The sequence below is a fragment of the Mesorhizobium sp. B3-1-6 genome, assembly GCF_006439555.1.
In the GTDB taxonomy this organism is placed as follows: Bacteria; Pseudomonadota; Alphaproteobacteria; order Rhizobiales; family Rhizobiaceae; genus Mesorhizobium.
The window spans coordinates 1-54,816 of record NZ_VFTM01000020.1; the positions used below are offsets into that span (position 1 = coordinate 1).

General features: G+C 64.5%; 56 protein-coding genes and 1 pseudogene (1 of these 57 only partly in view). 29 read left to right on the forward strand and 28 right to left on the reverse strand.

What is annotated here, in order from left to right; translation table 11 throughout:
* A partial coding sequence (locus FJ414_RS18385) for a WYL domain-containing protein (RefSeq protein WP_140645779.1) occupies positions 1-360 on the forward strand: 360 nt, incomplete at its 5' end.
* 108 nt (positions 361-468) lie between these two features.
* Here FJ414_RS18385 and FJ414_RS18390 read toward each other — a convergent pair.
* From FJ414_RS18390 to FJ414_RS18400, 3 genes are all read right to left on the reverse strand, one after another.
* Entirely contained in the window at positions 469-1,161 is a 693-nt protein-coding gene (locus FJ414_RS18390) for a DUF1013 domain-containing protein (protein WP_140645780.1), read from the reverse strand.
* A 255-nt stretch (positions 1,162-1,416) separates the two neighbouring features.
* Positions 1,417-1,557, reverse strand: coding sequence for a DUF1127 domain-containing protein (locus FJ414_RS18395; protein ID WP_095767350.1), 141 nt, complete (start codon positions 1,555-1,557; stop codon positions 1,417-1,419).
* Between the two features lie 299 nt (positions 1,558-1,856).
* A complete protein-coding gene (locus FJ414_RS18400; RefSeq protein ID WP_140645781.1) occupies positions 1,857-2,867 on the reverse strand; it encodes an NAD(P)H-quinone oxidoreductase in 1,011 nt (336 codons plus the stop codon).
* Positions 2,868-3,077: 210 nt separating this feature from the next.
* Here FJ414_RS18400 and FJ414_RS18405 point away from each other — a divergent pair, with 210 nt between their 5' ends.
* The 3 genes from FJ414_RS18405 to FJ414_RS18415 all read left to right on the forward strand — a co-directional run bounded on the left by FJ414_RS18405 (position 3,078) and on the right by FJ414_RS18415 (position 4,909).
* Positions 3,078-3,272, forward strand: a complete 195-nt coding sequence (locus FJ414_RS18405) for a DUF1192 domain-containing protein (RefSeq protein WP_140645782.1) — start codon at positions 3,078-3,080, stop codon at positions 3,270-3,272.
* Between the two features lie 81 nt (positions 3,273-3,353).
* Entirely contained in the window at positions 3,354-4,601 is a 1,248-nt protein-coding gene (locus FJ414_RS18410) for an MFS transporter (protein ID WP_140645783.1), read from the forward strand.
* Positions 4,602-4,633: 32 nt separating this feature from the next.
* Positions 4,634-4,909 (forward strand): metalloregulator ArsR/SmtB family transcription factor, encoded by a 276-nt coding sequence (locus FJ414_RS18415; protein WP_040985209.1) that lies wholly within the window; start codon positions 4,634-4,636, stop codon positions 4,907-4,909.
* Positions 4,910-4,968: 59 nt separating this feature from the next.
* Here the strand turns inward: FJ414_RS18415 and FJ414_RS18420 are convergent, their stop codons facing one another.
* The 4 genes from FJ414_RS18420 to FJ414_RS18435 all read right to left on the reverse strand — a co-directional run bounded on the left by FJ414_RS18420 (position 4,969) and on the right by FJ414_RS18435 (position 7,476).
* Positions 4,969-5,430: an SRPBCC family protein gene (locus tag FJ414_RS18420; RefSeq protein ID WP_140645784.1), complete on the reverse strand. Its 462-nt coding sequence runs from the start codon at positions 5,428-5,430 to the stop codon at positions 4,969-4,971.
* Positions 5,431-5,441: 11 nt separating this feature from the next.
* Complete coding sequence (locus FJ414_RS18425) at positions 5,442-5,777, reverse strand: metalloregulator ArsR/SmtB family transcription factor (RefSeq protein WP_140645785.1); 336 nt, start codon at positions 5,775-5,777, stop codon at positions 5,442-5,444.
* A 120-nt stretch (positions 5,778-5,897) separates the two neighbouring features.
* Positions 5,898-6,554 (reverse strand): glutathione S-transferase family protein, encoded by a 657-nt coding sequence (locus FJ414_RS18430; protein WP_140645786.1) that lies wholly within the window; start codon positions 6,552-6,554, stop codon positions 5,898-5,900.
* Positions 6,555-6,642: 88 nt separating this feature from the next.
* Positions 6,643-7,476 carry an alpha/beta hydrolase gene (locus FJ414_RS18435; protein WP_140645787.1) on the reverse strand — a complete coding sequence of 278 codons (834 nt, stop codon included), beginning with the start codon at positions 7,474-7,476 and terminating at the stop codon, positions 6,643-6,645.
* A gap of 88 nt (positions 7,477-7,564) precedes the next feature.
* Between FJ414_RS18435 and FJ414_RS18440 the strand changes: the two genes are divergently transcribed.
* Entirely contained in the window at positions 7,565-8,083 is a 519-nt protein-coding gene (locus FJ414_RS18440; RefSeq protein WP_140645788.1) for a helix-turn-helix domain-containing protein, read from the forward strand.
* A 125-nt stretch (positions 8,084-8,208) separates the two neighbouring features.
* Here FJ414_RS18440 and FJ414_RS18445 read toward each other — a convergent pair whose 3' ends face one another.
* The 3 genes from FJ414_RS18445 to FJ414_RS18455 all read right to left on the reverse strand — a co-directional run bounded on the left by FJ414_RS18445 (position 8,209) and on the right by FJ414_RS18455 (position 10,068).
* Entirely contained in the window at positions 8,209-8,610 is a 402-nt protein-coding gene (locus tag FJ414_RS18445; RefSeq protein ID WP_042641631.1) for a hypothetical protein, read from the reverse strand.
* Between the two features lie 314 nt (positions 8,611-8,924).
* Positions 8,925-9,107 carry a 50S ribosomal protein L32 gene (gene rpmF, locus FJ414_RS18450; RefSeq protein ID WP_006203806.1) on the reverse strand — a complete coding sequence of 61 codons (183 nt, stop codon included), beginning with the start codon at positions 9,105-9,107 and terminating at the stop codon, positions 8,925-8,927.
* A 253-nt stretch (positions 9,108-9,360) separates the two neighbouring features.
* Positions 9,361-10,068, reverse strand: coding sequence for a transglycosylase domain-containing protein (locus FJ414_RS18455; protein ID WP_181175322.1), 708 nt, complete (start codon positions 10,066-10,068; stop codon positions 9,361-9,363).
* Between the two features lie 169 nt (positions 10,069-10,237).
* On the opposite strand from FJ414_RS18455, the gene FJ414_RS18460 reads away from it, so the two are divergent.
* The 4 genes from FJ414_RS18460 (at position 10,238) to FJ414_RS18475 (ending at position 15,472) form a co-directional block, all read left to right on the forward strand.
* Entirely contained in the window at positions 10,238-11,113 is an 876-nt protein-coding gene (locus FJ414_RS18460) for a polyprenyl synthetase family protein (protein WP_246672444.1), read from the forward strand.
* Positions 11,114-11,358: 245 nt separating this feature from the next.
* On the forward strand, positions 11,359-11,817 hold the full coding sequence (locus FJ414_RS18465; protein ID WP_140645790.1) for a (2Fe-2S)-binding protein: 459 nt from the start codon (positions 11,359-11,361) through the stop codon (positions 11,815-11,817).
* A 3-nt stretch (positions 11,818-11,820) separates the two neighbouring features.
* On the forward strand, positions 11,821-13,185 hold the full coding sequence (locus FJ414_RS18470) for a cytochrome c (RefSeq protein ID WP_140645791.1): 1,365 nt from the start codon (positions 11,821-11,823) through the stop codon (positions 13,183-13,185).
* Positions 13,178-15,472, forward strand: coding sequence for a molybdopterin cofactor-binding domain-containing protein (locus FJ414_RS18475; protein WP_140645792.1), 2,295 nt, complete (start codon positions 13,178-13,180; stop codon positions 15,470-15,472). Before FJ414_RS18470 ends, FJ414_RS18475 begins: the two co-directional genes overlap by 8 nt.
* An 84-nt stretch (positions 15,473-15,556) precedes the next feature.
* Here FJ414_RS18475 and FJ414_RS18480 read toward each other — a convergent pair whose 3' ends face one another.
* On the reverse strand, positions 15,557-16,450 hold the full coding sequence (locus FJ414_RS18480; RefSeq protein ID WP_140645793.1) for a LysR family transcriptional regulator: 894 nt from the start codon (positions 16,448-16,450) through the stop codon (positions 15,557-15,559).
* 105 nt (positions 16,451-16,555) lie between these two features.
* Here FJ414_RS18480 and FJ414_RS18485 point away from each other — a divergent pair, with 105 nt between their 5' ends.
* The 4 genes from FJ414_RS18485 to FJ414_RS18500 all read left to right on the forward strand — a co-directional run bounded on the left by FJ414_RS18485 (position 16,556) and on the right by FJ414_RS18500 (position 20,969).
* Positions 16,556-17,290, forward strand: a complete 735-nt coding sequence (locus FJ414_RS18485) for an SDR family oxidoreductase (RefSeq protein WP_181181653.1) — start codon at positions 16,556-16,558, stop codon at positions 17,288-17,290.
* Between the two features lie 61 nt (positions 17,291-17,351).
* The gene (locus tag FJ414_RS18490) at positions 17,352-18,248 is read left to right on the forward strand and encodes an SDR family oxidoreductase (protein WP_140645877.1); all 897 of its coding nucleotides are present in this window, start codon (positions 17,352-17,354) and stop codon (positions 18,246-18,248) included.
* Positions 18,249-18,274: 26 nt separating this feature from the next.
* Positions 18,275-18,493: a 4-oxalocrotonate tautomerase family protein gene (locus tag FJ414_RS18495; RefSeq protein ID WP_140645795.1), complete on the forward strand. Its 219-nt coding sequence runs from the start codon at positions 18,275-18,277 to the stop codon at positions 18,491-18,493.
* 142 nt (positions 18,494-18,635) lie between these two features.
* Positions 18,636-20,969 (forward strand): response regulator, encoded by a 2,334-nt coding sequence (locus tag FJ414_RS18500; RefSeq protein WP_140645796.1) that lies wholly within the window; start codon positions 18,636-18,638, stop codon positions 20,967-20,969.
* A gap of 76 nt (positions 20,970-21,045) precedes the next feature.
* Here the strand turns inward: FJ414_RS18500 and FJ414_RS18505 are convergent, their stop codons facing one another.
* The 3 genes from FJ414_RS18505 to FJ414_RS18515 form a co-directional block, all read right to left on the reverse strand.
* Positions 21,046-21,906, reverse strand: coding sequence for a lytic transglycosylase domain-containing protein (locus tag FJ414_RS18505; RefSeq protein WP_140645797.1), 861 nt, complete (start codon positions 21,904-21,906; stop codon positions 21,046-21,048).
* Between the two features lie 4 nt (positions 21,907-21,910).
* A complete protein-coding gene (ispG, locus tag FJ414_RS18510; RefSeq protein WP_140645798.1) occupies positions 21,911-23,161 on the reverse strand; it encodes a flavodoxin-dependent (E)-4-hydroxy-3-methylbut-2-enyl-diphosphate synthase in 1,251 nt (416 codons plus the stop codon).
* A 254-nt stretch (positions 23,162-23,415) separates the two neighbouring features.
* Positions 23,416-23,595 carry a YdcH family protein gene (locus FJ414_RS18515; protein ID WP_140645799.1) on the reverse strand — a complete coding sequence of 60 codons (180 nt, stop codon included), beginning with the start codon at positions 23,593-23,595 and terminating at the stop codon, positions 23,416-23,418.
* 239 nt (positions 23,596-23,834) lie between these two features.
* Between FJ414_RS18515 and FJ414_RS18520 the strand changes: the two genes are divergently transcribed.
* From FJ414_RS18520 to FJ414_RS18530, 3 genes are all read left to right on the forward strand, one after another.
* The gene (locus tag FJ414_RS18520) at positions 23,835-24,038 is read left to right on the forward strand and encodes a DUF465 domain-containing protein (RefSeq protein ID WP_040985243.1); all 204 of its coding nucleotides are present in this window, start codon (positions 23,835-23,837) and stop codon (positions 24,036-24,038) included.
* 128 nt (positions 24,039-24,166) lie between these two features.
* Complete coding sequence (gene purE, locus FJ414_RS18525; protein WP_140645800.1) at positions 24,167-24,664, forward strand: 5-(carboxyamino)imidazole ribonucleotide mutase; 498 nt, start codon at positions 24,167-24,169, stop codon at positions 24,662-24,664.
* Positions 24,661-25,737 (forward strand): 5-(carboxyamino)imidazole ribonucleotide synthase, encoded by a 1,077-nt coding sequence (locus FJ414_RS18530; RefSeq protein WP_140645801.1) that lies wholly within the window; start codon positions 24,661-24,663, stop codon positions 25,735-25,737. The genes purE and FJ414_RS18530 overlap by 4 nt, the downstream gene beginning before the upstream one ends.
* A gap of 9 nt (positions 25,738-25,746) precedes the next feature.
* Here the strand turns inward: FJ414_RS18530 and FJ414_RS18535 are convergent, their stop codons facing one another.
* Positions 25,747-26,172 carry a lysozyme inhibitor LprI family protein gene (locus FJ414_RS18535; RefSeq protein ID WP_140645802.1) on the reverse strand — a complete coding sequence of 142 codons (426 nt, stop codon included), beginning with the start codon at positions 26,170-26,172 and terminating at the stop codon, positions 25,747-25,749.
* Positions 26,173-26,431: 259 nt separating this feature from the next.
* Between FJ414_RS18535 and ykgO the strand changes: the two genes are divergently transcribed.
* The 3 genes from ykgO to FJ414_RS18550 all read left to right on the forward strand — a co-directional run bounded on the left by ykgO (position 26,432) and on the right by FJ414_RS18550 (position 28,498).
* On the forward strand, positions 26,432-26,557 hold the full coding sequence (gene ykgO / locus FJ414_RS18540; RefSeq protein WP_006203764.1) for a type B 50S ribosomal protein L36: 126 nt from the start codon (positions 26,432-26,434) through the stop codon (positions 26,555-26,557).
* Positions 26,558-26,671: 114 nt separating this feature from the next.
* Entirely contained in the window at positions 26,672-27,295 is a 624-nt protein-coding gene (locus FJ414_RS18545) for a hypothetical protein (protein ID WP_140645803.1), read from the forward strand.
* A 141-nt stretch (positions 27,296-27,436) separates the two neighbouring features.
* A complete protein-coding gene (locus FJ414_RS18550) occupies positions 27,437-28,498 on the forward strand; it encodes an alpha/beta hydrolase (protein ID WP_140645804.1) in 1,062 nt (353 codons plus the stop codon).
* Between the two features lie 182 nt (positions 28,499-28,680).
* Here the strand turns inward: FJ414_RS18550 and pyk are convergent, their stop codons facing one another.
* Both pyk and FJ414_RS18560 read right to left on the reverse strand, forming a co-directional pair.
* Complete coding sequence (gene pyk, locus FJ414_RS18555; RefSeq protein WP_140645805.1) at positions 28,681-30,108, reverse strand: pyruvate kinase; 1,428 nt, start codon at positions 30,106-30,108, stop codon at positions 28,681-28,683.
* Positions 30,105-30,662, reverse strand: a complete 558-nt coding sequence (locus FJ414_RS18560) for a DUF1036 domain-containing protein (protein ID WP_181181654.1) — start codon at positions 30,660-30,662, stop codon at positions 30,105-30,107. The genes pyk and FJ414_RS18560 overlap by 4 nt, the downstream gene beginning before the upstream one ends.
* A 170-nt stretch (positions 30,663-30,832) precedes the next feature.
* Between FJ414_RS18560 and FJ414_RS18565 the strand changes: the two genes are divergently transcribed.
* From FJ414_RS18565 to FJ414_RS18575, 3 genes are all read left to right on the forward strand, one after another.
* Entirely contained in the window at positions 30,833-31,630 is a 798-nt protein-coding gene (locus FJ414_RS18565; protein ID WP_140645807.1) for an N-formylglutamate amidohydrolase, read from the forward strand.
* 55 nt (positions 31,631-31,685) lie between these two features.
* Entirely contained in the window at positions 31,686-31,994 is a 309-nt protein-coding gene (locus tag FJ414_RS18570) for a DUF1244 domain-containing protein (RefSeq protein WP_140645808.1), read from the forward strand.
* A 243-nt stretch (positions 31,995-32,237) separates the two neighbouring features.
* On the forward strand, positions 32,238-33,419 hold the full coding sequence (locus FJ414_RS18575; protein ID WP_140645809.1) for an MFS transporter: 1,182 nt from the start codon (positions 32,238-32,240) through the stop codon (positions 33,417-33,419).
* Here FJ414_RS18575 and FJ414_RS18580 read toward each other — a convergent pair.
* The gene (locus FJ414_RS18580; RefSeq protein WP_140645810.1) at positions 33,377-34,291 is read right to left on the reverse strand and encodes a LysR family transcriptional regulator; all 915 of its coding nucleotides are present in this window, start codon (positions 34,289-34,291) and stop codon (positions 33,377-33,379) included. The genes FJ414_RS18575 and FJ414_RS18580 overlap by 43 nt on opposite strands.
* Positions 34,292-34,386: 95 nt before the next feature.
* Between FJ414_RS18580 and FJ414_RS18585 the strand changes: the two genes are divergently transcribed.
* Positions 34,387-35,343 (forward strand): SDR family oxidoreductase, encoded by a 957-nt coding sequence (locus tag FJ414_RS18585; protein WP_140645811.1) that lies wholly within the window; start codon positions 34,387-34,389, stop codon positions 35,341-35,343.
* Here FJ414_RS18585 and FJ414_RS18590 read toward each other — a convergent pair whose 3' ends face one another.
* The 5 genes from FJ414_RS18590 to FJ414_RS18610 form a co-directional block, all read right to left on the reverse strand.
* Positions 35,344-35,502, reverse strand: a complete 159-nt coding sequence (locus FJ414_RS18590) for a DUF3309 family protein (RefSeq protein ID WP_140645812.1) — start codon at positions 35,500-35,502, stop codon at positions 35,344-35,346.
* A 200-nt stretch (positions 35,503-35,702) separates the two neighbouring features.
* Complete coding sequence (locus FJ414_RS18595; RefSeq protein WP_140645813.1) at positions 35,703-38,879, reverse strand: efflux RND transporter permease subunit; 3,177 nt, start codon at positions 38,877-38,879, stop codon at positions 35,703-35,705.
* A gap of 74 nt (positions 38,880-38,953) precedes the next feature.
* Positions 38,954-40,138, reverse strand: coding sequence for an efflux RND transporter periplasmic adaptor subunit (locus FJ414_RS18600; RefSeq protein ID WP_140645814.1), 1,185 nt, complete (start codon positions 40,136-40,138; stop codon positions 38,954-38,956).
* A gap of 85 nt (positions 40,139-40,223) precedes the next feature.
* On the reverse strand, positions 40,224-40,436 hold the full coding sequence (locus tag FJ414_RS18605; RefSeq protein ID WP_140645815.1) for a hypothetical protein: 213 nt from the start codon (positions 40,434-40,436) through the stop codon (positions 40,224-40,226).
* Positions 40,437-40,495: 59 nt separating this feature from the next.
* Entirely contained in the window at positions 40,496-41,917 is a 1,422-nt protein-coding gene (locus FJ414_RS18610; RefSeq protein WP_140645816.1) for a coniferyl aldehyde dehydrogenase, read from the reverse strand.
* 273 nt (positions 41,918-42,190) lie between these two features.
* Between FJ414_RS18610 and FJ414_RS18615 the strand changes: the two genes are divergently transcribed.
* Positions 42,191-43,075 (forward strand): AraC family transcriptional regulator, encoded by an 885-nt coding sequence (locus FJ414_RS18615; protein WP_140645817.1) that lies wholly within the window; start codon positions 42,191-42,193, stop codon positions 43,073-43,075.
* Positions 43,076-43,164: 89 nt separating this feature from the next.
* On the opposite strand, the gene FJ414_RS18620 is transcribed toward FJ414_RS18615, so the two are convergent.
* Together FJ414_RS18620 and FJ414_RS18625 are read right to left on the reverse strand one after the other, a co-directional pair.
* Positions 43,165-44,295, reverse strand: a complete 1,131-nt coding sequence (locus tag FJ414_RS18620; RefSeq protein WP_140645818.1) for a patatin-like phospholipase family protein — start codon at positions 44,293-44,295, stop codon at positions 43,165-43,167.
* A 492-nt stretch (positions 44,296-44,787) separates the two neighbouring features.
* Positions 44,788-45,873: a citrate synthase/methylcitrate synthase gene (locus tag FJ414_RS18625; protein ID WP_140645819.1), complete on the reverse strand. Its 1,086-nt coding sequence runs from the start codon at positions 45,871-45,873 to the stop codon at positions 44,788-44,790.
* A gap of 90 nt (positions 45,874-45,963) precedes the next feature.
* Between FJ414_RS18625 and FJ414_RS18630 the strand changes: the two genes are divergently transcribed.
* Positions 45,964-47,109 carry a citrate synthase gene (locus FJ414_RS18630; protein WP_140645820.1) on the forward strand — a complete coding sequence of 382 codons (1,146 nt, stop codon included), beginning with the start codon at positions 45,964-45,966 and terminating at the stop codon, positions 47,107-47,109.
* Between the two features lie 79 nt (positions 47,110-47,188).
* On the opposite strand, the pseudogene thyA reads toward FJ414_RS18630, so the two are convergent.
* Together thyA and FJ414_RS18640 are read right to left on the reverse strand one after the other, a co-directional pair.
* Positions 47,189-47,552: pseudogene (gene thyA, locus FJ414_RS18635) on the reverse strand (thymidylate synthase); the annotation flags it as partial.
* 71 nt (positions 47,553-47,623) lie between these two features.
* A complete protein-coding gene (locus tag FJ414_RS18640; protein ID WP_140654991.1) occupies positions 47,624-48,343 on the reverse strand; it encodes a helix-turn-helix domain-containing protein in 720 nt (239 codons plus the stop codon).
* Positions 48,344-48,553: 210 nt separating this feature from the next.
* Here FJ414_RS18640 and FJ414_RS18645 point away from each other — a divergent pair, with 210 nt between their 5' ends.
* Positions 48,554-49,786, forward strand: a complete 1,233-nt coding sequence (locus tag FJ414_RS18645) for an NAD(P)/FAD-dependent oxidoreductase (RefSeq protein ID WP_140645822.1) — start codon at positions 48,554-48,556, stop codon at positions 49,784-49,786.
* Between the two features lie 437 nt (positions 49,787-50,223).
* Here FJ414_RS18645 and phaR read toward each other — a convergent pair whose 3' ends face one another.
* Complete coding sequence (gene phaR / locus FJ414_RS18650; protein ID WP_140645823.1) at positions 50,224-50,817, reverse strand: polyhydroxyalkanoate synthesis repressor PhaR; 594 nt, start codon at positions 50,815-50,817, stop codon at positions 50,224-50,226.
* A 305-nt stretch (positions 50,818-51,122) separates the two neighbouring features.
* On the opposite strand from phaR, the gene FJ414_RS18655 reads away from it, so the two are divergent.
* The 3 genes from FJ414_RS18655 to FJ414_RS18665 all read left to right on the forward strand — a co-directional run.
* Positions 51,123-52,307, forward strand: coding sequence for an acetyl-CoA C-acetyltransferase (locus tag FJ414_RS18655; protein WP_140645824.1), 1,185 nt, complete (start codon positions 51,123-51,125; stop codon positions 52,305-52,307).
* A 123-nt stretch (positions 52,308-52,430) separates the two neighbouring features.
* Positions 52,431-53,156: an acetoacetyl-CoA reductase gene (phbB, locus tag FJ414_RS18660; protein ID WP_140645825.1), complete on the forward strand. Its 726-nt coding sequence runs from the start codon at positions 52,431-52,433 to the stop codon at positions 53,154-53,156.
* Positions 53,157-53,869: 713 nt separating this feature from the next.
* Positions 53,870-54,816 carry the start of a helicase-related protein gene (locus tag FJ414_RS18665; protein WP_140645878.1) on the forward strand. The gene runs 2,617 nt beyond the window's last position, so the window shows 947 of its 3,564 coding nt (coding positions 1-947); the start codon lies at positions 53,870-53,872; its stop codon lies beyond the right edge, outside the window.

Below are 54,816 nucleotides of genomic sequence, written 5' to 3' on the forward strand. Positions count from 1 at the left end.
GAGATCCACACGCCGATGTGGGTGGTGAGCGACGCCGCGCGCGAGGCCATCGACTTGATCGAGCGCGCCGTCGAGAAACGCCAGGTGCTGACCATCGACTATTCCGACGAGGCCGGCCGCGGCACCGCGCGCGACATCAGGCCGCTCGGCCTGTGGTTCTGGGGCAAGGTCTGGACCCTGGTCGCATGGTGCGAGATGCGCGACGATTTCCGCGCTTTCCGCATCGACCGCATCGCCTCGGTCGTCATCGCCGGCCGTATCTTCAAGCCGGAGCGCGGCAAGCAGCTCGCCGATTTCTACCGCGCCGTCGAGCGCTCAGAGGATTACGGCATGGCGCCCGACCGCGCCGCGCGGACGTGACTTCCTCCCAAGCCATTGTCCAACAGAAAAGCCCGCTCGAAGCGGGCTTTTTTGTTGGGTTCGTGCATGCCGCCGCTCAAAAAGCGTGCAGCAACCGCACCGCGACGACTACTCGTCGTCCGCATCCTCGTTCTTCGACTTGAGCGCCGAAAGCTTGGCGAAGACGGCGTTGGCGTCCAGCTCCTGGTCTTCGTCCTTCGGCTTCTCGGGCGCGGGCACCAGCCGTTCGGTGAGCGCCGCGGGCAGCAGGGTGTCGCCGACGGGCTGCGCCGGCTCGCGGCCGCGCGAGGCGCGGTTGACTTCGAGGTCGAGGTCGATCTGCGAGGTAAGGCCGAGCGTCACTGGATCCATCGGCTGCAGGTTGGCCGAATTCCAGTGCTTGCGCTCGCGGATCTGCTCGATCGTCGACTTGGTGGTGCCGACAAGACGCGAGATCTGCGCGTCCTTGAGCTCGGGATGGTTGCGCACCAGCCACAGGATGGCGTTCGGCCGGTCCTGGCGCTTCGACAGCGGCGTGTAGCGCGGGCCCTTGCGTTTCGATTCAGGCACTCGCACCTTCGGCTCCGACAGCTTCAGCCGGTAGTTGACGTCCTTCTCGCCGCGCGCGATCTCGTCGCGCGTCAGCTGGCCGGTGATGATCGGGTCCATGCCCTTGATGCCTTGCGCCGACTCGCCGTCGGCGATCGCCTTGACCTCGAGCGGATGCAATCCGCAGAACTGCGCGATCTGCTCGAAGGAGAGCGCGGTGTTGTCGACCAGCCAGACGGCGGTCGCCTTGGGCATCAGCAGCGAATTGGCCATATCAAAAATCCTTCTCGTTCGCCCGCGTTCCCGCGCGGGCGGTGGTTTTAGAGCCACCAAAATGGGAAATTCGCGGCCTGTATAAACGCTCCCTCCAATTTTCGCAATGTTTTTGGGAAGGGGCCGATTCACAGCCCTAGAAAGACAAAACCCGCTGGACGAGGTCCAGCGGGCTTGGAACCGGAAACAAAGCAAGCGTCTCGACGGCTCTGGCTTGCATGCCGCAGCCCGGCCTTGCGGTCGGGCTGCGTCTGATTACACCGCCTGACGGGCGATACGCTCGATGTCGGCACGGTTGATGCCGAGGTCGCTCAGCTGGCGGGCATTGAGCTTGTTCAATTCACGCACGGTTTCGTTGTACATGCGCCACTTACGGAAAGCACTGATCGGGTTCATGATGGTTTCTCCAGTCGTTTGGTCAAATCGTTTGATGACGCGTAAATAGGCACTCCTGCCCACAAATTGAACGGACGCTTTTGCATGGCCGCAATGCGTTTTGTGCATTGCAGCATTAAGGCTTCGTTCAGCTTGTCGCTAAGGGAGGGCGCGGAGCCAGGATGGGCCGAGGTTCAGGTCAGGCCGAGCCGAGAACAATGGCTTCCGAGAACCGGAGCGGAGCGTACTTTAGTACGTGAGCACGGGAAGCACAGAAAGCCATTATTCGCAGGCCGGCCTCACCTGAATATCGGCCCATCCTAGCCGACGTCGAGCACGATCTTGCCAATATGCTCGCCCTCTTCCATCCGTTCATGCGCCCGCCAGGCTTCGGTCAGCGGAAAGATCATGTCCATCACGGGCGCAACCTTGCGCGTGCCGAGCAGCGGCCACACCTGGGCCTCCAGCGCGGCGGCCAGCGCCGCCTTGAATTCGACGGTGCGCGGGCGAAGTGTCGAGCCGGTGTGGGTCAGGCGCTTGACCATAAGCGATGCGAAATTGGTGCTTGCGACGGCGCCGGCCTGCACCGCGATCTGGACGATGCGCCCCTCGACGGCCGCCGCCTCGTAGTTACGCGCGACATAGTCGCCGCCGACCATGTCGAGGATGACGTCGGCGCCCTTCCTGTCGGTCGCGTCCTTCACCGCGGCGACGAAATCCTCCTCGCGGTAGTTGATGGCCCGGGCGGCGCCGAGCTTGAGGCAGGCGTCGCATTTCTCCTTGCTGCCGGCGGTGGTGATCACAGTGGCGCCGAATGCCGAGGCGAGCTGGATGGCGGTGGTGCCGATGCCGGACGAGCCGCCATGGACGAGCAGCGTCTCGCCCTTCTTCAGGCCGCCGCGCTCGAACACATTGTGCCAGACGGTGAAATAGTTCTCCGGCACGGCGGCGGCTTCCGAATAGGTGAAGCCGGCCGGGATCGGCAGCACGCTGCCGGCATGGACCTTGACATATTCGGCATAGCCGCCGCCCGGCGTCAGCGCGCAGACCCGGTCGCCGATGCGCCAGCGCGATATCTCGTCGCCGAGTGCCGCGATTTCGCCGGCCACCTCGAGACCGGGCAGGTCCGAGGCGCCGGGCGGCGGTGGATAGGCGCCCTTGCGCTGTTGCACGTCCGGCCGGTTGACTCCGGCGGCGTGCACACGGATCAGCACCTCGCCGGGGCCGGGCACCGGCACGTCGCGCGTTTCCGCCTTGAGCACCTTTGGCCCGCCCGGTTGCGAGATCGCGATGGCCGTCATATTTGCCGGAATCTTCTGCCCGTTTGCCATGGCTTGCCGTCTCCTTATGTCGATCTGTCGTCGGCCGTTTGCATCGGCGCCCCTGCTTGGAACGTTTTGATGTCGGATAACGCCGAACCGCTCCAACTCTTTGTTCTTACGCAATTCCGGACGGAAAACCGCTACGCACTTTTCCTGGAATTGCTCTATGTATGCTGATTGTCAAATCAGGCAAATGGCCAAGTAAGGGAGGAGCGACGGATGGCGATCTTCGACGACGAACCCAGGAAGAAGCCGCGCCCGCACGAGATCGGCCAGGACCTGTCGCTGCTGTCCGTGGACGAATTGTCCGAGCGCATCGCATTGCTGCGCGACGAGATCGCCAGGCTGGAAGCCGAGCGCACCGCCAAGGGCGCCACCAAATCCGCCGCCGAGTCGCTGTTCCGCCGCGGATAAATTGTTCGGCGTGCTCGCTCGCCGCCGAAAAGCCCGAATACATCTGTCTTCAGACCCTGCGTCTCGAACCCGGATCAAGCGATGTTTGCAACCTACAGACCGATCCTCTCGCTGCTGCGCGGCACGGCGTTCCTGCTCGCCGCGTCCGGCCTGCACGGCCTGCTCTTGCCGCTGCGCGGCCAGGTGGAGGGTTTTTCGACCGCATCGCTCGGCCTGATGGGCACGGCCTGGGCGGGCGGCTTCGTCGCCGGCTGCTTCTTCGCGCCGCGTCTCGTGCGCCGCGCCGGCCATGTCAGGGCTTTCGGCGCCTTCGCCGCGTCGGGCGCGATCATCGCGCTGCTCACCGGCCTCATCATCGACGAATATGTCTGGATCCTTTTGCGCGCCTTCACCGGCTTCACCATGGCCGGCGCCTTCATGGTGATCGAGAGCTGGCTGAACGAGAAGGCCACCAACGAGAACCGCGGCACCGTCTTCGGCCTCTATATGATGGTCACCTATGCTTCGATCATGGGCGGCCAGATGATCGTCGCCGGCGGCGATGTGCGGTCGGCCTCGCTGTTCATGATCACCGGCATCCTGTTTTGCCTGTCGCTCATTCCGACGGCCGTGTCGACGCAGTCGCATCCCAAGCCCCTGCAGGACGTCAAGCTCGACGTCAAAGGCCTCTACGCCAATTCGCCGGTGTCGGCGGTGGCCTGCCTCCTGATCGGCATCGCCAACGGCGCCTGGGGCACGCTGGGCGCCGTCTATGGCGCGCGCGTCGGCATATCGACCGCCGAGATCGCGCTGATGATGAGCCTGGTGGTCATTTCCGGCGCCGCCATGCAGCTGCCGGCCGGGCGTCTGTCGGATACGACCGACCGCCGCTTCGTGCTGGCCGGCGCGGCCTTCGGCGCGGCCCTGGTCGCGGTGCTGATCTTCCTGATCGCGCCGCGTTCGGGCGTCTTCATCATCGTGATGACCGCAGCCTATGGCGCTTTCGCCTATACGCTCTATTCGATCGCTGTCGCGCATGCCAACGACCACGCCCGCTCCGAGGACTTCGTCAAGGTTTCAGGCGGCCTGCTCCTGCTCTACGGCTTCGGCACGATGATCGGCCCGCTTTTGGCCGCGGCCTTGATGGGTTCGGTGCGTCCGGAGGGGCTTTTCCTGGCAACCGCGCTCGCGCATCTCAGCCTTGCCGGCTACACGCTGCTGCGTATCCGCGCCCGCGCGCCGGTGCCGATCGAAAACCGCGATGCCTTCAAGACGCAGCCCGCGGACCGCGCGGTCACGCCCGAGGCCACGCGGCTCGATCCGCGCAGAAAGGTTGAAACCAATAGTTGAGATTCGCAGGACTTTGCCTCACAAATAAAGGCATGATGTTTTCTGACGCCTTCGTGGCGATAGCCGATCCCAACCGGCGCTATCTTTTGGAAGAACTCCGGCGCGGCCCGAAGACGGTGAACGAATTGGCGGCCGGGTTGCCCGTCTCACGCCCTGCGGTCTCCCAACATCTGAAGGTCCTGCTCGACGCCGGCCTGGTCAACGCCAAGGCCGAAGGCACGAGGCGCGTCTATGCCGTCAGCAGCGCCGGCTTCCTCAGGCTCAACATCTGGCTCGACCAGTTCTGGGAAACGGCGCCGGGAGAGTGATTCGAGGGGCGTCGAGCCGCAGGCGGGCGACAAGGTGATCGTGCTCTAGACACAGGGACTCAGTTCGCCGCCAGGGCTGCGCCGAGTGCGTCGAGCAGTTCGCCGGTGCCGTGCTCGCGGGTGGCCGGCGTATCGATGCCGTCGAAGAAGGCGCCCTGCTCCGTCAGGATAAGCCGCGTACCCTTGCCTTCGGGGATAAGCTCGATCGTCGCGAGCGAAACCGAGACCCGGGTTTCGCCGAACAAGAGCTCATAGCTGTAGACGATGCGCCGGTTGGGCACGATATCCTGATAGACCGCGTTGTAGAAATGCATCTGCCCATCGCTGGGACAGCCGGCATTCGCCTCCTTGCCGCCGACGCGAAAATCCATCTCATGCCGGCTGGGCATGGGGTTGTCGGGATCGACGAACCAGCGTTTCTTGGCGGCCGGATCGCTCAGCGCGAAATAGACCTTCTCGGGCGCCGCCGGGTAGACGCGTTCGATGACAAAGGTGGAATGGACGACGGATCGTTCGCTCATGACGGGACCCTTCAGGTTTCATCCTTGGTTTCAGCGAGGAAATCGCCGAGGCGGTCGAGCCGGCGCTCCCAGGTGAGCCGCCGCTCGTTGATCCAGCGCTCGGCGGCCCGAAGCGCCTGCGGTTCGATCCGGCAGGTGCGGACCCGGCCAAGCTTTTCGGTTCTCACCAGGCCGCTCGCCTCGAGCACGTTGAGATGCTGGACGACGGCCGACAATGACATCGCCAGCGGTTCCGCCAGCTGGCTGACCGACGCCGGCCCGCGCGACAGCCGATCCACCATCTGCCGCCGCGCCGGATCGGCGAGCGCCTGGAACATCAGATCGAGCTGGGCGGGATCGTGCAGCATCGCGCTCTAGAGCATGATGCCGAAGAGTGTGAAGCGGTTTTCGGACGACATCATGCTCTATCTCTTTGATTTAGAGACGGATTCAGATTTCAGGTCGATTCGACCTGAAATCATCCGGCTCTAGCCGTTGTTGTAGGGGAAGAACTTGAAATAGGGCTGCGCTTCCTCGATGACGCGGGCGAAGGACGGACGCGCGAGCAGCCGGTCGTGGTAGCGCTTCACCGCCGGAAACTTGTCGCCGAACGGCTCGACCTTGTTGGCATAGAACAGCGCCGGCGACGCGGCGCAGTCGGCCATCGTGAAGGTCTCGCCCACCGCCCAAGTCTTGCCCTGCATGTCCTCTTCGACGATGGCGTAGGAATTGCGCAGCTGCGCCCGGCACTCCTCGACGCCGAACGGATCGGTCTTGTCCTTTGGCCGCAGCCTGTCGCCGACGATCTTCTGCATCGGATGCTGCACGTAGAAATCGTAGAAGCGGTCGGCCTGGCGGACCTGCAGGGCGAGATCGATAACGGCGGGAACGAGCTCGACCGGCCCCGGATAATGCGCGGCGAGATATTCGATGACGATGGTCGATTCCAGCACCGTGCGGCCCCGCGCATCGTCACGCAGCGCCGGCATCTTGCCGGTCGGCGACACCTTCAGGAAGGCGGCGCGGGAGGCTTCGTCGCCGAGGTCGACAATCACCGGTTCGAAAGGCGTGCCGTTCTCGTAGAACGCGATCAGCGGCTTCCAGCAGAACGAGGCCAGCGGGTGGAAATGCAGCGTCAGGGACATTCCGGCTCTCTTTCGCGTTCGCCCGGGACAATACTGAAGTGGTTACTTCACTATTGTCCCGGGCGGCTTGAGTCAAGGCGGCTTCTTGTCAGCGCTGCCCGTGAGCCGCGATAGTTTCGACGATTTGAGGCCAGTCGTTGCGGTGCAGTTCATGGCCGCCGCCTTCGATTTTGACCAGCCTTGCGCCGGGAACGGCCTTGGCCAGCGCTTCGCCATGCTCGATCGGGAAGAGCGGGTCGGCGCTGCCGTGGATGACGAGCAGCGGCGCGCGAAGATCCCGCACCGTCCGCTGCGGGCCGCCGCCCTTGAGCAGGAAATGGTTGGTCGCGCTGGCGAGACCGCCTGAGCGATCGTAGTCCGCCTCGATCATCGCGCGCGTCCGTTCCTCGTCGAACGGATGGCGCGTGCTGGCAATCGCGCGGGCGTCCTTGACCATGAAGTCGAGCACCTGATCCCTGTTCGACCAGTCGATATCGGCGCCTTGGGCCGAATGTTCCTTATAGGCTTCGGTCGTCCCGGGCAGGCCGGATGTGTCGACGCCGAGCGGCGAAGAAGAGATCACAGTGAGCGCGCCGACGCGTTCGGGATATTTCAGCGCGACGCTCTGCGCGAGCATGCCGCCCATCGACATGCCGGCGACATGCGCCCTGGCAATGCCATGGTCGTCGAGCACGCGCATGGCATCGTCCACCATGTCCTCGAACGCATAGGGCGGCGCGCCCGGCGGATATTTGGTCGACAGGCCGGTATCGCGGTTGTCGTAGCGGATGACGAAGCGGCCGCGCCCGGCAAGTTGCCGGCAGAAGGCTTCGGGCCACCACGACATCGAGGCCATGGCGCCCATGATCAAAAGGATCGTCGGATCTTTCGAACTGCCAAAGGTCTCCGAAACGATGTCGGGGCGCTGCGCTGCGGTGGTCATCTGCTCCTCCAATCTGATTGCATTTTGCAATCGGTTGCAGGATAATTAAACCGATATCATAATGCAACTGGTTTTTCTGGAGACTGCCATGAGCATCGACCGTCGGTCCGGCTGCCCGATCAATCTGTCGCTCGAAGTGTTCGGCGACCGGTGGAGCCTGATCATCCTGCGCGACATGATCTTCGGCGGAAAACGCCATTTCCGCGAGTTGCTCAACGGCTCGATCGAAGGCATCGCCTCCAACATCCTGGCCGACCGGCTGAAGCGGCTGATGCAGCTCGGGCTTCTGACCAAGGCCGACGATCCCAGTCACAAACAGAAGGCGATCTACAGCCTGACCGAGATGGCGATCACGCTGGTGCCGATCATGGCGCAGCTCGGCGCCTGGGGACGCGTCTGGCTGCCGGTTACGGAAGAATTGTCGATCCGCGCCGAGCTGCTCGAAAAGGGCGGCCCGCCGCTATGGGAGCGATTCATGGACGAACTGCGCCACGAGCATCTGGGCATGCCTTCGAAGACGCCGCCGGGCACGCCCACCGTGCGCCAGCAACTGCGCGCTGCCTACGAGGAAGTGGTCGCGCGAAAGGCTGAGGCTGCGGCAGGTTGAGACGCGGCGAAGAGGCTCGTCATTCCAGGACGAAGCAGGAGCGAAGCGACGCGGCGCAGACCATAGAATGACGATCCGATCAACGTGTTTCGCCAATCACGAAGTCATGCTTCCGCGCTGTATCCCTAGTTCAAATTGATATCGCGGCTCGCCGACCGCATCGACACCGAGAAGCCGGCCAGCACGTCGAACAGGGCGATGATCATCAGCGTGAAGAAGACGGAGTGCGCCGCGCCCTTCACCAGCAGGAATTCGACCAGGAAGGCGATGAAGACCAGCGTCGATAAGAGATGGTCCAGGATCGAGGCATTGGTCGTGCGCACCGATTTCGAGATCTCGATGAACAGGAAGATCAGCCCGATCAGAACCATCAGGTCGCCGAGCGTCATCGAGAACACGCCGCCCGACATCATGCGGAAGGAGAACATCTCGGTCATCCACGGATCGTCGCCGCCGCCGAACAATCCGAGCAGGCCGAGATTGTAGAGGACGAAGGGCACGATCAGCAGCGGGATGGCACCGAACATCTGGGCGACTCCAATGGGGCTCCCCTTTTGTAAAATCCGCGGCAAGCGCGCCGTCAAGGGTTTTCACCGGCGGCGGCGAACACGCTCTAAGACCTAATGAAATAACGATGTCAGCCGGTTGGCTGACATCTCGTTATCATCTCACGCGCGAACGACCCTTAGCGCTTGAAATAGACAGGAGACGGCTCAGGGCCGCGCGGGCGCGAAGTCAGGTCGTGCCGATTTCGGGTCGGCCGCCGCGCCCATGAGGTCGCCAAAACAAAAAGACCGGCCAAAGGCCGGTCTTTTGAAACGTCACGAACCGTGGAAGCTTCTCAGCTTTCCTTCGGCTCCAGAACCTGGCGGCCGCGATACATGCCGGTCTTCAGGTCGATATGATGCGGGCGGCGCATTTCGCCGGAATTCTTGTCCTCGACATAGGTCGGGGCCTTGAGCGCGTCGGCCGAGCGGCGCATGCCGCGCTTCGACGGAGAGGTTTTTCTTTTTGGAACGGCCATGGATATGCTCCACTACATGGTCAAAATGCCCCGCCAACCCTCGCGAAAGGGCCGCATCGAGGCCATAATCTGAGAAAGTCGGGTGCCTATACACGCCTTGCGCCGTTTTGGCCAGCGCTGGCCGCGAATTTTTTTGAGCCGGCGGCGCTTCGCTTGGATCGGGACGCCGTTTCGTTGAAACGCCGTCATGATCCAAGTCTTCGTTGGGAGCGTGATCTTCCCGAAACCGGTTCCCACCTTTCGGGATCACGCTCTAATCCAGGCAGCCCACATACGCACCCGACCTGCTCGCGCGCCGCTCGATCAGCGAGGCCAGCCGCCGCAGGCCCGGCCCCGGCTTGGCGGGATTGCGCGCGATCGGGTTGGGCAGGCTGACGGCCAGCAGCGCCGCCTGCCTTCGCGACAACTGCTTGGCCGAGACGCCGAAATGGTGTTGGGCGGCTGCCTCGATGCCGTAGATGCCCGGCCCCCATTCGGCGATGTTGAGATAGATTTCCATGATCCGCCGCTTCGACATTACCGCGTCGAAATAGACGGCCAGCGGCAGCTCGACGACCTTGCGCACGCTGCCCAATGGCCGCGACCACAGGAAAAGGTTCTTCACCGTCTGCATGGTGATGGTGGAGGCTCCGCGCGTCGCCTCGCCGGCCAGCGCGTCGTCGACCACGCCGCGCAATTCGCCGAGGTCGACGCCGCGGTGGAAGCAGAACTGCCCGTCCTCCGACATGATCACCGAATGCGCCAGCACCGGCGCCACGTCGTCGATCGACACCCAGCGCCGGTCGTAGCCGGAAAAAGTCACGAGGTCCTTCAGCATCAGCGTCGAGACCGGATGCACGAAGGGCGGCAGGTAGAGGAAGGTGAGCACGACCGGGATGGCCGCCAAAACGATGGCGACGACCAGGCAACGCCGGCCAAGCCGCTTGAGACCGGCGCGGTTCAGGCGCCGACGTCGCGCCATGTCCAGCCCTTCGCTTTCATATTCGACGATCGGTTCCGTCAAGCCGCCCCACCCGTGCCTCGCCTCCTCCGGCATAAAGGCGCGAGCCTGCTTGCGCAATGTCTGAGTGTCGGCTACCGCTCCGGCCATGAGCAAAGACGACCAGATCGCCTTCGAATCCACGCTTTTCATGCGTGCCGCCGCGGTCGAGACCGAGCTGCGGCGGATCCTCGACGCGCGTCCGCTCACCAGTGAGATCGCGCGGCCTGAGCGCCTGATGGCGGCGATGCGCCATGGCGTGCTCAACGGCGGCAAGCGGCTGCGGCCTTTTCTGGTCCTGGAAAGCGCCGCGCTGTTTTCGACCGAGAACGAGGCCGCACTCCGTGTCGCGGCGGCGCTGGAATGCGTGCATTGCTATTCGCTGATCCATGACGACCTGCCGGCCATGGACGACGACGATCTGCGGCGCGGCCAGCCGACGGTGCACAAGGCCTTCGACGAGGCGACCGCGATCCTCGCCGGCGACGCGCTGCTGACTTTGGCCTTCGATATCATCGCCGACGAAGCGACCGCGCTGTCGGCCGAGCGCCGCGCCACCCTCGTTCTAGCACTTGCCCGCGCGGCCGGCGCCGGCGGCATGGTCGGCGGCCAGATGCTGGACCTCGAAGCCGAGCGCGAACGGCCGGACGAGTCGGGCATCATCACGCTGCAGGCGATGAAGACCGGCGCGCTGATCCGCTTCGCCTGCGAGGCCGGCGCGATCGTCGCCGGCGCGCCGCCAGCCGACCGCGAGAGGCTGGCGGAGTTCGGCTCGGCGATCGGCCTCGCCTTCCAGCTCGCCGACGACCTGCTCGACCTGACTGCCGACGCAAAGCAGATGGGCAAGGCGACGAACAAGGACACCGCCGCCGGCAAGGCAACGCTTGCCGCGCTGCACGGACCCGACTGGGCGCGCGGCCAGCTCCACGGCCTTATCGACCAGGCGCATGCGTTGCTCGAGCCCTATGGCGAGCAGGCGGAATTGCTGAAAGCCGCCGCGACATTCGTCGCGACGCGGAGCAGCTGAGAGCGGCCGGTTTGCTGGCTCAGGATCGCGCATCGAACGGCTCCGGCAGGTTTCAACGTCAGCCGTGCGGCCGTCGAAGCCGCCGCCTCTAACTTCCCGATAGACACTCTTTTGCCCGGACCAGCTGGGCCGGCGATGCCTTAAATGTGATCCGTCGGATCCCTACCTGCCGGGCTCCGGTCCCCTACCCTTTGACAAAGACGTTCCGCCGTTGCGTGGACTTCATTCCGATCAGGGAGGGTGCGGTGCTCACTCTTACAATCAACGGACAATCGCGCGACGTCGATGTGCCGGAAGACATGCCGCTTCTATGGGTGCTGCGCGACCATCTCAATCTGGTCGGCACCAAATATGGCTGCGGTGTCGCGCAGTGCGGCGTCTGCACGGTGCATGTCGGCGGCAAGCCGGTGCGGTCGTGCCAGCTCTCCGTAGGCGACGTCGGCACCCGCGCCGTCGTCACCATCGAGGGGATCGGCAGCACGCCCAACGGCGCCAAGGTTCAGCAGGCCTGGATGGAAGCCGCGGTGCCGCAATGCGGCTATTGCCAGGCCGGCCAGATCATGTCGGCGACGGCGCTGCTCGATGCAAACCCGCAACCCGACGACGCCGACATCGATGCGGCGATGGCCGGCAATCTGTGCCGCTGCGGGACCTATATCCGCATCCGCGGCGCCATCAAGAACGCCGCCGCCAAATCGGCCTGACCCATGAAGCGAGCCGCTGGCATCCTCATCGCGATCATTGTCGTCGCCGGGCTTGGCTTCGCCGGCTGGCTTGTCCTTGGCCGCAACCCGCTTGCATTTGCCGGCGGCTCGACCGTGGCCCTGGCGGATTATCATGACGCCCCGGTCACCGGCGTTCCGGCCGAGCTTGCCAGCGCCGATCTGGTAAAGCGCGGCGCGTATCTCACCCATGCCGCCGACTGCCAGGCCTGTCACACCGCGCCGGGCGGCGCGCCCTTCGCCGGCGGCTTCGCCTTCAACATGCCGTTCGGCACCATCTATTCCACCAACATCACGCCGGACAAGCAAACCGGCATCGGCAATTACAGCGACTCCCAGTTTTTGGCAGCGGTGCATCGGGGCGTTCGCGCCGACGGCGAAAAACTCTACCCTGCCATGCCCTATGCCTCCTACGCCTTGATGACGGATGCCGACGCTCTCGCCATCAAGGCGTATCTGTTCACGCTGGCGCCGGTGAACGCGCCGGCGAAGCCGAGCCAGCTGTCGTGGCCCTTCAACCAGCGCGGCCTGATCGCGCTCTGGAACGTGGCGTTCAATCCCGACCGGCGCTTCCGCCCCAACACCGGCCAGAGCCCGCAATGGAACCGGGGCGCCTATCTCGCCGAGGCGATGGGCCATTGCGGCGAATGCCACACGCCGCGCAACCTCGCCTATGGGCTCGACAATCACGGCAAGTTCTCGGGCGCGCTGACCGCCGGCTGGCGCGCCTACAACATCACCGGCGACAAGAATTCCGGCATCGGCGACTGGAGCGACGACGACCTCTATGCCTATCTCTCCACCGGCCATGCCAATGGCCATGGCGGCGCCGCAGGCCCGATGGGCGAGGCCGCCGACGACAGCCTGAGCTATCTGGTGCCGGACGATACGCACGCTTTAGTCGCCTATCTGCGCAGCATTCCGGCCCACGCCAGCGACCTGCCGCGCACCGTCACCACGGCAGCACCGGCCTCCTATAAGGAAGGCGTGGTGGCCGACGCCAATATGCGCGGCGAAAAGATCTTCGCCGGCGCCTGCGCCTCATGCCACGACTGGACCGGCGTCAGCCCGGTGACCGGCTTTGCCACGCTGACCGGCGTGCGCGCGGTGAACGACCCCAGCGCCACCAATGTCGCGCAGACCGTTATCAACGGCGTCAGCCGCAAGACCGCCGACGGCAGGATCTTCATGCCGGCCTTCGGCGAGGGCTATTCCGACGACGACATCGCTGCCGTCGCCAATTACGTCACCGCCCGCTTCGGCGCCAAGGGCGCGCATCTGACGGCCAAGGACGTGGCCGTGCTCAAAGAGCAGGCGGCGCAGCAATCGAAAGAGGCTCCCAATGGCTGAAACGCATTTCGCCCAGTCCGACGCCTATCTCTCTGCCCTGCTCGACGAGGTCCATTCGGTCAGCGCCGCCAAGGCGGCAATGACGATGGGGCGGCGCACCTTCTTCAAGCTGACCGGGGCAAGTGTCGCGGGACTGGTGCTGGGCTTCCATATCGGCGACGCGGCATTCGCGGCCGGAGCGGTCGACGGCGACGCAGCGGCCGCCAACGACCAGGCGATGAATGCTTTCATCCGCATCGCGCCGGACAACACGGTCACCATCTATTCGAAATGTCCGGAAATCGGCCAGGGCATCAAGACCTCGTTCGGCGTGATCATCGCCGACGAACTCGACGCCGACTGGAACCATGTCGTCATGGAGCAGGCGGACATCAATCCCAAGGTTTATGGCAGCCAAGGCGCGGGCGGTTCGACCTCGATCCCGCGCGCCTGGAACCAGTTGCGCCAGGCCGGTGCGGGTGCCAAGGCGATGCTGGTTGCCGCCGCGGCTCAGGCATGGAGCGTGGACGCCTCGCAGATCACGGCGCAGGCCTCGATGCTGACGCACGCCGCCAGCGGCCGGTCCGCAACCTATGGCTCGTTGGCGGCAGCGGCGGCGAAAATGCCGGTGCCCGATCCGAAGGGCCTGAAGCTGAAGACCCGCGCCGAGTACCGGCTGATAGGCAAGCGCTTTCGCGGCGTCGATGACCCCAAGGTGGTCACCGGCAAGCCGCTGTTCGGCATCGATGTCCAGCGTCCCGGCATGGTCTATGCCACTTATGCCAAATGCCCGGCGGCAGGCGGCAAGGTGAAATCCTTCAACGTCGACGAGATCAAGCGTCAACCCGGCGTGCTCGACGCCTTCGCAGTCGAGGGCACGGGCCTGGCGGTCGAGGTGATGCCGGGCGTCGCCATCGTCGCCAGGGACACCTGGAGCGCCTTCCAGGCCAAGGACAAGCTCGAGGTCGACTGGGACCTCAGCGAAGCGTCGAACGACTCCTCCTCGCGCTTCTCGGCCGATGCGCAAAGGCTCGCGAACAATTTCCCGCCGAAGACCGACGACAATGTCGGCGACGTGGGCAAGTCCTTCGCCAATGCCGCCAAGACCGTCGAGGCCTATTACGAATATCCCTTCGCCGCCCATGTGCCGCTGGAGCCGATGAACACCACGGCGCACTGGCATGACGGCATCATGGAACTGTGGGTGCCGACCCAGCAGCCGGATCGTGGCCTGCCGCTGATCGGCAAGGTTGCCGGCATTCCGCCTGAAAAGGTCGTCATGCACCAGACCCGCGTCGGCGGCGGTTTCGGGCGGCGGCTGGTCAACGACTATGCCTGCGAGGCGGCGGCGATCGCGCTGAAGGTCAACGCGCCGGTCAAGCTGCAATGGACCCGCGAGGACGATTTCGCCCACGACTTCTACCGGCCCGCCGGCTACCACCAGTTCAAGGGCGCGATCGACAACGGCGGCAGGCTCGACGCCTGGCGCGAGCACTTCATCACCTTCACCGCCGACGGCAAGAAAGAGGCCTCGGGCGCCAACCTGACCGACAATCTCAGATATTCCATCAAGGCGCCCAACCTGCGCCGCGCAAAGACGATGTTTCCCCTAAAAATCCCGACCGGCGCCTGGCGCGCGCCGGGCGACAATGCGCAGGTCTTCGCCGCGCAGAGCTTCATGCACGAATTGTCGCTCGCCTCGGGGCGCGACCATGTCGAGTTCCTGCTCGACGCGGTCAACCGCGACGTGCCCGAACTGGCGCCCAAGGACCAGAGCGTCAATTTCAGCCCCAGGCGGGCGACCGACGTCATCAGGATGTGCGCGCAGAAGGCTGGCTGGGGAAGGACGTTCGCCAAGCGCAGCGGGCTCGGACTTGCCTGGTGCTATTCGCATGCCGGCCATGTCGCGCAGGCCGTCGAGCTTAGCGTCGATACCGACAAGCGGATCAGGATAAACCGTATCGTGGTTGTGCTCGACGTCGGCCCGATCATCGACATGGCGGGCTCCGAAGCCCAGGCGCAAGGCGCGTCCACCGACGCTCTCTCAACCGCGATGGGGCTCAAGATCAACATCGAGAATGGCCGTATCCGGGAACAGAACTACAACGCCTATCCGATCCTGCGCATGCCATTCGCACCGATGACGATCGATGCCTATTTCATCCAGTCGGACAATCCGCCGACCGGCATGGGCGAGCCCGCTTTCCCGGCGCTGGCGCCGGCGCTCGGCAACGCGATCTTCGCCGCTACCGGCGAGCGTGTGCGCCGGCTGCCGCTGCGCGACCTGGGCTATTCGCTGGCGGCCTGAAGGGATTGCCTTGTCTTCCCATCCCAGGGGAGTTGCATCGACAGGACAGTCGCGCCGTCGGCTGCCGGCCCCGGCCGATGATCCTCACAGCCTTGCCTCGGCGAAAATGCGCGATGCCCATTCCAGGAAGACGCGCAGCCGCGGCGCGAGCTGCCGGTTCTGCGGGTAGAGCGCCGACAGCGGCGTCGGCGTCGGCGGAAAATCCCCCAGAACCTCGACCAGCGTGCCGTCCGCGATATCTTTTTCCAGCCGATAGCGTGGCGCCTGCAGAAGCCCGAAACCCAGCCGCGCCAGATCGGCCGCGGTGTCGGAATTGTTGACCCGAACCCGGCCCGGCAGCGTGACCTGACGCACGTTTGCGCCGATCGTGAATTCCAGCGGCAGCACCTCGCCTGTGCGTGAGGAGACGAAACCGACGGCCTGATGGCCCTCCAGCGCTTCCGGTGATGCCGGCACGCCGTGCCGCTTCAGATAGCTCGGGCTGGCGCAGGTGATTTCGCCGATCATCGCCAGCCGCCGCATGATCATGCCGCTGTCCTGCAGCTCGCCGGCGCGGATGACGCAATCGACGCCTTCGCGCACCAGGTCGACCAGCCGGTCGCCCTGGCCGATTTGCAGATCGATTTCGGGATAGCGGTCGAGGAACGCGGGCAATTGTGGCAGCAGGAACCTCTGCGTGAGCAGCGGATGCGCATCGATGCGCAGCAGGCCGCGCGGTTCGGCGCTGCGGAAGCCGGCCTCGGCGTCCTCCACCTCGCCCAGGATCGACAGGCAGCGCTCGTAATAGGCCTGGCCATCGAGTGTCGTGGCGACGTGGCGGGTGGTCCGGTCCAGCAGCCTCGCGCCGAGATGGTCTTCCAACTGCTTCACCGCTTCGGTTGCGGTCGAGCGCGGCAGGCCGAGATCGGCCGCCGCGGCGGTGAAACTGCGCCGCTCCACCACGCGAACGAAGAGCCGCATCCCGTCGAGTCGATCCATGCCTCGATTGTTCGCTTAATCCGAATACTGCTGTCAATGGAGGGCTGATTATCCGGTTGGCGCAGCGGTCTATATCCGCCCCACAACAACGAACGGAGATCGATCATGCAGAAAACAAGGACAGCGATCGTGACCGGCGCCTCGAGAGGCATCGGCGCGGCAATCGCCAAACGACTCGCCCGGGACGGCATCGCCGTCATCGTCAACTATGCGCGCGGCAAGGATGTCGCCGATGAGGTGGTTTCCGCCATCGGGGCCGCCGGCGGCACTGCCCTGGCCGTCCAGGCCGATATCGGCGACCCGGCTGGCATGGTCGCTTTGTTCGATGCGGCGGAAAAGGCTTTCGGTGGGATCGACATCCTCGTCAACAACGCCGGCATGATGAGGCTCTCGCCGGTCGCGGACACCGACGACGCGGCGTTCGAACGCCAGGTCGCCATCAATCTCGGCGGCCCGTTCCGCGGCATGCGCGAAGCTGCAAGGCGCCTGAAGGATGGCGGACGCATCATCAACTTTTCTTCAAGCGTCGTCGGCTTCTACCAGCCCGCTTACGGCGTCTATGCCGCGACCAAGGCCGGCGTCGAAGCCATGACGCATATCCTGGCCAAGGAACTCGGCCCGCGCCGCATCACGGTCAACGCAGTCGCGCCCGGTCCGGTCGACACGGAACTCTTCACCGACGGCAAGAGCGCCGCGCAGATCGAAGCGATAACGAAACTCATCCCGCTCGGCCGCCTCGGCCAGCCCGACGACATCGCCGGGCTCGTCGCCTTCCTCGCCGGTCCCGACAGCCAATGGGTCAACGGCCAGGTCATCCGCGCCAATGGCGGCGCGATCTAGAGTAATTCCAGCAAAAGCGCGCAGCGGTTTTGCGTCCGCAATTGCGCCAGGGAGATACACGATCATGCAGCAGACGATACTCATCACCGGCGCATCGAGCGGCTTCGGCGCCATGACGGCCGAGGCGCTCGCCCGGGCGGGTCACCGGGTCTATGCCTCGATGCGCCATCCGCAGGCGCGCGGCGGCACAGCCGTGGCCGAAGTCGAAAGGCTGGCGCGCGAGGAGAAACTGGCGATCCGCGCCCTCGCGCTCGACGTGCTGTCGGAGGTCTCGATCGAGGCGGCCGTCGAAACCATTCTCGCGGAAGCCGGCCGCATCGACGTCGTCATCCACAATGCCGGCCATATGGTGTTCGGACCGACTGAAGCCTTCACGCCGGAGCAGTTGGCGGCGCTCTATGACGTCAATGTGCTGGGCACCCAGCGCGTCAACCGGGCTGTGCTTCCACACATGCGCGGGCTCGGCCGGGCTCTGATGATCTGGGTCGGGTCGAGCAGCACGCGCGGCGGCACGCCGCCATTCCTCGCGCCCTACTTCGCCGCCAAGGCGGGCATGGACGCGCTGGCGCAGAGCTACGCGCTGGAGCTTGCCCGTTTCGGCATCGAGACGACCGTCGTCGTGCCGGGCGCGTTCACCAAAGGCACGGAGCATTTCGCTCATTCCGGCAAGCCGGCCGACACCGGGCGCGCGGACGCCTATTGGTCGGGACCTTATGCTGGCGTCGACGATCAGGCGTTGAAGGGCCTTGCCGGGCTGGAGCCGGTCGATGCCGATCCCTCGAAAGTCGCTGAGGCCATCGTCGATCTCGTCGCGATGCCGCATGGCCGCCGGCCGTTCCGCGTCCATGTCGATCCTTCGGATGACGGGGCGACCGTCGTCAACGGCGTCGCCGACCGCGTCCGGGCGCAGCTTCTTGAGCGCATCGGTCTTGCCGATCTTCTCCACCTATCGCTTTAGAACAACCAACCCGAAAGGACCTTGAAATGCCCTTTGCCAACTTCAAGACTCCCGAAGCCGCCCTGACAAAGGCGCAGAAGGAAGAGCTCATCCACAAGACCACGCAGATGTTCGTCGACTATTTCGGCGAAGGCGTGCGCCCTTATACCATGGTGCTGATCGAGGAAGTCCGCGACGGCGGCTACGGCCGCGCCGACGAAGTCTTCGTTCTTCCCGACACCTACCGCGCCAAGGATAGGGTCTGATTTGAGCAAGGCGGGCCGCTTGCAGAGCGACCCGCCCGACTTGATCCGTCAACGCAGGTGAACTTGCCCCACCAACGAAATGTTAATGTAAATCAAGCGTAATCCCGACCATTAAAATTGTGCGTATGTGTTGGGGTTGCGCATGCCGGAATATTCTTCCTTCCTCCGGTCGATCCGGATCCGCTACATTTCGGGACTGCTGATCTTCGCGCTGGCCTCGGCCGCCGTCATGTTCGCGCTCAACCGTGTGAATTCGTACCGTCACGAGGTCGATGCCCTCAGCGGCAATTTCGTCATCTTCGCCCGCGACCTGCGCAACGCCACCAATTTCGCCGAGACGACCGGCACCGCCTGGCGCAGCGAGACACGCGATGCGTTGACGACCGCCGCGCGCGGCCATTCCGAACGCCTGATGGGCGAGATCGAGACGCTGAACGGCCAGTTGGCGACGATCCGGCCACGCTTGTCGAAGGGCACCGCCGACGCGCTCGAATCCGCAGCGGTGAACGGAGACCTGTTCTGGTCGGCGCGCGACATGGTGCGCAACTTCAACCTGATGTCGGTGGCCCAGAAGGTCGACGAATGGAGCTACCGCGAGATCCGCAACCAGAACGATCTCTTCGCCCAGCCGATGCTGGTGCGCGTGCGCACCGCGCTCGACGACGAGCGGCATCTGGCCGACGCTTCCAGCGACCGGCTGCTGTTATGGGCGAGCGGCCTTTTGTTCGCAGTGCTAGCCATCGCCGCGGCTCTGATCTTCCGGCCGATGGAGAATGCGATCCGCCGCGCTTTCGCCGAGACCGCCGCATCTTTGTTCAAGGCCGAGGCCGCCGATCGCGCCAAGTCCGAATTCCTCGCCAATATGAGCCATGAGATCCGCACGCCGATGAACGGCGTGCTCGGCATGGCCGAGTTGCTCGCCAAGACGGAGCTGACGCCGCGCCAGAAGACCTTCACCGACGTCATCGTCAAATCCGGCAACGCGCTGCTGACCATCATCAACGACATCCTCGATTTCTCGAAGATCAATGCCGGCCAGCTGACGCTCGACCCCGCCCCCTTCCGCCTGGCGGAAGCGGTCGAGGATGTGGCGACGCTGGTGTCGGCGCGCGTCGCCGAAAAGAACCTCGAGCTCATCGTGCGCGTCGACCCGCGCCTGCCGGCCTTCGTCGTCGGCGATGCCGGGCGCTTCCGCCAGATCATCACCAACCTGCTTGGCAACGCCGTGAAGTTCACCGAGAAGGGCCATGTCCTGGTCGATGTCGGCGGCGATGTCGTCGACGGCGTGGTCCAGCTCAAGGTCCGCGTCGAGGACACCGGCATCGGCATTCCGGCCGAAAAACTGCAAAGCGTGTTCGAGAAATTCGCCCAGGTGGACGGCTCCTCGACCCGCCGCCATGAAGGCACGGGCCTGGGCCTCGCGATCGGCGCGCGGCTTGTCGACCTGATGGGCGGCAAGATCGGCGTCGAAAGCGAGATCGGCCGCGGTTCGGTGTTCTGGTTCGCGGTGCCGCTGCCGGCGCACGACCAGCAGTCGCGTGACGATTTGGTACCCGTCGACGTCACCGGCGCCCGGGTGCTGGTCATCGACGACAATCCGGTCAACCGCGAGATCCTGCTGGAGCAGCTCAGAAGCTGGAGCTTCGACTGCGCGGCCGCCGAAAGCGGCGCGGTCGGCCTCGCCTTCCTCGACCGCGCCTGCCAGCTCGGCGCCTCGGTCGACTGCATTATCCTCGATTACCAGATGCCCGGCATGAACGGCGCCGATGTCGCCAGAGCCATCGCCGCCGACACCCGCCTCTCCTCCATCCCGGTCGTGCTGCTGACCTCGGTCGACCAGGTCGATTTCGGCAGGATGGTGATCGATTTCGGCATCGTCGCGCATCTCACCAAGCCTGCGCGTTCGGCGGTGCTGCTGGGCACCGTGATCTCCGCTATCCAGAAGGCGCGCACGCAAGGCGCCAAGGCGCATTTCGTGCGCGAGCCGCCCGCGGCGCAGGCGGCTCCGCTGGCCTTCACCGTCATCCGCGGCCCGGCCGTTCCGGTCCCGGCCGCGCCGGAATCGACGGCCGCGCCGAGCGGCCCGATCGACATCCTGATCGCCGAAGACAATGACGTGAACCAGCTGGTCTTCGGCCAGATCCTCAACGGTTTCGGCCTCAGCTACCGCATCGCCGGCAATGGCCGCACCGCGGTCGAGATGTACCGCTCGCTGCGCCCGCGCCTGGTGCTGATGGACGTCTCCATGCCGGAGATGAACGGCTATGAGGCGACCCGCGCCATCCGTGCGATCGAACAGCAGAACGGCGATCGCACGCCGATCATCGGCGTCACCGCGCATGCGCTCAAGGGCGACCGCGAAAAATGCATCGAGGCCGGCATGGACGACTATCTGCCCAAACCTGTCTCGCCCGACCGCCTCGGCGCCAAGATCGGCACATGGCTCAGCGAGACGGTGGCGGCGAAGACGGCTTGAGCGGCAGGTGGGTACAGGCAGCCATCGGCTACCGCCGAGTTCCTTCGCGCCAGCACGTCCAACTTCGTGGTACCAGTCAGCGGTTACGCAACACCACGCAGGCGCCGCCGACGCTTTGCAGCTTGTTGCAGATACCGTTGGCCTCGCCGCGCGAGTCGGCGCCGATCCTGACCGCATAGATGCCGCGCCGGCCGATCGGCGTGCGCACCCGGCTCACCACCGGGTCATGGCTGGCGAGCAAGGCGGGGAACCGGCCCCTGACCCTCAGCCACTGGCCTATCGCCGCCGAGCGGCGGAAATTGCCCGCCACCTGCACGCCCCACGGTTTCACGTTGATCGAGGCCATGGCGACGGTCCGCGACATGATCACCGGCAGCCTGCGGCAGGCAACCGCGAAGCTCATCTTCGGGTCGAGCGGCTGGACGGTGCCGGCATAGGACTTGTCCGAGAACTTGTCGACCGGCTCGCCCATGACGTCGAAGACATAACTTTCCGTCTCCATCGGCAGGAAGCCGCCCGAACTCAGCCAGCGCGACACACGGTTCTCGCCGGCATTGTAAGCCGCCGCCGCGAGCCCGAGATTGCCGTAGCTGACCTTCATCTCGGCGAGATATTTCGCCGAGGCCGGGATGGCCTGCCCGATGTCGAAGGGATCGGCGAGCCCGCGCATCTTGGCGGTGCCCGGCATGAATTGCGCTATGCCTTCGGCGCCGACCGGGCTCACCGCGTTCGGATCGAAGCGGCTTTCCTTCCAGATCAGCCGGGCGAAGAAATCCTTGGGCAGGCCGTTCTGCTGGGCCTGTGCTTCGATCAGATCGCAGACACGGTTGATCAGCCGTTTGGCGGCGGACCGCGACTGCGGTGGGTCGGCGAATGCCTGACCGGAAAGGATCAGCGCGCAGATCAGGATCAGCGTCGCGCGCGGCAAAAGCGGCATCGGCCTACTCGGCCGCTGCTTTGCCGTGTCCGTAGCGCTGCTCGATATAGTCGCCGACCATCTTCTCGAAATCCTGCGCGATGGACGGGCCGCGCAGCGTCGCCGCCTTCTTGCCGTCGATGAAGACGGGCGCCGTCGGCGTCTCGCCGGTGCCGGGCAGCGAGATGCCGATATCGGCATGCTTGGATTCGCCCGGACCGTTGACGATGCAGCCCATCACCGCGACTTTGAGATTCTCGACGCCGGGATATTTTTCGCGCCACACCGGCATGTTCTTGCGGATATCGGCCTGGATGCTCTGGGCAAGTTCCTGGAACACGGTTGACGTCGTGCGCCCGCAGCCGGGGCAGGCCGCGACGATCGGCACGAATTGCCGGAAGCCCATGGTCTGCAGCAATTCCTGCGAGACCTGTACCTCGCGGGTGCGGTCGCCATTCGGCTCCGGCGTCAGCGAGATGCGGATCGTGTCGCCGATGCCCTGCTGCAGGAGGATGCCCATGGCGGCCGAAGAGGCGACGATGCCCTTGGTGCCCATGCCGGCTTCGGTGAGACCCAGATGCAGCGCATGGTCGGAGCGGGTGGCGAGTTCGGTGTAGACGGCGATCAAATCCTGCACGCCGCTGACCTTGGCCGACAGGATGATCTTGTCGCGACCGAGCCCGATCTCTTCGGCCATCTCGGCCGACAGGATCGCCGACTGCACGATCGCCTCGCGCGTGACTTCCTGCGCGGTGAGCGGCGAGCCCTTCGCCTGGTTATCGTCCATCAGCCGGGTCAAAAGCTCCTGGTCGAGCGAGCCCCAGTTGACGCCGATGCGCACCGGCTTGTCGTGTTTGATCGCCATCTCGACGATCGCGGCGAACTGGCGATCCCTCTTGTCCTTGAAGCCGACATTGCCGGGATTGATGCGGTATTTGGCCAGCGCCTCGGCGCAAGCCGGATGATCGGCGAGCAGCTTGTGGCCGATATAATGGAAGTCGCCGACCAGCGGCACGTCGATGCCGAGCCTCAGCAGCCGCTCATGGATGCGCGGAACCGCCGCCGCGCTCTCGTCGCGGTCGACCGTGATGCGCACGATTTCCGAGCCGGCACGGTGCAGCGCCGCAACCTGGGCGACGGTCTGGTCGATATCGGCGGTGTCGGTGTTGGTCATCGACTGCACGACGACCGGCGCGCCGCCGCCGACCATCACGCCGCCGACCGATACGCCGACCGACTGGCGCCGCGGGAAGGGAGAAGAAAAATATCCGGTCATGCCGGCCGCCTTCATCTGGGAGTTCCGGGCATGAGGTGGCGGAGCAAAGATGGCTTGTCAATGGCAAGCGGCAGGCAAGGCCTGCAAATCGGTGACCGCGATCAACGGCCGCAGGGCTCATGTAAAAACCCTCGGGCTGCAAGATCCACACTAAAACGGTCTGGTGATTGAGTAAAAACCAACAAGCCGGCGGCATATCTTGCCACCGGTAGGTTGGCACCGCAACGAGTGCGGTGATGTTGCCTAGGGCATGTTCAGTGTGTCGTCGGGCCCCCCTTCAGTTTTTCAATCTCGTCCTTGATTGCCAGCTTGCGTCGCTTGAGATTCACGATTTCGAGGTCGTCCACCGAAGGATGGTTCATCGCATCGGTGAGCTCACGCTCGATGTCACCGTGTTTCCGCTGCAACTCATCAAGATGGGATGCAAGAGACATGATTGGTTCTCCCTTTCATGGTTTCCTCGATTGCAGCCGTCGCAGGCGCCTCCACCGCAGGTTGCGACTGTGACGGCACCATGACAGTTTGCCACCAACCGATCTCGATGTCGAATGCCACGTGGTAGCATTCCACGACAAAGTGAAATGTGATAAGGGCTGCGCGCCGGTCACAAACTCGCAAGTCACGGCCCCGCCCAAACAGCCCGATTGGGCGATGCACACGCAGACGGTAGATAATGTCCGAACAGGAACAGGCTGAAATACGCCTCGAATATTCCCGGCTCAAACAAGAACACGCCGATTTCGACGCCGCCATCAACGCGATGATCGCCACGGGCTGCGACCCGCTTCAGATCCAGCGCATGAAGAAGAAAAAGCTGATGTTGAAAGACCGGCTGTCGGCGCTGGAAGACCGCATCATTCCCGACATCATCGCTTAGGGCCGAATGCTGGGCGCGCGCCCAGGAGGCCGCGGAACGTGCAGGTAGCGAGAGAGCGTATTCACCACATCCTTGCGGCTGTCGGCGAATTCCGCTAAGGCGCGCCTTTGCCGCCGCGGAGCCACACCTTGACCGATCAGCGTGCCGACGTCGCCATCATCATGGGCAGCCAGTCCGACTGGGCGACGATGCGCCAGGCCGCGGAGACGCTGGAGGCGCTGGGCATCCCGCACAAGCGGCTGATCGTCTCGGCGCACCGTACCCCGGACCGTCTCTATGAGTTCGCCAAGGGCGCCAAGGCCGCCGGCTACAAGGTGATCATCGCCGGCGCCGGCGGGGCGGCGCATCTGCCGGGCATGACGGCGGCGATGACGCCTCTGCCGGTCTTCGGCGTTCCGGTCGAGTCCAAGGCGCTTTCGGGCCAGGACTCGCTGCTTTCCATCGTGCAGATGCCGGCCGGCATCCCGGTCGGCACACTGGCGATCGGCAAGGCGGGCGCCGCCAATGCGGCACTTCTCGCGGCCGCCGTGCTGGCGCTCAGCGACGACAAGCTCGCCGCCCGGCTCGACGCCTGGCGCTCGGCGCAGACCGCCAAGGTCGCCACCGAGCCGACGGACGCGCCGTGAGCCTGGCTCCTGGATCGGCCATCGGCATCATCGGCGGCGGCCAGCTCGGCCGCATGCTGGCGATGGCCGCAGCGCGCCTCGGCTACCATATCGTCGTGTTGGAGCCCCAGCCCGACTGCCCGGCCGCGCAGGTCGCCAACCGGCAGATCGTCGCCGCCTATGACGATCCGGCAGGGCTCGCCGAACTGGCCGCCGCCAGCGCCGTCGTCACCTATGAATTCGAGAACGTCCCGGTCGCCGCCGCCGCAACGCTGGCGGCAAAGGTCCCGGTCTATCCACCGGCACGCGCGCTCGAAGTCGCGCAGGATCGCGTCACCGAGAAGAGCTTCCTCAACGGCATCGGCATTCCGACGGCGGCATTCCGCCCGGTCGACAATGACGACCAGCTGACCGAGGCCCTCAAGACATTCAACGGCAGCGGCGTGCTCAAGACCCGCCGCATGGGCTATGACGGCAAGGGCCAGCGCGTCTTCCGCAACATGGAAACGGCCGGCTTTGCCGGCGTCTGCGAGGCGATGGGCAATGTGCCGCTGATCCTGGAATCGCTCGTGGCTTTCGAGCGCGAGATTTCGGTGATCGCCGCGCGAGGCCTCGACGGAACCATCGCCGCCTTCGATCCGGCCGAAAACGTCCACCGCGAAGGCATATTGCGCAGCTCAACCATGCCGGCCGCCATCCGTCCGCAAACGGCCGCCGCCGCCAAGGACGCAGTCGCGAAAATCCTGTCCGCGCTCGACTATGTCGGCGTCATCGGCGTCGAGTTCTTCGTGCTTGCCGACGGCTCGCTTCTGGCCAACGAGTTGGCGCCGCGCGTGCACAATTCCGGCCACTGGACGGAGGCCGCCTGCGTCGTCTCGCAGTTCGAGCAGCATATCCGCGCCGTCGCCGGTCTGCCGCTGGGCTCGCCCGCCCGGCATTTCGACTGCGTGATGGAAAACCTGATCGGCGACGATATGCTGAAGGTGCCGGCGCTGCTCGCCGAGCCCGACCTCATGCTGCATCTCTATGGCAAGGCCGAGTCACGCCCCGGCCGCAAGATGGGCCATTTCACGCGGATTCGACGCCCGGGCTAAGCTCGCGCCCTATTGCATGTCCTGGTTGCCGTCGCTCCCATCCGAGCCGGCGCAGCTCGGATCGCTCAGCTTGCAGTTGGCGTCGGACGTGAGCTGCTTTATGCGCTGGTTGGTCAGCTCCGTCAGGCACTCCGAAACCTCCATCGGCTGGATGGAGCCGCCCTCGCTGTCGGCGGTCGAATAGGCGCATTCGGCGTCGCGAAAGGCGATCCAGGCGCGTTGCGCCGTCTGCAGCAATTTGTTGGCCTTCTGGTCATTGTCGCCGACAAGACCCTTATACGTGGCGTTGAGCTTGGCATCGGCGGCCTGATAGTCGGCATCGGCGCAAATGTTCAGCATCGACTGGCTGTCGTCGTTGCGGTCGCAATCCTCGGCAAAGGCGGCCGGGGCGGTCGCAAGCAGGACCAGACAGGCAGGCAAAAGCAGGCGGCGCATGTGGAATCTCCGGTCGCTTGGGCCTGGATCACCATTCCAGTCGCCCCACCATTCCAGTCGGCCTTGAGTCGCGCAATGGCGCTTCGCCGGATGGCGAATATTTGATATGCCGCGCCACTTGTGGCATTCGGACATCGTCACGTGGTTGACACGGACAACACTCCTCGTTTATGAGCCACCGCAAGTTCAAAGGCGCGCTTTTTGTGGGCGCGCCTTTAAAATTCGGCCCGGGACGGGCCCTGACCGAACAGGCAAGACCATGAAGATCAAGAATTCGCTCAAGGCGCTCAAGGCGCGTCACCGCGACAACCAGCTGGTTCGCCGCAAGGGACGCATCTACATCATCAACAAGACCGCTCCGCGCTACAAGGCGCGCCAGGGCTGAGACTTGCTGCGCGCGGCGCGACCACGCCGCGCCGCTGATGTCGAGTGCCGGTTCGCCGGCCCTCTCACGCTAAAATCACTTTGACGATCCGCCGACCGGGATTAGATTCCGGCGATGCGGATTCGTTTTGCATTTCTCGCCGCCCTTTTGCTGTCCGGCACAGCTTTGCCTGCAGGGGCAGAAACGGTGCCAGGCGCGCTGCCTCCAGATGCCGCGCCGCCACCCGCCGCCACGCCACCGCCGGCCGCTCCGACCAAGCAGGGTCGCCTCGCCCAGCTCTTCACCGAGTTGAAGCGAGAGCGCAACGAAAAGGCGGCCGAGCGCATCGCTGGCCGCATCTGGAACGAGTGGAACCAGTCCGGCAGCGCCTCGATAGACCTGATGATGCAGTGGGCGCAAAAGGCGACGGAAGACCAGAAGTTCGACGTCGCGCTCGACTTCCTCGACCAGGTGGTGACCCTGCAGCCCGATTATGCCGAAGGCTGGAACCGGCGCGCCACCGTTCATTTCATGATGAAGAATTACGGGAAGTCGATGGCCGACATCGAACGCACCTTGCAGCTCGAGCCGCGCCATTTCGGCGCGCTCTCAGGGCTGGCGCAGATCATGGCCGAAACCGGCCACAAGCAATCGGCGCTGGAAGCCTGGCAGAGGGTGCTCACCATCTACCCCATGATGCGCAGCGCCCAGAACCAGGTCTCGACGCTCTCGGAAGAACTGGCCGGCGAGGGGATTTGAACTAGGGCAGTAGGGGAGTAGGGCAGTAAGGCAGTAGGAAACGAGCACACCTACTGCCCTACTGCCCTACTGCCCTACTGCCCTACTGCCCTACTGCCTACTGCCCTACTGCCCTACTCCCCTCCTTCCGTATCTCCCCGCATGAACCTCATCTGCGCCGCCCTCCTCTTCCTCGTCGCGCTCTTCCTTGCCCTCGCCGGAATCACCCGCGCCGGCGTCTGGTCGATCGAGCGCCGCAATCCACCCGTTGGCGGGTTCGCCGAGATCAATGGCGCGCGCATCCACTACGTCCATTTCCCGGCGCCGGCCGGCGCCGATCTGCCGCCGGTCGTCTTCATCCATGGCGCCAGCGCCAATCTGAAAGACCAGATGCTGCCGCTGAAGCCCCTGCTCGAGGGCCGCGCCGAAATGCTGTTTCTCGACCGGCCGGGCTTCGGCTGGTCGGAGCGTGGCGATAATGAAACGCTTGTCGCGCAGGCGGACACCATTGCCGCGCTGCTGGACCGCCTCGGCATCGCAAAAGCGGTCATCGTCGCCCATTCCTTCGGCGGCGTGATCACCACGGCCTTCGCCCGCCAGCATCCGGACAAAACGCTCGGCCTCGTCTTCCTGGCTCCCGCCACGCATCCCTGGCCGGGCGGCGCGACCGCCTGGTACTACAAGCTCACCGCCATGCCGGCGATTGGCTGGCTGTTTTCCGAAACGCTCGCTTATCCGGCCGGTATGCTGCGGATCGGCAATGCGACGGCTTGCGTCTTCTCGCCCAACAAACTGCCGGACTTCTATATCGACAACACCTCGATCCCGCTGGTGCTGCGGCCGTCCGCCTTCCGCGCCAACGCCCGCGATGTCGCCCAGCTCTACGACTATGCACGCTCCGCCTCGCCGCATTATACCGAGATCAAGGCGCCGACGGTCGTCATCTCGGGCGATCGCGACAAGGTGGTTTACGCGACGATCCACTCCATCGGCCTGGAACGCGACATTCCCGGCGCCGAGCTGGTCTGGGTCCACAATCTCGGCCACAAGCCGGACTGGATCGCGTCCGACCTAGTGGTCGGCGCGATCGAGAAGGTTGCCGGTGCGCCAGTAGACTTGCAGGCAATGGCAAGAACGGTGGAAGGCCGGATCGCCGGCGATGCCTATAACGACGGGAAATGCCCCGACATCAAAGTGCCCGACGCCGAGCTCGCGCCGACCTGATTTTTGGGAAATTAGCTCCTGAATGCCACGGCGGAGACGGTTAGGTGAGTCGAGATTCGGGTCAGGCCGAGTCGAAAGTAGTGGCTTCCGAGAACCGGAGCGGAGCGTACTTTAAGTACGTGAGCACCGGAAGCGCAGGTAGCCGCTACTTGCAGGCCGGCCTCACCTGAATATCGGCATGTTTAATGCGCGTCCGATCCCAGATACGCTATCCGCAGCATATTGGTCGAACCGGGCGTCCTGAGCGGCACGCCGGCCGTGATGATCACCCGGTCGCCCGGCTTGCCGAAGCCTTCTTCCAGCGCGATCCGGCAGGCCCTGTCGACCATGTCGTCGAGGTCGGTGGCATCTGGCGAGACGACGCAATGCGTGCCCCACAGCAGCGACAGGCGGCGCGCAGTGTTGAGGATCGGCGACAGCGCCACGATCGGCACCTGCGGGCGTTCGCGCGCGGCGCGGAGCCCAGTGGTGCCCGATGCGGTGTAGGAGATGATCGCCGACAGTTTCAGCGTCTCGGCGATCTCGCGCGCGGCCAGCGAAATGGCGTCGGCCCCGGTGGCCTCGGGCTCCGAGCGCTGCGCGTTGATGATGCCGGCGTAAGTCGGGTCGGCTTCGACCTTGGTGGCGATGCGGTTCATCATGGCGACCGCTTCGACCGGATAGGCGCCGGCCGCGGATTCGGCCGAAAGCATGATCGCGTCCGCGCCTTCGAAGACGGCGATCGACACGTCGGAGACCTCGGCGCGGGTCGGCACGGGCGCGGTGATCATCGATTCCAGCATCTGCGTGGCGATCACCACCGGCTTGCCGGCACGGCGCGCCGCGCGCGTGATCTGCTTCTGGATGCCGGGCACCGCTTCGATCGGCATCTCGACGCCGAGATCACCGCGGGCAACCATCAGCGCGTCGGAGAGCTCGATGATTTCGGGGAGCCGCGCCACCGCCTGCGGCTTCTCGATCTTGGCCATGATCAGCGCGCGGCCGCGCGCGATCTTGCGGGCCTCCGCCAAATCCTCCGGCCGCTGCACGAAGGACAGCGCCACCCAGTCGACGCCGGTGGCGAGCACCGCATCGAGATCGGCGCGGTCCTTCTCGGTCAGCGCGCCGACCGGCAGGTCGGTGTCGGGCAGGCTGACGCCCTTCTTGTCGGAAATGCCCGAGCCGGCGACGACGGTGCAGGTGATCGACTTGCCGTCACTCTTGACCGCCTTCAGCTCCAGCTTGCCGTCGTCGATCAAAAGTCGGTGACCGGTCTCGACCGAGCTCAGAATTTCGGGATGCGGCAGATAGACTCGCTTCGACGTGCCGGGTTCGGGATTGTCGTCGAGCGTGAATGTCTGCCCTGGAGTCAGCGCTTCCTTGACGTTGGCGAACTTGCCGACCCTGAGCTTCGGGCCCTGCAGGTCGGCGAGGATGCCGATCGGCCGGCCGACGGCTTCCTCGACGGCGCGGATGCGGCCGACCAGCGTGCGCATCAGCTCGTGGTCGGTATGGCTCATATTGATGCGGAAGACATCGGCGCCCGCTTCGAAAAGCTTTTTCAGCATCTCCTCGGATGAGGAAGCCGGACCGATGGTGGCGAGGATCTTGACCTTGCGGTTACGTCTCATTGACTGTTTGTTCCCGGAGCGGGGGCCGCTGTTGGCGCGCCTCCCGTTGCGGGCTCGTCGGTCAGCTGGACCATCCAGCTGGCCTGCTCGCCCGTGTCATATTCCTGAAATCCGGCGCGCTGGAAGCCCCGGGCGACGCAATCATTCACGCCGGCGATCTTGAACTCTTTTTCGGCGACGCACATGTTGATCGGGCCGTCCCAGCGCCCGCCGCGTTCGGCGTCTTCTGCATAAAGATAGTAAAACCTTGATGACAGCGGACCTTCGATCAGCGTCTTGCAGGTCGATCCTTCGATGTGCCACCAGCCCTCGGTGATCCAGCCGGCCTTGGCGCGATAGCCGATGCCGACGCCCACCAGATTTTGCGTTGCGTTGCAAACGCGGAAGTCGGCCTGGGCCGGCGAGGTCGCGGCTATCGCGAAAAATCCCGCGCCGATGATCAGCAACGGCACGACCAGGCGCTTGCGCAACCGGCCGGCAAAACCCATCGCAGATCCCCTTGCGAACCACATTTGCATCTCTCGAAGCCCCTTTTCAGCAAACTCAGGTCGCATGTCAACGCGCCGTTTTGTTCAATTCCAATCGATTTAGAAGGGCCCGTCGCGCGAATTCTCCACCCGTCGGGGATTTTTTGCAGAAACCTTGGCCAAACAACGGCATTGCGCCGGCGTCCTCTTCGTGGAATGACGATAGCACATCGCAGCCGCCATCCCCTTTTCAGCCGATGACCCGATCCACAGTTTTCACGCCATTCGACATTGTCGAGGGCGACCGCAAGAAAGGCGTCGTGCTTCTGGCCGATCACGCCCGCCGCGATCTCCCCGACGAATATGGCAGCCTCGGTTTGCCGGCATCCGAATTCGATCGTCACATCGCCTATGACATCGGCGTCGAGACGGTGACGCGCGAGCTTGCCGCGGTGCTCGATGTGCCTGCCGTGCTGGCCGGTTTCTCGCGGCTGCTGATCGATCCCAACCGGGGCGAGGACGACCCGACCATGATCCGTCAGCTCTATGACGGGACCGTGGTGCCGGGAAACTATCCGATTGCCCCGGAGGAACGCGAGCGGCGGCTCGACCGCTTCTACCGCCCCTACCACGACGCCGTCGGCGCGATGATCGCCTCCGTAGCGCACGCCTCGGGCAAGGCGCCGTTCATCTTCTCCGTGCATTCCTTCACGCCGGTGATGCAGGGTTTTGTCCGCCCCTGGCATGTCGGCGTGCTGTGGGACCGCGACGACCGCGTGGCGCGGCCGCTGATCGACACGCTGGCCAAGGACAAGGCCCTCGTCGTCGGCGACAACGAACCCTATGATGGCGCGCTGCGCGGCGACACCATGTTCCGCCACGCCATCGTCAACGGCTACGCCCACGCGCTGATCGAGATCCGCCAGGACCTGATCGCCGACCGTGCCGGCGCTCTCGCCTGGGCCGAGCGCCTGGCACCGATCGTTGACGTCATCGACCGGCGTCCCGATATACATGAGGTGAAAATGTTCGGCTCGCGCACCGGACCCGCATGAAAGGCCGTCGGGCCAGACATGTACGTGATGAGACCGACAGTCCAGGAGTTCCTCAATGACCGAACTCAACGACGACCAGAAGCGCGATTTCGAGGCAGCCGCCTTCCGTAGGTTGGTGACGCATCTGCGCGAACGCGGCGATGTCCAGAACATCGACCTGATGAATCTCGCCGGCTTCTGCCGCAACTGCCTGTCCAACTGGTATCGCGAGGCCGCCGAGGCCGAGGGCGTGGCGCTCTCCAAGGACGCTGCGCGCGAGATCATCTACGGCATGCCCTATGCCGAATGGCAGGCGCTCAACCAGACCGACGCGTCGGAAGCCAAGAAGGCCGAATTCGAGGCGCGGCGGCCTAAGGATCACTAACGATGCCGAACGCTTTCGCGGCTTCGTCATTCCAGGGCGGAGCAAGGAGCGGAGCGACGCGCGCAGACCCTGGATGACGAACGGAGGCGCGTTTCGGCCAATCTCCACGGCGGCAGCCCGCCACGAACGAAAACGGCATCGGTCGCTCGCTTGGTCCAAGCACTTCCCGAACGCGGTTCTTGACTGCTGATTGAATCGATCTAATTTGCCGCGCGAACCCCTTTGCATGGCGGATTTCAGACCATGAGCGTGCAAACCACGATGCGGGCCGCGACGCGCGGCCGCTGGGCCGTCGCCGGCATTTTCCTCGCCAATGGTTTCTTGACCGGCAGCTGGGCGCCGCAGATCCCGGTGTTCCTTGCCCGACTCGACATCACGAGATTCACGCTCGGCCTGCTGATCCTCCTGTTCGGCGTCGGCGCCGTGATTGCCATGACCTGGTGCGGCCATCTCATTTCCAGGCATGGCTCGCGCACCGTGACGCGTTGGTTCGGCATCTGCGGCAGCTTCGGCCTGCTGATCGTGGCGCTCGCGCCCAACGTTCCCCTGGCGGCCATTGCCATGCTCGTCTTCGGCGGCTCGATCGGCGGCATGGATGTCGCGATGAACTCGAATGCCGTGGTGGTTGAAAGAAGGCTCTCCCGGGCGATCATGTCGTCCTCGCATGGTTTCTGGAGCCTTGGCGGCTTCGCCGGCGGCGCGCTCGGCGGCTATTCGATCCAGAACTACGGGTATCTTCCCCATGCCGTCGTGGTGACGGCGATCGCCTTTGCCGTCATCGCCTTCGCCATTCGCTATCTCGTCGCGGACGACAAGCCGCAGGCCGTCGAGCACCAGAAATTCACGCTGCCGCGGCACACGGCCGTCTACCTCGTCGGGCTGATGGCGCTGCTCACCATGATTTCGGAAGGCGCGGTGCTCGACTGGGCGGCGCTCTTCCTGCATCAGGAGCTGGGCGCCGATCTCGCGGTCGCCGGCCTCGCCTACGCCGCCTTTTCCGGAGTCATGGCGCTGATGCGTTTCCTGGGCGATGGCGTGCGCAACCGCTTCGGCGCGGTGGCGACCTTGCGCGGCTCGGCGCTGGTCGCCGCCACCGGCATGCTGGTCGCCGGTCTCTCGCCCTCGCCTTACCTCGCCATTGCCGCTTTCGCCTTCTGCGGCTTCGGCATCGCCAACATGGTGCCGATCCTCTTTTCGGCCGGCGGCAACCAGGAGGGCATGTCGTCGGGCACAGGCATGAGCGTCGTCACCACCATGGGCTATTCCGGCATCCTGGTGGCGCCGTCGGCGATCGGCTTCGTCGCCGAGCATTCGAGCTTCGGGCCGATCTTCGTCGCACTGTCCGGGCTGCTGGTCATCGTGCTCTTGATGGCCGGGCTCGCTCACCGGGCCGAGTTCGCGCCCGAGCTTGTTCCTGCCGAATAGCGTTTCAATTCTTCATGCAGGAAGTCCGCCACGCGGCGGATGCGCATGCTGGTGCGCACGTCGCGATGCATGGCGAGCCACACGGGCAGGACCGGCAGCGGTACATCGGGCAACAGCTTTTCCAGGTCCGGATCGCGGTCGGCCAGCGGCTCCTGGCCGATGCCGATGCCGTTGCCGGTCCGCACCGCTTCCCACAGCACGATCTGGTTATCGGTCCGGAAGCGGAAATGGCTGCGGCCGACCGGAATGCCGAACGCGGTGAAACCGCGAATGATCTCGTCGCTACGGTCGAAGCCGACCAAGGCGTGCTCGGCAAGGTCGGCGGGTGTTTCGGGCCGGCCACGCCGGTCGAGATAGGCGCTTGCCGCACATAGGCACAGTGGAATGTCGGCAACCTTGCGCGCCACCAACTCGTTCTGCGCCGGCCGGACCATGCGGATGGCGATGTCGGCATCGCGGCGCAAGAGGTTCTCGACCTGGTTGGAGGCGACGATCTCGACCTCGATGCCCGGTTCCTCCTCGCCAAGACGGGCCATCATCTGCGGCAGCACAAAGGCAGCGACCACCTCCGAGGCGGCGATGCGCACGGTGCCCTCGATCACCTCGACGGAGCCCAGCGCCAACAGCGAAAAGGCATTGGCCTGCTCGCTGACCGCGCGGCCGCGCTCGTAGAGCGTGCTGCCCGCCTCGGTCAGCTCATAGCCGCGCCGCCCGCGCCGGAACAGGATGACGCCAAGCGCTGCCTCCAGCTCGGTTATGTGGCGGCCGAGCGTCGGCTGGCTGGCCGCAAGCCTGCGCGCGGCGCCCGACAGACTGCCGGTTTCGGCGACGGCGACGAAGCTCTTGATCAGGTTCCAGTCGAATTCTTTCATTCATTTTTGAATAACAGATCGCCGAACTTAGTCAATTTCAATTCGCCTGTGAAGGCATCAGATTGATCGGCAAACGCAAACAACGGAGAGAACAGATGACCAAGATCGCAATCCTCGGCGCCAATGGCCGGCTCGGCCGCGTGGTCGGCAAGGCTTTCATCGACGCCGGCTTCGATGTCCGCGCCGTCACCCGCACCGGCAAGATGCCGGCGGAACTGAAGGGCGCTATCGCCGTTGCCGGCGATGCGCTCGACCGCCAATCCCTGATCCGCGCAACGGAAGGCGTCGACATCATCTTCAACGGCCTGAATCCGATCTACACCGACTGGGGCAAATGCATGCCGATGGCCGAAAACGTCATGGCCGCCTGCCGCGAAAACGGCGCGCTGCATCTCTTCCCCGGCACCGTCTACAATTACGGCTCGCCGATGCCGCAGGTGATCACGGAAGCGACGCCGTTCCATCCGACCACCGAAAAGGGCCGCATCCGCTGCGCCATGGAAGCGCTGTTCCGCGACGAGGCCGAAGCCGGCCGGGTGCGCACCATTGTCCTGCGCGCGGGCGATTTCTTCGGCGGCACCGGCTCAGGCTCCTGGTTCGACCTCGTCGTCGCCACCAAGATGAACAAAGGCGTCTATACCGCGCCCGGCCCGGCCGACCTGACGCATGAATGGGCCTACCTGCCGGACTTCGCCGTCGGCTTCGTCGGCCTGGCGCGCAATCTCGACAAGCTCGGCTTCTACGAAGCCATCAATTTCCCCGGCCATGCCATCACCGACCTCGATATGAAGGCCGCTTCCGAGAAGGCGCTCGGCCGCAAGCTGAAGCTCTCCTTCATGCCCTGGTGGGTGCTGCGCGCCGGCAGCCCGTTCGTGGCCATGTGGCGCGAGATCGTCTCGATGTCCTATCTGCGCTTCGAAGCGCATCGGCTGGTTTCCACGCAGCTGGAACAGGTCATCGGCGAAATCCCGCACACCCCGCTCGACGAAGCGGTGAAAGAAGCGCTGCGGGATATCGGCATCGCCGCGAAACCCGCTCGCCGGGCCGCCTGATCAGATCCTGCCCATGAGCACAAGGATCAGCAGCACGACCAGGACGACGCCGACGATGCCGGACGGCCCATAGCCCCAGGAGCGCGAATGCGGCCAGGCCGGCACGGCGCCGATCAGGATCAGGATCAGGATTATTACGAGAATTGTGCCGATCGTCATGAGAAACCCTCGCCGTCTGGTTGAACTTGAGGGCACAATGCAAAAAGCCGCTCGGTTGTTCCCGGGCGGCTTTTGTCTCTAATGCATGTCGCGCAAAAGTGTGCAGCGGTTTTGCGATAACGACATGCATGAAAACAAAGCCTTAAAGCGCGTCGCCTGAATCCGCTTCAGCGCGACGCGCTTTAGGTTTGGAAAGCGCTCTATTCCGCGGCTTTCGGGAAGGCCTCCGCCGGCCCCGCGCCGGCCTCGCCGGCCGGCTCGTCGGTCGAGACCTGGCCCTTGCCGCGCCGGAACAGGCGGCTGAGCCAGTGGCGCCGCTGGCCGGGCTTCACCTTGGCGCGGGTGAACACCATCAGCATAGAGGGCGTCACCACCAAGGTCAGCAGCGTGGCGAAGGACAGGCCAAAGACGATCGCCGAGGACAGCGAAATCCACCATTGCGTCGACGGCGCGTTGATCGTCGTCTCGTGATGGAAGATTTCGAGCCCGAGGCCGAAGGCGATCGGCAGCACGCCGAGGATGGCCGACACCGCCGTCAGCACCACCGGACGGGCGCGCTCGCGGCAGGTCTGCAGCACCGCGTCCATCTTGTCCCAGCCTTCTTCGCGCAGCCGGTCATAGGTGTCGATGAGCACGATGTTGTTGTTCACCACCACGCCGGCGAGCGCGATGACGCCGATGCCCGACATGACGATGCCGAAGGCCTCGCCTGTCAGAAGCAATCCGAGGAACACGCCGATCGTCGCCATGACCACGCAGGACAGCACCAGCCACACGCTGGTGAACTTGTTGAACTGCGCCAGCAGCACCAGGAAGATCAGGAAGATCGCGGCACCAAAGGCCTTGCCGAGGAAGGCGCTGGCCTCCGCGCTGTCCTCGTTGGAGCCGGCGAGCTTCCAGCGGATGCCGCTGCCGAGATTCATGTCGGTAACGGCCTTGGTCACCTGCTCCTGCACCGCCGCGACCTGCGCGCCAGCGCTGACATTGGCCTGCACCACCACGGTGCGTGCGCCGTCGATGCGGTTCAGGATGCCGACGGTCGGCTCCGGCTTGCGCACGACGAAGTTCGAAATCGGCACCGACCCTTGCGAGGTCTGCACGCGGAGTTCGTCGAGCGTCGACAGCGTACGCCGGTCCTCGGGCAGGCGGAGCCGGATGTCGACGGCGTCGTCGGCGCCGGCCGGCCTATATTCCGACAGCTTGAGGCCGTTGGTCACCAATTGCACCACCGTGCCGACCGAAGTCGGGCTGATGCCGTATTGCGCCGCCTTGGCGCGATCGACCTCGATCGCCCAGTCGACGCCGGGTGGCGGCAGGCCGTCCGAAATGTCGATGACGTTGGGTATCTTGGCGATGCGTGCCGCGACCGCGCGCGCCTTATCGTCGAGCCCCGCCGGGTCGACGGCCGACAGCCTGATCTGGATCGGCTTGCCGGTCGGCGGGCCGGCTTCCGGCACGCGCACTTCGACGTCGACGCCGGGAATGCCGGCCATCACGCCGCGCAGGTCATCAAGGATCTGGTTGGCCGACTTGCGCTCGCGCCAGTCGACGAATTCGTACTGGATGACGCCGACCACGTCTTCCGGGATGTCCTGGCCGCCGCCCTGCGTCTTGCCGACACGCGTGTAGACCGACTTCACGCCGGGCCAGCCGAGCAGGCGGTTCTCCGCCGTCTTCGTCGCCGCGTCCATTTCGGCCAGCGAAAGATTGCCGCGGGCATGCACATAAAGCAGGCCGTAATCCGGCTCGACGCTGGGAAAGAACTCCACGCCGGCGCCATATTTCGAATAGGCGAAGCCGACGCCGACCAGCAGGCCGACGGTGAGCAGGATGACAGTGACCGGGAAGCGCACCGCCTGCTTGACGACCGCCATGTACCAGCCGTCGCGATTGCCCTCCTCGTGATGCTCCGGCGCCTTGGCGAAGATCGCGCCCAAAGTCGGTGCGAAGACCAGCGCGTAGAGCATCGAGGCCGACAGCGTCACGATCAGCGTGATCGGCATGTACTTCATGAAGTCGCCGATGATGCCCGGCCAGAACAACAACGGCGAGAAGGCGGCGATGCGCGTCATCGTCGCCGCGATGACCGGGCCGGCCATGCGCTTGGCGGCCAGCGCGAAGGCGTCCGCCTTCGGCATGCCCTCGCTCATGCGCCGTTCGGCGAATTCTGTGACGATGATGGCGTCGTCGACCAGCATGCCGACCGCCAGGATCAGGCTGAACAGCACGATCATGTTGATCGTGTAGCCCATCATGGCGAGCAGCAGGATGCCCATCAGGAAGGACGACGGGATGGCTAGGCCGATGAGCAGCGAGGCTCGCCCCGACAGCGCGTAGAGGATGACGATGAAGACCAGGATGACGGCGATCATCACATGGTTCTGCAGGTCGCCCAGCAGCTGGTTGACGAAGACCGACTTGTCCTGCGTGTAGGTGACATGCATGCCCTCGGGCATCGTCTTGATGAAATTGTCCGACACTTCCCTGACATGGGTCAGCGTGTCGATCAGATTGGCGCCGATGCGCTTCTTCACTTCGATGGCGATGGCCGGCCTGCCGTCGAGGCGCGTCACCGTCTCGGCATCCTTGAAGGTCGAGCGGATCGTCGCGATGTCTTTTGCCTGCACAACCGCATTGGGCGTCGCGACGACCGGCAGATTGGCGACATCCTCCGGCGTCTCGATCAGCGACGGCACCTTGACCGCGTATTTGCCTTCCGAGCCCTCCAGGTTACCGGCGGCAACCAGGCTGTTGGAGGAGGCGACACCCTGGATCACCTGGTCGAGCTGCAGCCCGTAGGAAGAGAGCTTCACCGGATCGACGACGACCTCGACGAGGTCGTCGCGCGCCCCCTGCAGCGAGCCTTCGAGCACGCCGGGCACTTCCTCGATGCGGTCGCGCAGCTCGCGCGCGGCGGATGTCAGCACGCGTTCCGGCACATCGCCGGAAAGCGTGACGACGAGGACCGGGAATTCCGAGACGTTGACCTCGTTGACCGTCGGCTCCTCGGCCGCCTGCGGCAGGTCGGCCTTGGCGTCCTGCACCTTGCTGCGCGTGTCCTGCAGCGCCGTCGCGAGGTCGGTCTGCGGCTGGAACTCGACCAGCACGTAGCCGCCGCCCTGGAAGGCGGCCGATCGCATCTCCTTGAGCCCCTTGAGGCTCTTGAGCTTGCTCTCCATCGGCCTCAGCAGCAGCCGCTCGGAATCCTCCGGCGAGATGCCCTGATAGATCAGGCTGACATACATCATCGGAATCGGAACGTCGGGTTCCGCTTCCTTCGGCGTCGACTGATAGGCGACCCAGCCCGCGACGAGCAGGAACAGCAGCGCCGATATGGTGAGGCGGGCGTTGTTGATGGCGAGTCTGACGATATCCATGACTTCGGCCTGTTATGCTTCGGAGGCTGCGGACTGCCGTCGCCGGGGTGGCCCGGCGCGCGCCGCGTCGTGCTTTACTGCGTGCCGGCGGTGGCTTCGCCGATCAGCTTGCTGATGGTCGCCTGGTCCGCCTCGACGGGCTTCACCAAGTCGCCTTCCTTCACCAATTCCTGGCCGGCGACGATGATGCGCGCATCCTGCGGGATGCCGCCCAGCACCAGGCCGTGCGGCGTGTCGTCGACGAGATCGATCGGGAAGAACGCCACCTTGTCGTCCTTGCCGACGGCGCGGATGCCGAGGTCGCCCTTGTCGCCCAGCGTCACCACCGAGCGTGGCAGCATGACCGCATTGGTCGGCTCGGCGCTGAGCGTGATCTCGGCCGTCATGCCGGCGGGGATCGAACCGTCGCCATTGGGGATCGCCACCTCGACGCGGAAGGTACGGGTCTGCGCCGAGGCATCGCGGCTGATGTAGCGCACGGTGCCGGTGACCTTCTGGTCGTTGACCAGGCGCACATTGGCCTCGTCGCCGATCTTGACGTAGCGCAGGTCGCGCTCGCTGATCTCGCCGCGCGCGATCACCGGATCGAGCTTCAGGATCGTCGCCACCTCGCCGCCCTGCATCACCGAGCTGCCTAGCTCCACCGGGATGCGGTCGATGACGCCGTCGAACGGCGCCTTGACCTCGTTGCGGTCGAGCTCCGCCTGCGCGGTGTCGAGCTGCGATTGCGCAAGCGTCAGGTTGGAGCGGGCGGTGTCGAGCTGCAGCTTGGGCAGATTGCCGGTCTTGGCCAGCCGCTCGGCGGCGTCGAGCTCGGCCTTGCGCTGCACCAGCAACTGCTTGGCGTTGTCGACATTGGAGATCTTCTCCTCGGCCGCGAGCATCAGCACGAGGTCGCCGGTCTTGACGTGATCGCCCTGCTTGACCGGCAGCTTTTCGATGACGCCATTGACGCGGGTTGCAAGAACCGCGCGCTTGTCAGCCTCGGTCAGCCCGGAAATGCGGATGGCGCGTGCAAAGGTCTTGCGCGGCGGCGTCACCACCGCGACGGTGCGCGGCGCAGCCTTGGGCTCGGCTTGCGCCGCGCCCGGCTGGGCGGCCTCCGGCTGCGCCGGCTTGCCGGCGTCAGCCTGCTTGTTGGCGGTAACCGACTTGTCGGCGGCGCTGCCGACGGAGGAAAACTCGCCCGTCCCCATCCAGGCCGCGAATCCGATGAGCACGACAATGGCTGCAAGCTTGTGAAACCTGATTTTCGGCATCGTCATTTTTCCGTTGCAGGACCTGGCGAGGTCGGCTCTTCCGACTTCGGGCGCGCGGCCGATATGGGTGCGCGCGGGGCCCAGTTCAATTTGCCGTGAACGGCGAAGCGCCGCTTCTACCTGAAAGTTGCGGCGCAATATAGCCGGAAAAGTTGCGGGAACGTTGCGGCGTGGAACGCTGTGCCTCGACAAATGCAAGCTTTTCTGCCAGCCGGCTGCCGCTTTTGCAGGCGCGCCGACAGGTTTCCCCGAGGTTACTGGCAGCAGCCGTCAGCATGATGCGAAAAGTCTTCCGCATGCAGCGACAGTCGCCCGGCTGGAGCGCAGTCACGCCCCGCCATTTCCCGGCTGAAGTTGTCAAGTGATGAGGTTCAGCAGCCGGAAGAGACGCTCGAAGGTCTTGCCATAGGGCGGGCGCAGCAGGCCGCCGGCGCTGAGCTTCGACTGGATGAAGATCGGCTTTTCCTTGCTGAAGGTGCGAAACCCCCATTCGCCGTGATAGGCGCCGGTGCCGCTCTCGCCGACGCCGCCGAAGGGCTGCCGCTCCTGCACCAGATGCAGCATGCAATCATTGACCGTGACGCCGCCGGCCACGGTTTCCCGCATGACCCTCTGGCGATTGGCGCTGTCGCTGCCGAACCAGTAGAGCGCCAGCGGACGCTCGCCCCGGTTCACATGCTCGATGGCCTCGTCCACCGTGCCATATTCGACGATCGGCAGCACCGGCCCGAAGATCTCCTCGCGCATCAGCCGCAGATTCTCGCCGGCATTGCGCACCAGCACGGGCGCCATCTTGCGGTCGGTGACGCCGAGCTTCTCGTTCGCGGGATTGATCTCGGTGATGTCGGCGCCGCTGTCGCGCGCCTCGGCGACCATGTCACCCAGCCGTCGGTGATGCCGCTCGCTGACGATCGCCGTATAGTCGCGATTGTCGCCAAGGCGCGGATAGAGCTTTGCGATTGCCGCGGCGAACTTGGCCGCGATCGCCGCGCCCTGGCCTTGCGGGACCATCAGATAGTCCGGCGCGATGCAGGTCTGGCCGGCGTTGAGCAGCTTGCCATAGGCGACGCTGGCGACCGCCGCGTCGAGATCGCAGGAGGGATCGAAGATCGCCGGCGACTTGCCGCCGAGTTCGAGCGTCACCGGCGTCAGATTGGCGGCGGCGGCGAGCGCAACCTGGCGGCCGACGGCCGTCGAGCCCGTGAATAGCAGGTGATCGAACGGCAGGGACACGAATGCCTTGCCGACCTCCGCGTCGCCAACCATCACGCTGACCTCGTCGGCGGCGAAATATTTTTCGACCAGGCTGGCAAGCAGGTCCGAAAACTTCGGCGTCAGCTCCGACGGCTTGACCATAACGCGGTTGCCGGCAGCGAGTGCCGCGGTCGCCGGCGCAACGGCGAGCTGGAACGGATAGTTCCAGGGCGAGACGATGCCGACGACGCCGAGCGGTTGCGGCAAAAGGCGGTTGCGTCCCGGCAGGAACGGCAGGCTGGTGGCGACGCGCCGCTCGCGCATCCAGGTGCCGAGATGCGACAGCGCATGCCTGATGCCGGCGCGCACGACGAACAGCTCGGCAAGCCGCGTTTCCTCAGCCGAGCGTGCCGAAAAATCGCTGTCGATCGCAGCACATATCTCGGCTTCATGCTTTTCGGTGAGCGCCAGAAGGCGGTTCAGCCGGTCCTTGCGCGCCGCCAGCGTCGGGAACGGCTCCTTCTCGGAGGCCCTGCACTGCGCTTCAAACCTGACCCCGAGAGCGTTCCGTCCGGTCTGCAGCATCGCTTATCTCCCCTTTACGTTCAGGTAAGTTACATCGGCCAAGCAACCGAATCCAGCATTTGCCTCGATCCAAGCGATCCGGATATCCCGTTTGGCACCCGTCATCGACATAGGAAAGCCACCGGTCCGCAAACCGCCCTTTTCGCCGTTCATGCATGAATTGGCGTGCAAACGGTCCTTGGCGGCGGTGGGCGGCTCGCGACAGAACCGCAAGATCGGTCGAGCGCCTCATGTCCGCGCGGCTTAGCTGATGCTGCCACGGAGAATGGAACGATGAAGGCGGCAGTTCAAAACCACCATGTCCGGATGCAGAGGGTGCTGAATCACATAGACCGGCATCTGGACGACGATCTGGACCTGGACGCGCTGAGCGGTGTCGCGGCCTACTCGAAATATCATTTCCACCGGCAGTTCACGGCGACCTTCGGGCTGTCCGTGCATCGCTATGTCCAGCTCGCCCGCATGAAGCGAGCTTCATGCCGGCTGGGCTGCGCGGATGCCGAAAGCGTCACCGATATAGCAATGGATGCCGGTTACGACGCACCGGATGCCTTCGCCCGCGCCTTCCGGCAACGGTGCGGGCAATCGCCCTCGTCGTTCCGGAGATCTCCCGACTGGGGTTCGTGGCTGATGGCCTTCGGGCCTCTCGACAACGCGAGGAGAAAGCTCATGCAGATAATCTTTACACCGGAAGACGTGATGATCCGCGACGTGCCGCCCACCCCGGTGGCGATCATGGAACATCGCGGGGATCGGGCGACGCTCGGCGACACCATCCAGCGGTTCATCGCCTGGCGCAAGGCAGCCGGCCTGTCGCCCGAAACGAGCCCGACCTTCAACGTCTTCCGGTCCGAAAGATGTCCCGCTGTCGCGGCCGATTACAGCATGGACATTTGTGTCGGCACCGACCGGCCGATCGACGCGGGCGACGAGCAGATGAAGGCTGGCGTGATCCCCGGCGGACGCTGCGCCGTGCTGCGCTACCCCGGCAACACCAACAATCTGGAGCCGGCCGCGCTTTATCTTTATCGCGACTGGCTTCCGGCCAGCGGCGAGGAAGCACGCGACTTCCCGATCTATTGCCAGCGGCGGCTGTCCTTTCTTCCGGAGATGTCGGTGCCCGAGATCGTCACTGAACTCTTTTTGCCTCTAAAATAGCGCGACGGGAAAGCGGCCTTTCTCTTCCGTTCGAAGGAACGGGCCGCCATCCAACCAATCTCGGCTTTACGAGCTCACGACCTGGGCAATCAGGCGCGGCGCCGCGCGGATTCCGGCTTGATGCGCGCGGCGAGGAATTCCTTGACGCGACGGCCCGGCGCCGGGCCGCGCAGCGGCTTGAAGCCATCGTCGAGTTCGCCCGAGAGATCGAGCGTGGCCCGCTGGCCGACGGCGTCGTAATTTTCTTCCAGCCAGTCGCTGGCGGCGCTGCGGCCGAGGTCGCGCAGATAGGCGATGAAAGCCCATTCGGCATTGACCTTGGATGAGGCGGACAGGTCCTTGAAGGCCTCGTCGGCATCGATGCGGTGCATGCGGATGTCGCGATATTCGCCATGCGGCAGGCGCCCGGCCGCGATCAGTTCCTTGACGAAGGCGATCGAGCGGAATTCGCGCAGCAGCCCGGCGTTGAAGGTGATCTCGTCGATGCGGTTCTGGATCTCGTTGGCGCTCTTCGGCGTGCCTTCGCGCACCACAGGATTGATCTGCACCAGGAGCACGTCCTCGGTCGCCGCCGTCTTGAAGAACGGATAGAGCGCCGGATTGCCGCCATAGCCGCCATCCCAATAGGGCACGCCCTTGATCTCGACCGCCTGGAACAGCTGCGGCAGGCAGGCCGAGGCCATCACCGTGTCGAGGTCGATCTCGCCGTCGGAGAAGACGCGCAGTTGCCCGGTTTCGACATTGGTCGCCGAGATGAACAGTTCCATCGACTTGCAGGCGCGCACGTTGTCGAAGTCGATCTCCTTCTCGACCACATCGCGTAGCGGGTTGAGGCCGAGCGGATTGGCGACATAGGGCGAGAACACCCGCGACATCGTGTCGAAGAAGACATAGCCGGGTGTGTTCTCGATCGACCAGTTGCCCCAGACCACGTCCCAGGGCATGCGCTGCACCGGGCTGAAACGGCCCTTCGAGGCCACCGCCCGCCAGAAATCGTCGAGCTTTTTTCGCGCGCCTTCCACGCCGCCCCGGACAAACCCGTCGGCCAGCGCCACCGCGTTCATGGCGCCGGCGCTGGTGCCGGACACCGCCGCGATCTCCAGCCGCCCATCCTCCAGCAGCCGGTCGAGCACGCCCCAGGAAAAGGCGCCGTGCGAGCCGCCGCCCTGGAGGGCAATGTTGATCTTCTTCTTTTCCTCCGCCTTGCCGTTCTTCGCCATGGCGTTCCTTGTCTCGATGCGCCGGCCTACCGCTGCGTCATTTGGACGGAGCCGGTGCAGTCAGCCTATGTTGCAGTGCAGCATATAAGGGCGGACCAAGGCAAGAACACGAACACACAAGCGTGATCATGGATTTTCCTCGCCCCACGAAGTGGGCTACAGCATGCTGTGACTGGCGTGACTGATCAGACCTGAGGCTTGATTGCCACGTGGTTCCCCCAATCCGTCGCTGCTTCGCAGCGCCACCTTTCCCCCCTCCGGAGGGAAAGGAAGGGAGCGTTGCTGGACGAGCATTGACGGCAAAAAGCTTGGCGCCTTTCCTCTACCCCGTCGATCGGGGGAGAGGTGGCTCGGCGAAGCCGAGACGGAGTGGGGGTCGATCAGCGCTACATTAGCCAATGCATGCGCCAAGCTGCCATACACGCTATCGCCAAAGGCCAGCCGCTTGGAAATGTGTGCATGCCGTAGACGAAGTGGGGCGAGGAACTACCCTCAGGCGACGAGATCCGGCACCGGCCCGACATAGCGCGACTGCGGCCTAATGAGCCGTCCGGTCGCCTGCTGTTCGCGGGCGTGAGCGATCCAGCCGGCAACGCGGCCGGCGGCAAAGACGTTGGAGAATGCCTCTTCCGGGAAGCCTACCGCTTCCAGGAGAAGCGCGGTGTAGAACTCGACATTGGTCTGGATCGAGCGTTGCGGCTTGGCGATCCTGAGCACTTCGAGCGCCGCCTGCTCCACCGTCTCGGCGAAGGCCAGCCGGCTGCCGGTCTCGTTGCGGGAACCGAGCTGCCGCACGACGGCCTTCAGCGCGTCGGCGCGCGGATCGCGCACACGATAAATGCGGTGGCCGAAACCCATGATGCGCCGGCCATGCGCGATCTCGTTGCGCAGCCATGCGGTGGCGTCGCCGCTCGCCTCGATGGCATCCAGCATCTCGATCACCGGCCCGGGCGCGCCGCCATGCAGCGGCCCTTTCAGCGCGCCGAGCCCGGCCAGGATCGCCGAGGTCAGGCCGGCCTGCGTCGAGGCCACCACGCGGGTCGCGAAGGTCGATGCATTGAGGCCGTGGTCGCAGACCGTCACCAGATAGCTGTCCAGCGCCTTGGCACGCGCCGGCGATGCGGTGCCGGCAAGCATCCGCAGCATGTCGCCGGCATGATCGGCTTTTTCGTCGGGAGCGATCGGCGTCTCGCCCCGGCCAAGGCGCAGCAGCGCCGGCGTCAGCACCGCCGGTGCCGCGATCAGCCGCAGCGCGTCGGCAAGCCCGTCACCGTCTGGCAGGACGGCCATGCCGGCCCGCATGCCGCTATAGACATCGAGCGGCGCCAGCTGCGCAAGCATCGGTTTCACACGATCAAATACTTCCACCCGCGCCTTGCCGATCGCCTTCGCCAGTTCGGCATCGCTGGGAAGGTCGTCGAAGAAGCCGTCGAACAACAACCGGACCACCTGCGCGTAGCGCCAGCGGCCGGCGAGCTCCATCAGCGAATGACCGCGGATGGTCAGGTGCCCGCCTACACCGTCGACATCGGAAAGCACCGTGTCGGCCGCCACAACATCATCGAGCCCATTCGCCATGATCGCCTCCTTGACCTTTTGTGCATTGCAATTAATGCTGCGCAATCAATGCATCAATCTTGATCAAGATAATCAACATAAGGCGGCAAAATGACGGAATGGCTGTCGCGGGAGCAAGCGCTGGAGCGGCTGAACGTCCGGCCGCAGACGCTTTATGCCTATGTCAGCCGCGGCCGCATCGGCATGAAACCGGACGACGCCGACCCGCGCCGCAGCCAGTACCGCGCCGACGACATCGCCGTGCTCGCCACGCGCCGCGACCGCGGAAGGAGCCCGCGGGCGATCGCCGAAAGCGCCATCGCCTGGGGCGAGCCGGCGATCGCCACCTCCATCTCGACGGTGCTGCATGGCCGCCTCGTCTATCGCGGCAGGGACGCGGTGGAGCTTTCGGCGACGGCGACGCTCGAGGAGACCGCCGAACTCGTGTGGGCTTCCGACCGTCCGGTGTCGTTCGCTTCGCTGACCCCTTCGGCTGCCCGGCAAAGCGGCACGCCAACGGCATTTGCCAGGCTTTCGGCGCTGGCTGCCGAAGGCTGGCCTTCGCTCGGCCGCAGGCCGGCCATGCTGCAGCAGGACGGCGCCGCCGCCACCAGCGCGCTGGCCACCGCGCTCGGCGCGACGCCGGGATCGGAGCCGGTGCATGACAGGTTGGCGCAGGGCTGGTCGGTGGACGCCGCCGGGGCAAAACTCATCCGCAAGGCGCTGGTGCTGCTCGCCGATCACGAGCTCAACGCCTCGACCTTCGCCGCCCGCGTCGCGGCTTCCACCGGCGCGCCGGTCGCCGCCTGCCTGCTCGCCGGTCTCGCGACGCTGAGCGGCCCGCGCCATGGCGGCGCGGGCGTGGCGGCGATGGCGCTGGTCGAGGACGCCGAGCGGCTGGGTCCTGACGAGGCGATCGCCCGCTGGCTCGCCCACGACCGGCCGCTGCCGGGCTTCGGCCACCCGCTCTACCCCGAAGGCGATCCGCGCGCCGAGGGGCTGTTTTCCGATTTCAGGATCGATGACGGCCTGTTGCAACTGCGCAAGGCGGTTCTTGCCGCGACCGGGCTGCATCCGAACATCGATTTCGCGCTGGCCGCGATGACGCGCGGCCTGCGCCTGCCCGCCGACGCCCCGTTCCGCCTGTTCGCGCTCGGCCGCAGTGTCGGCTGGACTGCGCATGCCGTCGAGCAGGTGACAAGCAACAGGCTGATCAGGCCCCGCGCCCGCTATGACGGACCAATTGGCGCGGGATGATGACCTTGGAGATCAGCCGGAACGCGTTTGAGATCGTCATCCTGGGGCGGAGCGTGTGGCTGCCGCGCTATCGGGGACTCTAGACGGCGATCGGCGCCTTGATGCTCGCATCCGCGAAATAGTTCTCGAGGCGGAAATCCTCGAAGCGGAAGGCAAAGAGGTCTTTCACCTCCGGATTGATCCACATCGTCGGCAAGGCCTTGGGGCGTACGCAGCATCTGCTCGAAATGGTTCGAATAAAGATGCGCATCGCCGAGCGTGTGGACGAAATCGCCGGGCTTCAGCCCGGTCACCTGCGCCACCATCATGGTGAGCAAGGCATAGGAAGCGATGTTGAACGGCACGCCGAGGAAGATATCGGCCGAGCGTTGGTAAAGCTGGCAGGAGAGCCGGCCCTCCGAGACATGGAACTGGAACAGGCAATGGCAGGGCGGCATCGCCATATTGGAGGCTTTGCCCGAGATCATCGCATCGACAAAGTGCAAAACGCCTTGGCCCGCCAACGCAATGCTGCTTAGGCCGCCTTGGGACTCTTTGCGACACGCCTCTCTACTCGCTCGGACTTCACGTCGGCAAACTTGGACCTGGCAAGCCAACGTGGCAGGGCCGATCTTGCTCGGGCGCTGCCGATCGCTTCGATCCTGCTTTGGCTGAGCGCGGCGTGAAGTGGAAGATCACCGCGCCAAACGTAGATCATGTCGCGCAAGGTCGTGGTTAGGTAGAGATCGACATCAAACGCAGGATCAGTGATGCAGAGCTGCGTCGCGCCATTCTCGCCGACAAACCAGTAGTGGCGCCAGCGAGCCGGTCGCTCGCGGAACGTAAGCTTCACGACCGAACGCCGTGCTCCGAAGGCATCCGGATGCGCGCCCCTTTCAATTGCCCAGAGAAGCAGACCAGCATCGAGTTCATGATCCATTAGCTCTCGGCGAGACCACCGTTGACCCCAGACGCCGAGCGCGTGCACCAGCGGCATCAGATCTTGGCCCGGCGCCGTGAGGTGGTAAGTCCAACCGCGCCCTGATTCCGGTAGGCGCCGCTCAACAAGTCCCTCCGCCTCCAGTTGTTTGAGGCGCTTGGAAAGGAGGGTCGGAGACGCCCGCGCAACACCGCGTTGAAGTTCAGAGAAGCGCGAAACGCCCTTACCGAGGTCGCGCAGGATCAATGGCGTCCAGCGCTCGCAGAATATCTCGGCGGCTTTGGAAATGGGACAGAACTGCCCGTAACTTCTCAATGGCCCGCTCCTTCTGTCAGCGCGCCAACGCAGAATACTACACTTTGTGGAGTATTCGAGTGCAAGGCGTCGGGGCAAGCTCGTCCAAGCAGGAGACAGGTCGCCGCGCATCGCGGGCTGGCCCCCGCGGTCGGTTACCGCGCGCCCAGCGCGTGCGAGGGGCTGTCGGAAGGATGGTGACGAGATGAACAACGGCCATTGGGGACGGCCATGAGCGAAATGGGTGTTCTGGATGCCGTGGTTGTGGGCGCTGGATGGGCCGGCCTCGGCGTCAGTTATATGCTTGCCCAATCCGATATGCGGCATTGCGTCCTTGAACGCGGGCGAATCGGCGAAACTTGGCGGACCCAGCGTTGGGACTCGTTCCACTTCAATCTGCCCAACATGTACAGCGTGATGCCTGGCGATCGTTACGATGGCCCGGACCCAGAAGGGTTTATGACGCATATAGAGTTTGCGACTCTCCTTGAAGACTATACGCGGCGCTACCAACTCCCGGTTCGTAACGGCATCTCGGTCACAAAACTGAAATCGAGTGACGGGCTCTTTCACATTGTGACGCCGGAGCAGACGTGGCGGGCGAAAAACGTGGTTGTCGCCAGCGGCAGCTTGAACCGTCCGCGTCGACCAGTTTCCGCCTTCGCGTTGACGGATGGCCCAGTACAGCTCGATGCCTCTGACTACCGTAATGCCGACGACCTTCCCGCCGGAGCTATCCTTGTCATCGGCAGTGCGCAGTCTGGCAGTCAAATCGCCGAAGATTTGATTCTGGCAGGCAGGGAGACCTATCTTGCGACGGGCCATATTGGCCGCCTGCCGCGCTGCTATCGCGGGCGCGACATTGTCGTATGGATGGTGAAGACCGGATTGGTCGATGCGCCGCGCAAGGATTTCGTCGATCCCTCCGGTCGCGTTGCCAGCAGGCCCCTGATTGGCGCTTTGCACACGATAAGTCTGCAATCTCTCAGCGCCCAAGGCGTCATGCTGCTCGGACGATTTCTCGGCGTGGAGAACGGCCAGCCTGTCTTCGCCGACGACCTTGTTGGGAATATTCGGTTCGGCGACGAGATTTCCGCGCAATTCAAAAAACGTATCGATGAGTTTATCGAACGCAGCGGTCTCGATGCCCCCACACCCGTTGAGGAGGAGGCGGAGGCAGTCGCTCCGCGCCTACCCCAGCGCCCCATTCTGTCGCTCGATCTCGTAGAGCGGAACATTTCAGCGATTGTCTGGTGCACCGGCTTCCAGGGCGATTTCAGTTGGATCGATGTACCCGGTGTTCTCGACAAGCGAGGCCAGCCGGTTCACGAAGACGGCGTTGCCCCGATTCCCGGAATCTATTTTGCCGGGCTCGATTTTGCGTCTACGCGCCGGTCGGGCACCGTTATGGCCATTGAAGACGAGGCGCGTCGATTTGTCGGCCAAATATTAGCTCGGACGTGATCCGGTGACGGGTGAAGAGGTCACCTATCCGAATCGAATTCAGGAGGGTAGACGGCCCACAATCGGTGAGGACGCGCTTCTCGGAGCTTTGTTGCTCGGCCGGGCCGGGAGTTTCGAGGGTGGGACTTTGGGGCGGCCTTGAACCGGCCTTCAACCGTCCGAGGCGGTTGAAGGCCGGTCAGGCGGTGCAGGAGCTGGAGCGCTTCTCGTCCGCAGCCTCGACAGCCTAATCTGTCGCGAAACGCCAAAAGCCGCCTTTCGGCGGCCTCGGTCTTCTTCAAATCGGCACCATAAGCGACACTGGAACTGTTCGGCCTCAAACTTCCACCGTAAGTAAGTGTCGGTCTCGGTCAAAACCTGTCCGAGGATGACGAAGGGATGGGTCGGTTCGGCTAATCCCAGGCGCAGTGACGACCATCAACGACAGCCACCACCCGTCAGGACATCGTGTCCAGCTTGCGCTGCATGGCCGCAATCTGCGCCTTCAATTCCTGCAGATCGTCGCCCTTTTCTTCCTTCTTCGGCGGCTCGGCCGGTGCTGCCGAATTGCCGCCGGCGGGCGGGAACGGCGTGAACATGCGCATGGCGTTCTGGAACATCTCGACATTGCGTCGCGTCTGTTCCTCGAGCGCCTTCATCGGCGTCTTCATCATGTCGATCGGCGTCTTGCCGAAGGCACCCTTGAGCTGCTCGCGAAACCGCTCCTGCTCCTTGGAGAAGGCGATCATCGACTGTTCGAGGAAGCTCGGCACGATCATCTGCATCTGATCGCCGTAGAAGGAGATGAGCTGGCGCAGGAACGGGATCGGCAGCATGTTCTGCCCTTCCTTGTTCTCCAGCTCGAAGATGATCTGCGTCAGCACCGGGTGGGTGATGTCATCGCCGGTCTTTGCATCCTGGACCGTGAACTCCTCGCCCTTCTTGACCATCTCGGCCAAGTCCTCGAGCGTCACATAGGTGCTTGTGCCGGTATTGTAGAGCCGGCGATTGGCATACTTCTTGATGACGATCGGGTCGTCTTTTGCGGCCATCCGTATCCTCCCCAGGACACCGGCACCTCTAGGAGTAAGCGGCCGGTAACGATTGCGCCCTTTAACCAAGATACGCGCAAAAGCGTCACAATTCCAAGCGGTTTGTGCACTGCGGCATCAATTAATGCTGCACAGCCATTGCAAAATCCGCCGCATGGCCAACGTCACGTTACCGCGACTGGCGCGCGCTCTGCTTGCCGCACATGGCGGTCATGCCCATTTCCGGTTTGACTCAGGGTTTCGAACGGGCAAGAAAGTCCTAAAGCGATCTCGAAAATACGACACCTCGAAGTCTGGAGAAGAAAATGTCCGCTTCCAATTCCATCGTTGTCGCCAGCGCCGCCCGCACCGCGGTCGGCTCCTTCAACGGCAGTTTCGCCGCCACGCCCGCGCATGAGCTCGGCGCCGTCGTCATCAGGGAGCTGCTGGCGCGGGCGAATGTCGAGGCGGCGGAAGTCGACGAAGTCATCCTCGGCCAGGTGCTGACCGCCGCGCAAGGGCAGAACCCGGCTCGCCAGGCCTCGATCAATGCCGGCCTGCCGAAGGAGACCACCGCTTGGGGCCTCAACCAGGTTTGCGGCTCGGGCCTGCGCGCCATCGCGCTCGGCATGCAGCAGATCGCCACCGGCGACGCCAAGGTGATCGTCGCCGGCGGCCAGGAATCGATGTCGATGTCGCCGCACGCCGAGCACCTGCGCGCCGGCGTCAAGATGGGCGACTACAAGATGATCGACACCATGATAAAGGACGGCCTTTGGGATGCCTTCAACGGCTATCATATGGGCAACACCGCCGAGAACGTCGCCCGCCAGTTCCAGATCACCCGCGAAACCCAGGACGAGTTCGCCTTGGCCTCGCAGAACAAGGCCGAGGCCGCGCAGAAGGCCGGCAGGTTCAAGGACGAGATCGTCGCCTTCACCATCAAGGGCAAGAAGGGCGACACAACAGTCGACCAGGACGAGTACATCCGCCATGGCGCGACGCTCGACGCCATGACCAAGCTGAAGCCCGCTTTCGACAAGGACGGCACGGTCACCGCCGCCAACGCCTCCGGCATCAATGACGGCGCCGCCGGCGCGCTGCTGATGACCGAGGCCGAGGCTGCCCGGCGCGGCATCACCCCGCTGGTGCGCATCGCCTCCTGGGCGACCGCCGGCGTCGATCCGGCGATCATGGGCACGGGGCCGATCCCTGCCTCGAAGCGGGCGCTGGAGAAGGCCGGCTGGTCGGTCAAGGACCTCGATCTCGTCGAGGCCAACGAGGCCTTCGCCGCGCAGGCCTGCGCCGTCAACAAGGGCATGGGCTGGGATCCCTCGATCGTCAACGTCAATGGCGGCGCCATCGCCATCGGCCATCCGATCGGCGCTTCGGGCGCCCGCGTCTTCAACACGCTGGTCCACGAGATGCGCCGCCGCGGCGCCAGGAAGGGCCTCGCCACGCTGTGCATCGGCGGCGGCATGGGCGTGGCGATGTGCGTAGAAGCGCTGTGAGTTCAGCGAGTAGCGAACGGGAGTAGCGAATAGGGAAGAAGAAGCGTCGCGCGGCGGGACATCGGACCCTACTCGCTATTCGCTACTCTCTATTCGCTCAGACGATTTTAAAGGGAGGACCACATGAGCAAGGTAGCAATCGTCACGGGCGGATCGCGCGGCATAGGCGCAGCGATATCGGTCGCCTTGAAAACCGCCGGTTATTCGGTCGCCGCCAACTATGCCGGCAATGACGAGGCGGCCCAGAAATTCAAGGCCGAGACCGGCATCCCGGTCTACAAATGGTCCGTTGCCGACTACGAGGCCTGCGCCGCGGGCATCAAGCAGATCGAAGCCGATCTCGGCCCGGTCGGGGTGCTGGTCAACAATGCCGGCATCACCCGCGACGCCATGTTCCACAAGATGACGCCCGCGCAGTGGAAGGAAGTCATCGACACCAACCTCTCCGGCGTCTTCAACATGACGCATCCTCTGTGGAGCGGCATGCGCGACCGCAAGTTCGGCCGCGTCATCACCATTTCCTCCATCAACGGCCAGAAGGGCCAGGCCGGCCAGGTCAACTACTCGGCCGCCAAGGCCGGCGATATCGGCTTCAGTAAGGCTCTTGCCCAAGAAGGTGCGCGCGCGGGCATCACCGTCAACGTCATCTGCCCCGGCTATATCGCGACCGAAATGGTCAAGGCGATCGACGAAAAGGTGCTCACCGAGCGCATCATCCCGCAGATCCCGGTTGGCCGCCTCGGCGAGCCGGAAGAGATCGCGCGCTGCGTCGTCTTCCTGGCGTCCGACGAGGCCGGCTTCATCACCGGCTCGACCATCACCGCCAATGGCGGCCAGTACTTCGCCTGATCCCCAACTTCGCCTGATACCCTTTTTGCGCTGAGGCGGCCCCGACGTCGGAGCCGCCTTTTGCCCCGTCGACAAGCTCGGCGCGACACCTTGCCTCAATTCGGCACGCAAAGGTTAACGGCAGCAGCCCCCTTTGTGCGCAACTCCGCCAACAAGCTGTGAATTCTCGGTGGGTAAGCTGTGGATAACACCATATCTAGGGGTGAACAAACCGGGAAAATACCCGGATCGCTGATTCGTCGCCGATTCGTTCTGGCTTTGGCCGGAAAGTTAACGGCGGACGGCGCAAACGTCACCGAACTCGTTAAAAGCGATTAAGAAAAATCAACAATTTCATAACTTTGAGGACAAGGCTCAAGTCGACCGCGACCGTTGCCCGGCAAAAGTTAACGACGGTCTCGGCCCGACGGGGCCACGCAGGAATCGGGCCAATTCAGCGATTCAGCATGTGGTGAGACTCACCGTCAAAAAACCCACATGTAGCCGTGAACAAAACCTGAATCAGAGCGAGTCAGCGATTCGTCGCTGATTCGTTCCAGACTCGTTCCAGCCGTTAACAACGACCGATTTTGGCCACCCCGGCCCGCTCTGCCCCTCCCCAAAGGAACATTCCGCTTTCGCTTCGCGCCCGAAGTCCCTATGTGTCGCCTGTCACACGCGGCGGCACCGCCGTGCTTCAGACTACAAGCGGCAGAAACCTTATTTCCGAGCCGATGAACATCCAGCCGAAACACTCCCAGCCGCTGATCCTTTCGGGCCGCGACGTGACGGCCGTGCTGGGCCCCACCAACACCGGCAAGACCCATCTCGCCATCGAGCGCATGGTTGCGCATGAGACCGGCGTCATCGGCCTGCCGCTCAGGCTGCTCGCCCGCGAAGTCTATGCCCGGGTCTGCGAGAAGGTCGGCGCCCACAAGGTGGCGCTGATCACCGGCGAGGAGAAGATCGTGCCTGCCGGGGCGAAATATTCGGTCTGCACCGTCGAGGCGATGCCGCGCGAAACCGACGCCGCCTTCGTCGCCATCGACGAAGTGCAGCTCGCCGGCGATCTCGAACGCGGCCATATCTTCACCGACCGCATCCTGCATCTGCGCGGCCGCCAGGAGACGCTGCTTCTCGGCGCCGCCACCATGCACGGCATCCTGCAGAAACTGCTTAAGGGCGTATCCGTGGTGACGCGACCACGGCTTTCGCATCTCGCCTATGCCGGCTCGAAGAAGCTCACCCGGCTGCCGCGGCGCACCGCTATCGTCGCTTTCTCCGCCGACGAGGTCTACGCCATCGCCGAGCTGATCCGCCGCCAGCAGGGCGGCGCGGCCGTCGTCCTCGGCGCGCTCTCGCCGCGCACCCGCAACGCGCAGGTGGAGATCTTCCAGTCCGGCGATGTCGACTATCTCATCGCCACCGACGCCATCGGCATGGGACTGAACCTCGACCTCGACCATGTCGCCTTCGCCCAGAACCGCAAATTCGACGGTTACCAATACCGCAACCTGACCGCCGCCGAGCTTGGCCAGATCGCCGGTCGTGCCGGCCGGCACCTGCGCGACGGCACGTTCGGCGTCACCGGCCAGGTCGATCCGTTCGACGAGGATCTGGTCGCCAAGATCGAGGGACACGACTTCGACCCGGTGAAGGTGCTGCAGTGGCGCACCGCCGA

Excerpts from the sequence above, each read along its gene's own strand:
- FJ414_RS18390 (WP_140645780.1), bottom strand. The coding sequence starts at position 1,161 with ATGGCCAATTCGCTGCTGATGCCCAAGGCGACCGCCGTCTGGCTGGTC.
- FJ414_RS18395 (WP_095767350.1), bottom strand. The coding sequence starts at position 1,557 with ATGAACCCGATCAGTGCTTTCCGTAAGTGGCGCATGTACAACGAAACC.
- FJ414_RS18400 (WP_140645781.1), bottom strand. The coding sequence starts at position 2,867 with ATGGCAAACGGGCAGAAGATTCCGGCAAATATGACGGCCATCGCGATC.
- FJ414_RS18405 (WP_140645782.1), top strand. The coding sequence starts at position 3,078 with ATGGCGATCTTCGACGACGAACCCAGGAAGAAGCCGCGCCCGCACGAG.
- FJ414_RS18410 (WP_140645783.1), top strand. The coding sequence starts at position 3,354 with ATGTTTGCAACCTACAGACCGATCCTCTCGCTGCTGCGCGGCACGGCG.
- FJ414_RS18415 (WP_040985209.1), top strand. The coding sequence starts at position 4,634 with ATGATGTTTTCTGACGCCTTCGTGGCGATAGCCGATCCCAACCGGCGC.
- FJ414_RS18420 (WP_140645784.1), bottom strand. The coding sequence starts at position 5,430 with ATGAGCGAACGATCCGTCGTCCATTCCACCTTTGTCATCGAACGCGTC.
- FJ414_RS18425 (WP_140645785.1), bottom strand. The coding sequence starts at position 5,777 with ATGCTGCACGATCCCGCCCAGCTCGATCTGATGTTCCAGGCGCTCGCC.
- FJ414_RS18430 (WP_140645786.1), bottom strand. The coding sequence starts at position 6,554 with ATGTCCCTGACGCTGCATTTCCACCCGCTGGCCTCGTTCTGCTGGAAG.
- FJ414_RS18435 (WP_140645787.1), bottom strand. The coding sequence starts at position 7,476 with ATGACCACCGCAGCGCAGCGCCCCGACATCGTTTCGGAGACCTTTGGC.
- FJ414_RS18440 (WP_140645788.1), top strand. The coding sequence starts at position 7,565 with ATGAGCATCGACCGTCGGTCCGGCTGCCCGATCAATCTGTCGCTCGAA.
- FJ414_RS18445 (WP_042641631.1), bottom strand. The coding sequence starts at position 8,610 with ATGTTCGGTGCCATCCCGCTGCTGATCGTGCCCTTCGTCCTCTACAAT.
- rpmF (WP_006203806.1), bottom strand. The coding sequence starts at position 9,107 with ATGGCCGTTCCAAAAAGAAAAACCTCTCCGTCGAAGCGCGGCATGCGC.
- FJ414_RS18455 (WP_181175322.1), bottom strand. The coding sequence starts at position 10,068 with ATGGCGCGACGTCGGCGCCTGAACCGCGCCGGTCTCAAGCGGCTTGGC.
- FJ414_RS18460 (WP_246672444.1), top strand. The coding sequence starts at position 10,238 with ATGCGTGCCGCCGCGGTCGAGACCGAGCTGCGGCGGATCCTCGACGCG.
- FJ414_RS18470 (WP_140645791.1), top strand. The coding sequence starts at position 11,821 with ATGAAGCGAGCCGCTGGCATCCTCATCGCGATCATTGTCGTCGCCGGG.
- FJ414_RS18475 (WP_140645792.1), top strand. The coding sequence starts at position 13,178 with ATGGCTGAAACGCATTTCGCCCAGTCCGACGCCTATCTCTCTGCCCTG.
- FJ414_RS18480 (WP_140645793.1), bottom strand. The coding sequence starts at position 16,450 with ATGGATCGACTCGACGGGATGCGGCTCTTCGTTCGCGTGGTGGAGCGG.
- FJ414_RS18485 (WP_181181653.1), top strand. The coding sequence starts at position 16,556 with ATGCAGAAAACAAGGACAGCGATCGTGACCGGCGCCTCGAGAGGCATC.
- FJ414_RS18495 (WP_140645795.1), top strand. The coding sequence starts at position 18,275 with ATGCCCTTTGCCAACTTCAAGACTCCCGAAGCCGCCCTGACAAAGGCG.
- FJ414_RS18500 (WP_140645796.1), top strand. The coding sequence starts at position 18,636 with ATGCCGGAATATTCTTCCTTCCTCCGGTCGATCCGGATCCGCTACATT.
- FJ414_RS18505 (WP_140645797.1), bottom strand. The coding sequence starts at position 21,906 with ATGCCGCTTTTGCCGCGCGCGACGCTGATCCTGATCTGCGCGCTGATC.
- ispG (WP_140645798.1), bottom strand. The coding sequence starts at position 23,161 with ATGACCGGATATTTTTCTTCTCCCTTCCCGCGGCGCCAGTCGGTCGGC.
- FJ414_RS18515 (WP_140645799.1), bottom strand. The coding sequence starts at position 23,595 with ATGTCTCTTGCATCCCATCTTGATGAGTTGCAGCGGAAACACGGTGAC.
- FJ414_RS18520 (WP_040985243.1), top strand. The coding sequence starts at position 23,835 with ATGTCCGAACAGGAACAGGCTGAAATACGCCTCGAATATTCCCGGCTC.
- FJ414_RS18535 (WP_140645802.1), bottom strand. The coding sequence starts at position 26,172 with ATGCGCCGCCTGCTTTTGCCTGCCTGTCTGGTCCTGCTTGCGACCGCC.
- ykgO (WP_006203764.1), top strand. The coding sequence starts at position 26,432 with ATGAAGATCAAGAATTCGCTCAAGGCGCTCAAGGCGCGTCACCGCGAC.
- FJ414_RS18545 (WP_140645803.1), top strand. The coding sequence starts at position 26,672 with ATGCGGATTCGTTTTGCATTTCTCGCCGCCCTTTTGCTGTCCGGCACA.
- FJ414_RS18550 (WP_140645804.1), top strand. The coding sequence starts at position 27,437 with ATGAACCTCATCTGCGCCGCCCTCCTCTTCCTCGTCGCGCTCTTCCTT.
- pyk (WP_140645805.1), bottom strand. The coding sequence starts at position 30,108 with ATGAGACGTAACCGCAAGGTCAAGATCCTCGCCACCATCGGTCCGGCT.
- FJ414_RS18560 (WP_181181654.1), bottom strand. The coding sequence starts at position 30,662 with ATGCGACCTGAGTTTGCTGAAAAGGGGCTTCGAGAGATGCAAATGTGG.
- FJ414_RS18565 (WP_140645807.1), top strand. The coding sequence starts at position 30,833 with ATGACCCGATCCACAGTTTTCACGCCATTCGACATTGTCGAGGGCGAC.
- FJ414_RS18570 (WP_140645808.1), top strand. The coding sequence starts at position 31,686 with ATGACCGAACTCAACGACGACCAGAAGCGCGATTTCGAGGCAGCCGCC.
- FJ414_RS18575 (WP_140645809.1), top strand. The coding sequence starts at position 32,238 with ATGAGCGTGCAAACCACGATGCGGGCCGCGACGCGCGGCCGCTGGGCC.
- FJ414_RS18580 (WP_140645810.1), bottom strand. The coding sequence starts at position 34,291 with ATGAAAGAATTCGACTGGAACCTGATCAAGAGCTTCGTCGCCGTCGCC.
- FJ414_RS18585 (WP_140645811.1), top strand. The coding sequence starts at position 34,387 with ATGACCAAGATCGCAATCCTCGGCGCCAATGGCCGGCTCGGCCGCGTG.
- FJ414_RS18590 (WP_140645812.1), bottom strand. The coding sequence starts at position 35,502 with ATGACGATCGGCACAATTCTCGTAATAATCCTGATCCTGATCCTGATC.
- FJ414_RS18595 (WP_140645813.1), bottom strand. The coding sequence starts at position 38,879 with ATGGATATCGTCAGACTCGCCATCAACAACGCCCGCCTCACCATATCG.
- FJ414_RS18600 (WP_140645814.1), bottom strand. The coding sequence starts at position 40,138 with ATGCCGAAAATCAGGTTTCACAAGCTTGCAGCCATTGTCGTGCTCATC.
- FJ414_RS18605 (WP_140645815.1), bottom strand. The coding sequence starts at position 40,436 with ATGCGGAAGACTTTTCGCATCATGCTGACGGCTGCTGCCAGTAACCTC.
- FJ414_RS18610 (WP_140645816.1), bottom strand. The coding sequence starts at position 41,917 with ATGCTGCAGACCGGACGGAACGCTCTCGGGGTCAGGTTTGAAGCGCAG.
- FJ414_RS18615 (WP_140645817.1), top strand. The coding sequence starts at position 42,191 with ATGAAGGCGGCAGTTCAAAACCACCATGTCCGGATGCAGAGGGTGCTG.
- FJ414_RS18620 (WP_140645818.1), bottom strand. The coding sequence starts at position 44,295 with ATGGCGAAGAACGGCAAGGCGGAGGAAAAGAAGAAGATCAACATTGCC.
- FJ414_RS18625 (WP_140645819.1), bottom strand. The coding sequence starts at position 45,873 with ATGGCGAATGGGCTCGATGATGTTGTGGCGGCCGACACGGTGCTTTCC.
- FJ414_RS18630 (WP_140645820.1), top strand. The coding sequence starts at position 45,964 with ATGACGGAATGGCTGTCGCGGGAGCAAGCGCTGGAGCGGCTGAACGTC.
- FJ414_RS18645 (WP_140645822.1), top strand. The coding sequence starts at position 48,554 with ATGAGCGAAATGGGTGTTCTGGATGCCGTGGTTGTGGGCGCTGGATGG.
- phaR (WP_140645823.1), bottom strand. The coding sequence starts at position 50,817 with ATGGCCGCAAAAGACGACCCGATCGTCATCAAGAAGTATGCCAATCGC.
- FJ414_RS18655 (WP_140645824.1), top strand. The coding sequence starts at position 51,123 with ATGTCCGCTTCCAATTCCATCGTTGTCGCCAGCGCCGCCCGCACCGCG.
- phbB (WP_140645825.1), top strand. The coding sequence starts at position 52,431 with ATGAGCAAGGTAGCAATCGTCACGGGCGGATCGCGCGGCATAGGCGCA.